The sequence below is a fragment of the Trichocoleus sp. DQ-A1 genome (genome assembly GCF_039961955.1).
Lineage (GTDB): Bacteria > Cyanobacteriota > Cyanobacteriia > Cyanobacteriales > FACHB-T130 > FACHB-T130.
Genome location: NZ_JAMPKE010000009.1, coordinates 57672 through 115342 on the forward strand (window position 1 = coordinate 57672; position 57671 = coordinate 115342).

Genomic DNA, 57671 nt, shown 5'->3' on the forward strand with positions numbered 1-57671 from the left:
GCCGATGGCTTCAGTAATCGGGGTCTTCATTGTTGAGGTATCTCCCTAAAAGTGTTTGCAAAGTTTTCGACTAAACAACGCGAATGTTCGCGTCTATCCAACAGCAAGCTTGCTAGTTGTTCTTAAGCAACAGCAGATGAGGCACGATCGAAGTAGCTAGCTACTTCAGACATCAGTTGGCTACAGTCGCCCTTGGTGATGCCATTGGGGTCATTAGCGATTTTGACCGCAGCTTCTTTCATCTTTTGGACGCCAGCAGCAACAGAACCACCAGGAACGCCTAGAGCTTGGTAGGTTTCGCGTAGACCGTTCAAGCAGCGATCGTCCAACACGCTAGAATCACCTGCGATTGTGGCGTAGGTAACGTAGCGAAGGATGATTTCCATGTCGCGGAGGCAAGCTGCCATACGACGGTTGGTGTATGCGTTTCCACCTGGTTGAATCAGTTGAGGCTGCTCTTCAAACAAAGCACGAGCGGCGTTGGCAACAATGCTGGAAGCATTGCTGGTGATGCGGTTAACGGTATCCAAACGCTTGCTGCCATCCTTGACAACATTGGTCAGGGCATCGAGCTGCTCGGTGCTCAAGAATTCACCGCGGGCATCAGCCTGAGAAACAACCTTGGCGAATGCATCTAACATGAACTCAATCTCCTACTACTGATTTGGATGAGTGTGGTTTTTTAAAACGTCGATATTTGTCAAGCAGAGCTACTTCAATCTATTGAATCAGCTCTTGGATTGGTCAAGCCCAGACATAAGTCCAACACACTTTTTAAGTCGCTCTCCCATCCCTTCTGTTACTTTACCTGCAACAAATTGGTTTTCACAGAAATATGAGAAAAGTCCGTGCTTTTATGAGAGATTTGCAACCTTGATAAATCCGTGTCTTGTTTAACTTTTGTCTGTTATTGATCCCTCCGGTTATTTTTATACAACGCCTTCGCAGCTTTGTTTTTTAAGATTTATTAAGCAATCTCAAGAGCCATGAATAAAAGCTCAAATCCTTACTCTTCCAGGGGTCTTGGATTTTATTTCCCACATACTTTGTTACAATTCTCCAAGTATTTATACTCAAAAAAACCAAGGTTTTTGTCTTTATAGTTTCTTAATATTTGTTTAAAAAGTTTCTCGGCAAGGGTTAGGTGTTTTTTGGAGCTAAATGTAATTATGTAGTTTTATGTAAATATATAAAGCCTTATCGGTCTATCGATTGTGGATTAGTGGCAGCAATTCGTCTTCGCAGCACATCGAGAAGCTTTACAAATGCTGAGGGTAGGGGTGCGATCGCTTCTATCAACTCCCCGGTTACTGGATGTTGCAATCGAAGCCGCCAAGCATGGAGCGCTTGACCGGGAAGATTGACCCCGACAGAGTGACCGGAACTGTAAACGGGATCTCCCACAATTGGATAACCGATGTAGGCGCTGTGAACGCGAATTTGGTGGGTGCGACCTGTTTCGAGTTGAAAAAGCATCAACGTGTGGTTTCCCAGGCGTTCCTGCACCCGCCAGTGAGTCATCGCCGCTCGTCCCCCCTTCTCTAGCGGTACGACAGCCATTTTTTTGCGATCGCCTGAATGACGACCGATAGGCTGGTCAATCGTGCCGCTGTCGGCGCGGGGAGAACCGTAGACGACGCCCAAATATTCCCGGCGTGCGGTTTTAGCTTTTAGTTGAGCTTGCAAGTGTTGGTGGGCTTGGTCGGTTTTAGCAACAACCATTGCCCCCGTCGTATCCTTGTCAAGACGATGGACAATTCCCGGACGTTGCACTCCGCCAATTTCCGCGAGAGGACAGTGGGCTAAAAGAGCGTTGACGAGCGTGCCTGCTTCGTGTCCTGCTGCTGGATGAACGACTAAACCCGCTGGTTTGTTGATGATAATCAGGGAATCATCTTCATAAAGAACATCTAAAGGGATTTCTTCTGGTTGCAGGTCTAGCGATCGCACTTCTGGAATCGTTAAAGATAGGCGATCGCCCATTTGCATGGTTGCTTTCTTGGACGTGCAGACGGTGCCGTTCAGTAGCACGTTGCCGTCTTCAATTAGTTTCTGGATGCGCGAACGGGATAAATCTGGTAGTTGTTGGGAAAGATAGCGGTCAATGCGACTGCCTGTTTCTTGAACTTCGAGAGAGATTGAATGGGGGGAATTCACGAATTCACTGTTTAAGTTGGAAACGAACTGCAGAGGACGCAGAGGACGCGGAGGAAGAGAAACAGGAACAAAGGTTAGTGAGGGCGGCGCGATCGCATTTTGGCACGAGTGGGAAGACTTGTCTTCTAAGAGTAGCAGTGCAGTTACTGAAACTACTCGAAAGGAATCAAATTTGTCTTTCTAACTTCCAATCTTCCCCACCTCGTAATTGGCTCAATTCCTCACTAATAACCTCGCTTAATTATTTCACTGAATGAAAATAGGTTAACTTGAGAGGTTTATGGGCTTCTATCATCTGCCTTTTGTCTATTATCCCTTGCAATTTAAATAGGTTTAATTTCTATTAACAGCTTCTACACTAAATACCTAAATAGCTTTTTCAAAAACATTTTTTAAGTCAAATTCCCATTCAGCTCGGTTAATACAATAGGGAATTTTATTTTCTTTAAAATTCAAAGCTTTGATTTTCAGGAGCAAAGCTTGAATAGAAACAGAGCGGGAATTAGTTAACGCTGCTCAACTTAATTTTTTTATCAAATAAACAAGCATTTTACTCAGAAAGCTTTTGATATTTTGCAACATAGCTTTTTTACTCATCCCTTTCAACTCATCCCTTAGGGACAAAGCATCTTCATATCTTCCTTCCAAAATGAAAACTCTTAAGCCAATGAGTTCTTGAGGCACTATTAACTGACCTCACTTACTACATCGCAAAACTTTATGGTGAACGGGTATAAACCAAGCTATTTACTATTGTAAAGATGCGATCGCTCTCGGCACTTTTCTGAGAGCGATCGCATCCTTACTTATACACACAATCCTCCTAAGTTCGGGGAACTTCCACTTTGGTTTCAGGCAGATTACTGCTTTGTTGAGGAATCTGTTGTTGCAAAAATGGTTTAACCCCCTCAGGTGAACTTGACCCTCGATAAGCGCCACAATAATACATACTTAGAACCGCTTTGAATGCCCAGTGATTCGACGGCACATCTGAGAAAGGATTGGGTAAAGTATCGGCTTGGTCTTGGGCGCAGGCTTCCAAAACTGGATCTGAAGCCGGTTGCGCTGGAGATGAGGGCGTTGTTGGGGCGATCGGTTCGGGATCTTGCGCCTTAGCTGGAGCCACGAAGCCAATAGTGGCAAGGAGTATAGCTGTTGCGATTTTGAGTTTCATGGTTTGCGAGGAACAACTGTACGGGCAACTTTCTCTTAAAGTTGCCCCTCCTCAAAACTAACAATTACTGGCGTTACATTGGCGGTTCCAATTTGTGGATAAACCCTAATTTCTCATCCAAAGGCTTTGCGATTGAAAGCCTTTTAGCTACAGCGTTCGGCGCACCAGATCGGCTAAACGTTCGGCACTGTCAGGAACTGCTAGCGTAGCAGCTTTTTGAGCCATTTGTTGTAGTTGTTCGGGCGACTGCAATAAATTCAATACCTTACTTTCTAGTAACTGAGGCGTCAGCTCTGACTGCCGGAATACCAAACCAGCCCCTGCTGAGTTAAAAATTGCCCCATTGTAGACTTGATGATCTTCAGCGGCGAAGGGGTAGGGAATGAGAATCGCTGGGGTTTGCGTAACCGCAAGTTCAGTTAATGTCCCAGCGCCAGCGCGGCTAATTGCCAGGTTCGTCCGTTGCAAAAGTGCCGCCATATTGTCATAAAACGGCATGGAAAGATACTGAGGATGCTGGAAACTTTGGGCATCAGGGTCATTATCGCCCGTCAGATGGACAATCCAGGCACCGGCATTCAACCACGCTGGGGCGCACTCGCGGACGATTTGATTGACGGCAACAGCGCCCTGAGAGCCACCGACGACTGCAATCAAGGGGACATCTTCAGGAATCGGCAACTCCAGCTTTTGGGGGGTGCGAAACTGGGCGCGAACTGGGGTGCCTGTGTAGGCGGTTCCAGCGCGGGGTAGGTAATGCGCTCCATATTCAAACCCCAGCGCCACGCTATTACACCACGGACTCAACCAGCGAGTCACTTTGCCGGGGAGTGCATTGGATTCGTGCATAATCACCGGGATTCCAATAGACCGCGCGGCAATAATCGCCGGTGCAGCAATGTAACCCCCTGTGCTGAATACACCCTGAAAATTCTTGTCTTTAAGTAGCTGGCGTACCTGCCGGATGGAACCCGTCAGTCGCAGCAGAATGCCCAATGTCCCCAGTCCAAACCCTTGTTGAAACCCTTCCACCTCAATGGTGTTGAGGGGATATTGAGCCGGAACTAACTGGGTTTCTAGGCGGTTCGGGACACCCAACCACTCAATTTCATAGTCTGGCAGTTTCTCGGCTAGCGCGATCGCGGGAAATAAATGTCCCCCAGTACCACTCGCTGCAATTAACAATCGTTTCGGTTCATTTGCCAAAGTTTCTATCTCCTACTGGCTGTCCTGGCTCGGATAAGATTAAAAATCAGTTATAAATTAGCCAATAGAGCATCCAGGATTTCTACTCTTTAGCACGTCTGTTGCTCGACACGGTTTTCTTTATCCAATTATTCAAACACGTCTGTGATGCGTAACCAGATAACTCCGTCTGTCAGCTTGTTCCAGTCTCTCATCAAGCAAAAGTCGAAAATTTTTGCCTTTATAATTTTTACGTCCCTGCTTCATCCAAACACTGTTCGAGCAGCGAGTCCAGAAACAGCACCCGCCGAGCTAAAAAATTCTCTCACGCAAATTGATGCAGCTGCCAATCGTCAGGATGTCAATGCGGTGATGCAGTTCTATAGCCAGAATTTTACCCATTCTGATGGCTTAAATCGTCAGAGTCTGCAACAGACTTTAACTCAACTCTGGAAGCGCTACCCAAACCTGAATTATCGTACAGAACTCAAATCTTGGGAAAAGGAAGGCGATGCGCTTGTTGTGGAGACGGTGACTCAGATTACGGGCACCCAGCGAATGGATGGCAAAAATATGAAGTTTGAGTCCGCCTTGCGATCGCGTCAGCGCTTTCAAGGTCAAAAAATTGTCCAGCAGGAGATTCTGGGAGAACGCACTCAGACGACCGCAGGCGTAAAGCCTCCCACGGTGGACATGAAATTACCGGAAGAGGTGCGTATTGGTCAATCCTATAGCCTTGATGCAGTGGTCCAAGAACCCCTAGGCGACGATTTGATGTTGGGAGCAGCAGTGGAAGAACCCGTACGGGGCGATCGCTTTGCCAAACCCGCGCCGGTGGATCTGGAGTTGCTGTCATCGGGTGGAATTTTTAAGGTAGGTCGCGCCCCCCTGACAAAAGGGAATTATTGGGTATCAACGGTTGTAATCCGCGAACAAGGCATGACAACAGTTACTCAGCGCCTGCGGGTTGTAGAAGGCAGTCGCCCTTCCAAATAGTTTTGAGTTTTGAGTTTTGAGTTTTTAATTAAATTAAAAACTCAAAGCTCAATTTTCAGAATTTATAGCAATTTTGTTTGATTTGCAAGGAATATTTTTAAAGACTGCAAAAAACGTGAATAAAAGAAAAAAGAGGGTTTTAAGATTTACTTAGATTGCCATAAAATTTAGTTAAACCGAATGATTTCTATCAAAGACAAAATCGTTGTAATTACTGGCGCGAGTAGTGGAATTGGTGCTGCTTGTGCCAAGATGTTTGCCCAAGCGGGTGCCAAACTGATCTTAGTGGCTCGACGCCAAGAGCGGTTGCAGGAACTCGCAGATGAACTTAGCAAAGAATTTTCTTGCCAGTTGCATCTACTAGCAGTAGATGTACGCGATCGCGCTTCTGTTGAATCCGCCTTTTCTTCTCTGCCAGATGCTTGGGCTGAGGTCGATATCTTAATTAACAATGCTGGTCTTAGCCGGGGATTAAATAAACTCCACGAAGGCAGTATTCAAGACTGGGAAGAAATGATCGATACCAATATTAAAGGCTTACTTTATTGCACCCGCTATTTAGTGCCAGGAATGGTAAACCGGGGTAAAGGTCATGTGGTGAATCTTGGCTCCATTGCCGGTCATCAAACCTATCCCGGTGGCAACGTCTACTGTGCTTCTAAAGCCGCTGTAAAATCGATTTCCGAAGGTTTAAAGCAAGACCTGTTAGGAACGCCTGTGCGAGTGACTTCAGTCGATCCAGGGTTAGTTGAAACGGAATTTAGTCAAGTACGATTTCATGGGGATAGCGATCGCGCTCAAAAAGTTTACCAAGGTTTAACACCTTTAACACCAGAAGATATTGCAGATGTAATATTTTTCTGTGTCACTAGACCTGCTCACGTTAATATCAGCGAATTACTTTTAGTCCCCACTGATCAAGCCACTGCTACCCAAGTTCATCGACGAAATTAATTTCGTCTTTTTAAACACAAAGGTTCCCAAAGAAATATCTTTCCTCGGCGAACCTTTGCGTAAACCTTCGCGTACCTTTGCGTTTAAACTTCCACCGTTTCTTTACTCTTCAGTGGCACGTAATAATCGCCGTTAGCGTCAACTCCTACCTTCCCAATTACCTCGTCGCCGGTAATCAATCTTGCCCCACGTTTGCGAGTCCAATAATTCCAACCCCACTGGAGCATGACGATAAGTTTATTATCAAACTCAATTAAGAAGTAAATGTGAACAAACACCCAGGTGAGCCAAGCGAGCAAACCGGAAAACTTCACATAACCCAAATCGACTACCGCAGCATTCCGCCCGATAACAGCCATACTGCCTCGGTCAATATATTGGAAAGGTGCCATACTGTAACCGGCAATCCGCTGTCTGATCAGGTTAGCAACATATTCCCCTTCCTGCATTGCCACGGGTGCAACACCTGGTAGTGGTTTCTCATTTTGATGAGAAAAACTTGCCAAGTCACCGACCACAAAGATATTAGGATGTCCTGCTATACTCAGGTCGGATTCAACGATAACCCGCCCCACCCGGTCAATTGCAGCGCCCGTGCGTTCTGCCAAAACTTTTCCCATTGGTGAAGCTTTGATTCCCGCTGCCCATAAGGTTGTTCTCGCTGGAATTTGTTCGATTTTATCGCCTTGTTTTGTGGTGATAATATTCTCTGCAATATTTGTCACCAGCGTCTTTGTCTGCACAGTGACACCTAAGCGCTGAAGAGAGGCTTCTGCTTTTGCAGATAACTCTGGTGTGTAGGGAGGTAGGATGCGATCCATCCCTTCCAGTAACAAAATTTTGGCTTCAGAAGTGTCAATGTTGCGGAAATCTCGCTTCAGGGTACTGTAAGCGAGTTCTGCGATCGCTCCCGCTAATTCTACCCCCGTCGGCCCTCCGCCGATGATCGCAAATGTCAACCAGGCACGTCGTTTTTCGGGATCGGTTTCCTTTTCTGCCGCTTCAAACGCCATAAAAATGCGACGCCGCATTTCCAGGGCATCTTCAACTGTTTTCAATCCTGGCGCTACGGTTGCCCATTGGTCATTGCCAAAGTAAAAATGGCTCACACCTGTGGCAACGATTAACGTGTCGTAGATCAGTTCTTCGCCAGCGAGGATGACTTTTCGCTGTTGTGGATCGATATCCTTTACCTCTCCCATCAGCACTTTAGTATTTTTGCTCTCGCTGAGTACCGCACGCAGAGGAGATGAAATATCTGCTGGGGATAGCGTTCCGGTAGCGACTTGATAAAGGAGTGGCTGAAACAAATGAAAGTTACGTTTATCGACCAGTGTCACATGGACAGGTGCGCCGCTCAATGCCTTGGCAGCATAAAGTCCGCCAAAGCCGCCACCGACAATCACAACATGGTGAGGAGACTGATTTTCCACTGCTACTACCATAAAATTGACATCCTTTGTTTTATGTTGCCCGTGGCTACGGTTGAACTAACATTTCTTTACCAACTGGCAAGGCTTCCGTTACAGATGTTCATATTAGCCTAGTGTGCCAGGGTTAAAACAGGCGTAGCGACGGCTACAGGTAGATTGTTGTGCCTGGAAAGTCTGCCATAAGAGGTATTCAGCACAGATTTAAGCTGATGCTAGACAATGGCGCGCTCGCGAAGCGCTGACTTGTCAGTTCGCAATGAGGATGAAAAAAGACGCGATCGCCCTTTTGACTTGCTTTGTTACTCTAAACTCGAATATTCACATTGCCTACAATATCGATTCATTGCTTTCAAAGGGTTTTCCAAAAATTTCTCCTCATCAATTTTTATGAGTTTAGGAAAGGATTAATCAGCCTTATGATCAGACACTCCATGCTTTTCTGAGGCAGAACCTTTTTGTTGCGCTGCGACACGATGGTTAGGTGCGATACAAGGATTACAGTGGAGATGGAGGTATAAGTCCAATGTTTGCAGTTATCACACCAGAGAAAATCCAGTTACCCGCAGGCGCAGTGGTGCGGCTACCCGGTAGTTGGCAGGGCTATCAATCACTCACTCAGCAACTAGGCGATCGCTCGATTCCTCGTATCAAGTATCGACCCGGAGAAATTTTGTTAATGTCACCGCTACCTCGACACGGACGAGAAGCCCACATTATTGCAATGGTGGTAACAGCTCTCCTAGACCATTTAGGGCAGGACTACGAGGCATTTACCCCGATTACGATGGAACTCCCAGAGATTAGCGGCATTGAACCGGACTACTGCTTTTATATCGATAACTGGGCAGCAGTTGCAGGAAAAGACCGCATCAATTGGGAAATAGAGCCATCCCCCGATTTGGTAATTGAGATAGATGTAACCAGCTATACGGATGTAAACGACTACCTGCCTTATCAAGTGCCGGAAGTTTGGCTATATAAAAAGAATCAGCTTAAGATTTACAGCTTGCAGAGCGATCGCTACACGGTTGTAACCAGTAGCCGTTTTTTTCCCAATATTAATGTTTTAGCATTCATCACCGAGTGTTTCCGAATTGCCTCCGAGCGCAATACCAGCGTTGCGATTCGGGAGTTACGACAAAAATTAGCAAGTGAGAATTAAATCCGAAAAATACAGAAGATGATAGTGCGATCGCAATCGGGAGTCGCTGGTCAGCAGAGTTGTTAAAGTTAGTGGCTCTTATGTAAATCTATGGGTGGCGTCATAGAGACACCAAGGAACTCAAGGACAGTTTGCTTCAAGCGTTCTCAAAGAATTGTCAAATGGGGAGTTGCGTTAGATGAAATCAGTCTTGTTTCTTAATCTGCTCCCACTCCTCGCGCAATATTCCCATGCACAGCGTATCAATGTAGCTGCCGTCATACCACTCGTGCCCCCGGAGGCGACCTTCTTCCACAAACCCACAGGATTGATAACAGCGAATCGCTCGTTCATTCCTTGAGTTTGTCCTTAACCAAACTCGATGTAAATTCCAGTATCGAAACGCATAATTCAGCAGCAATGCGATCGCTTCACGACCGTAGCCGCGTCCCCAATATTCCTTATCGCCAATTGCAATGCCTAATTCACAGACACGCGCCACCCCCTGAAATATATCAAAACCAACCAAGCCGCACTGCCCAATGAACTTGCCATCTGCCTCGATCGCAAACCAGGTGCCATCTCGTCCACCTTTAGCAGCATTTTGATCGAACTCTGCTTGTAGCCGTTCCAGGGATTGAGGAATCGGCGGATCGCCTCCACCTGCCAATTCAACGGCTAAATCATTGTTAAACTCGCACAGTTTTGGCAGATCGTCCCGCCGTATACCCCGTAGCGTTAGTCGTTCTCCCTTCAACATCGCTAATTGTCCTCGATTTTAGGTACTTACTCATCCATATCAAGTCTGTCAGGAGGTGGTCATGATTGATACACAAGAAGAAAACAAGTTGAGAGTTGGGAATAGCCTGGTGAATTTTAAAAGCTGTCGCTCTGTCTAAAATGTCCTGCTACCCTAAGGCAGCTCCTCTTGACACCTTTTATCGTAATTACGATGTTTAATCGTATCGATATTAATTGCTGTCCAGTTGTTGTGGAGCCAAGAGAAAACAATGACAACCACCAAACAAGCGCGATCACTTGTAGGGGCTAAAGGAACCGTTCGATTTTCCATAATTGGGATAACTATTTTTAAATTGCGATCGCACTTTTCTAGAGCATATCCAAGTTGCAATCTTTCATAACATGGTCAAACGCTTTTACCATCAGAGCAGTAACATCCAAATCTGTACAAGCCCTACCTATAGACTGATTTACTAAACTTGAAAAGCCATATTAAAAAAGCTTGGTAGGTGCCCTATCTGGATCTATAGGCACTCCTAAAATTTTGCTTAAATTCGAGATAAATTCCAGAAACAAGTTCACATACTCTTCAATCGCTGTTTCATTGATTCGAGGAGTTTTCTCGTTAAGTGCTTTGATTCCTTCAGTTAAACGAGCCGTAATAGCGTCAATTGGATAATAAAGTGCCATAAGAACTGTAAGCTCATGATCAAAGAATTGCTCCATTTTAGGGAGAGATGCGAAATATTGCACACCTAATAATGGTAGAGAGAATTGCTTTGAGTCAAATTCGGCAAACAGTGCTTGAGGAGGCTTTTTAGAACCATGTGTATCTTCAGCAACATATAAGATGGCATCTGGCCCACAATAGTTTTGAGCAATGATAACTGTCCTTCTGACTCGATGAAGGATAGTTAGCACACCAATGACCATCTTTAAATGAGAACACCAGTAAACCTCTACTGAGTTATGGTGAACACCTAACCCTAATCTGCTTGCCGCCTGTTCAGCTATAGAAATAATTTGCTCAACATCGACTGCAAAAAACCTCCAGTCACCTTGGTCATATCGCGCAAATTGTTGAACAGGTTTAGTCAAATCACTAGAAATCCACTCTGGTAAATAAAATTTTAGGCACTTGAGGATTGTATGAGCAGATGAACGATACTGCTCCCGAAGATTCACCCTAGCAGAAAATTTCTGAGGCTTAGCATCTAGCACATTTGAAGTTGCCTGCTTTATTAATTCCTTGAAATATTTCTGTCCGTCTGCTGATGGTAATCTTCCTAGCCAAGTAGCCATACCGCCTTCTTCTATCCAATGTTTGGCTTGACTCCTAGAGTTAAAGACGAGGTGTGGATTAATCGTCCCATCAGACTGGATTTCATCTTCAATGATTGCTTGCTTAAGTTTAAGCATTCCTCCTTTTTCTAAAAAATAATCTCCTTTTAAGATAATTTTTGGTACATCTTTATGACGTTCTCCTTTAAATGACCAAGCATTCATTACAGCCTCAATATAAACAGAAAAAGCCGGGTCTGTTTGTGTTGAGAAGCTAATATTACACTCGTTACAAATCAAGTCTCCTGTTTTGTGTGAGCCGCCCCAAGATGAATTAAAAATATGTTCGTTTGCTGTGGCTGGTAGAGAATTCCCACAGTAGAAGCAAGTTTTCAATTCTGATACCCGTATGGGCAATTTTTCAAAGCGAGTAAACATTAAATTTACTTTAATCACTACCAAATTTTTACCATACTACATAAGTAAGACAATCAGCAGGAACTGGTGTCTGGTTAATTGAGAATGAGAGTTTGTAGTTCATTGTCTACAGAAGTATCGTCAGAGTCAGGCAATTCTGCACTAGACGGCAGATTATGCAGCAGGTTGCCGTCTAACATAGTGACTTTCTGTGGCATTTACTGTATGGATCTTACCTTTGTCAGGGAGGAGGAAGCGATCGCATCATTCTTGAAAATCCTCAAGCCCTTCGCTCTATCTCCACACCACCTGCGATAGATGTTTGACGATAATCAATCAACACAATCTAAAGTCAGCCTGTTTTGTCCCAGCAAGTCTGATAATTTAATTAGGTTAAAAGAAGATAAGATGCCTTGCCGTGTCAGCCTGTCGCACCTTTAGTGCGCTTACGAGCTTAGGCAGGCTTGGTTTGTGTAGCCACAGGCTTTAGCCTGTGGGTATATCCTAGGCAGGATTGGTGAGAGAATTATGGCGTTAATTGTCCAGAAATACGGTGGCACTTCAGTTGGTTCGGTGGAACGCATTCAAGCAGTCGCTCAGCGGGTTTTAAAAACAGCCCAGATGGGCAACTCGCTGGTTGTCGTCGTTTCGGCAATGGGGAAGACGACTGATGGATTGGTGAAATTAGCCAACCAAATCTCTACAAATCCCTCTCGTCGAGAAATGGATATGCTGCTCTCGACTGGCGAGCAAGTCTCAATCGCCCTGCTGAGTATGGCATTGCAGGAATTAGGACAGTCAGCGGTGTCTCTGACCGGGGCACAGGTGGGAATTGTTACCGAAGCCGAACACACCCGCGCCCGGATTCTGCATATCCAGACACATCGGATGGAACGTCACTTAGACGCGGGTAAAGTGGTTGTGGTGGCGGGTTTCCAAGGCATCAGCAGCACCGAAGATTTGGAAATTACCACCTTGGGGCGCGGCGGTTCCGATACTTCGGCGGTAGCACTGGCGGCAGCTTTACGAGCAAGCTGTTGCGAAATCTACACCGATGTGCCAGGAATTTTTACGACCGATCCCCGGTTAGTGCCAGAAGCCCAGCTGATGGAGGAGATTACCTCCGATGAAATGCTTGAGTTAGCAAGCTTAGGGGCAAAGGTGCTGCATCCTCGCGCTGTGGAAATTGCCCGGAATTATGGCGTAGAGTTGGTGGTGCGTTCTAGCTGGACGGACGATCCGGGGACTAGGGTGATTTCTCCAATGCCTAAGCCGCGATCGCTCCAAGATTTAGAAATTGCCCGTCCTGTCGATGGGGTAGAATTTGATACCGACCAAGCGAAAATTGCGCTGTTGCGGGTGCCAGATCGTCCAGGCGTGGCGGCGCGGCTATTTGGTGAAATTGCCCATCAAGCCTTAGATATCGACTTAATTATCCAGTCGATTCACGAAGGCAATACCAACGATATTGCATTTACAGTTAGCAAAAACGTCATCAATCGGGCAGAAGCTGTAGCCGCAGCGATCGCACCCGCCCTCCGCAGCTCAAACAACCCAGAAGACGGAGAAGCCGAGGTGATGGTAGACAGGCAAATTGCCAAAGTCTCGATCGCGGGTGCGGGAATGATTGGGCGTCCGGGTGTAGCAGCGCAGATGTTCGCTACGCTTTCTAGTGCTGGGATCAACATTCAGATGATTTCCACCTCGGAAGTGAAAGTTAGTTGCGTCATTGATGCGGATGATTGCGATCGCGCGATCGCTCTTTTGTGCCAAACCTTCGAGGTCAACAATTCCCCACTCCACCAAAACAGAATTGTAGAAAGTGGTGTGGAACAACAGGGCAAAATTTCTCAGTCCTCAGCCCTGAGTCCTCAGCACTCCGCTCCCCCCGTGCGCGGTGTTGCCCTTGATTTCAATCAAGCGCGTCTCGCCATTCGTCATATCCCCGATCGTCCAGGGATGGCAGCTCAAGTTTTTGGACTCTTGGCTGAGAAAAATATCAGCGTGGATATGATTATCCAATCCCAACGCTGTCGCGTGGTGAATGGGATCGGGACCCGCGATATTGCCTTTACTGTCGCCCAAGCAGATGCAGCAGAAGCGAAAGCAGCACTCGAAAAACTCGCACCATCCTTAGGCTGCGGTGAAGTTTTAGTGGATACAGCGATCGCTAAAGTCAGTATCGTCGGTTCCGGTATGGTCGGGCAACCCGGTGTCGCCGCCCAAATGTTTGAAGCGCTTTCCCAACACCAAATCAATATTCAGATGATTACAACTTCTGAAATAAAAATCAGCTGCGTCGTAGCAGAAAATCAGGGCGTCACCGCCTTACAAGCCATTCACGCCGCTTTTGGACTTGCCGGTAGCCAGAAAATCCAAGTTCCCGCTTAAAGTTCTGGTAACTTTTTCATCGCTTCCTTTTTCCAAGGAGCGATGAGGGATCTCTAGCCGAAAAACTGAGCAGCAAAAAGCCCGTTTTCTGATAGAAAACGGGCTTTTAAAGCGATTGGTTAGTTTACCCTAATTGATGCCTACCCTTCGATCGACTCTTTACGCAATTGCTGTTGGCTGACCAATCACGACACTGGTAATAAAGCTGCTGACAGCGGCGAGAGCGATCGCACCGATGACCGCACTCCAAATCCCTTTTTCCAAACGAAAGCCTGTAATCAATCTCGCGGCTATTGTCAGTGCAATGACATTAAGGACAAAAGAGAATAAACCCAAAGTCAGAAGCTTTGCAAAAAATCCGTAGATGCCAAATGTTAGTGTATTCGGCAAGGTAAAAAATACAAAGCTAATCGCTGCATTTAAAATTCCAAAAACGGCTGCCGAAATATAACCAATTCCTGGGTTATCAATTTCAACTCCGAGTGGCAGCTTGCTAATAATTAACAAACTGGCGGCTGTTACCAACCAGGTAATCAGCACATCAATTAAATCCATATTTATAAACCTCCTATCCAGAAGTTGAGGCGTGAAAAAATCTTTTGATTATCCCTACCTTAAACAAACAATCGCGCCTCGACCTCTGTAAATTGACAGAATTGTCCCTACCTCTTGGGAGCAGAATCAGTCCCTTGGGGAGCCGGAACCGTCGGTGTCACGGGTACAGTACCGGGAATCGTGGGATTAATCTCTGGTTGTCCCGGAGCCACCGGCAATTGCGGCTGACCCAGATTGTATGGATTGGCTGATGGACTGGGTGGCGCATAAGGATTATAAGGTTGGATAGGAGCGTTGCCGGAATAGGGCGCTAAACCGGGACTAGGAGCCGTAGGAACCTGCGTATTAGAGCCAGCCGCCGCATCACCGGACCCGGGTAGAGTCGCTAAAGACACGCGATCGCCTCCAACATCTCGCAGCAAATCCAAAACCTGGATGACATCGTTGTAACTTGCAGTCCGAGAAGCGTACAGCACCATCAATCCATTTGGATTTGTCGAGCGGTAATTCTGCAAAGATTGAGTCAGCTGATCTTTTGAATTAATCTGCTGTTGCTCCACGTAAATTTGACCAAAATCATCCAAGCTCACCATCAACATCTCTCGCATCTGCGGAGTGCCGCTACTAGCTTTGGGCAAATCCACGCTGATTGCTTGCTGACGAGTGAGTTGCAAAGCTGCCAACAGAAAGAACGTCAGGATACAGAAGATGACATCAATCAGGGGAATAATCTCAATTCGGGCGTCATCACCCGGAGTATCCAAGTTAATCTTCATAAGTTTAAACAACAGGGGAATTTAAAAAGTCATGAGTCCTTAGTCCCTAATTCTTCGCTCCTGACTAATAACCCATGACGAATGACCAATCACGAATGGCTTCTAGGGTTCAGCCGTATCTGAAGTTTCTACTCTCGCCTTCATCGGATGACGATCAATACCAAGTTTGGGCCATTCCTGTCGGTACATTAACTCCAGCTCATTTCCCGCTTTACGGAAAATTTTGACTTGGTTAAACAAAAAACCTTGAAACAGCCGATAGAAGACAAGGCTGGTAATGGCTACTATCAGCCCAGCCGCCGTACTGATCAGAGATTCGCTAATCCCTAAAGTCACTCCAGCGGTTGAAGACGTTCCGAGATCGCCAAGGCGAATACCACTCAGGGATCTGATCAATCCCAACACGGTTCCCAACAATCCTAGTAGGGGACCAAGGGCAATCACTGCTTCTAGAATTTTGTCGCCTTGGCGCATCGAAGCCAATTCCTCGTCTGCGGCTGCTTCCAGTGCCAGCCTAAACAATTCTGGATCGGGGTGAGAAAGTCGTAAGGGAGCATACAGAAAGCGCCCAATCGGCTGTTTTCTGGCTTGGTGAGCAATCTCAGTGGCAACTCCCCAGTTGCGAGTTGCTGCTTCTAGCACCCGATCCACAGTTTCTCTTTCTTTGGTCAAGATTCTTGCCCAAAACCACAGGCGCTCAAAAATAGTGCCTAGAGACAGCAGCGATAAAGCCAGCAGAGGCCACATCACTGGCCCACCTTTCTCGATTAGTTCTTGAAAAGTCACGGTCGATTCTTTCCTCCTACACTCCCCAAGCTTTTAATTTTCTTTAACAACTTGAAGCCATTCCAATTTTAGACAAGCATTGTCATTCAGACTGAACTAAAGGACGAGGTTCTCCCGTGAGTGTCGAATCTTCTAGTCAAACTTCGGGTGGATATCCACACCTACATAATGCTGGTAGATTTGTCAATATTAAAAATAACTAGAGGATTCAATAATGAATAATTTTTCAATCCAATCAATTTACAACTGGTATCGCAACGCGATCCGCAATCCCAAATATCGCTGGTGGGTGATTCTAGGGTCATTACTTTATCTTTTCAGCCCGATTGATATTGCCCCGGATTTCATACCCATCATCGGATGGATTGACGATGGTGTGATTCTGACGCTCCTGGTTGCTGAAGTTTCCCAAATGCTATCTCAGCGCCTCAAGTCTCGTGACGAGCAAGCGGTCTCTGAAGCGGATGTTGCAGGTGTTGGGTCAACTTCCAATTCAGACACGGTTGATGTAAAGGCTGTTCCCCTCAAGTAGTGTGCGTCACAACAATAATATTAATAACCCCTCCCAGTGTTGCAGCCATATTCCGCAGGCTTCTGGAGAGGGGTCTTTGTTTGTAGTAGTCGCACCCAAAAGTAATGACTTTTGAGAGACGGATGATCTACGTCTATACAAGAGCCAGGGCGAACGAGGGGACTTGAACCCCCGAGTGGTGGAATCACAATCCACTGCCTTAACCACTTGGCTACGCTCGCCATTTCAGATTTTTAATATAGCATTCTGTTTGCCAGTTGATCCAGTCTTTCGTCAATTAACCTGGAACTCAGACGGCGATCGCCGTAGTCAAAGGCTACAAAAGAATGGTTTTAACATCCCATGAAGGGTTTACAGGTTATTACAACGATTGCGGGAGTCGCCTTGGCTGGGCTGGGTGTAGCGATGGCGCTGACGAATCCCACTCAGGAGGAGTACGAAGAATTTGCCTTACAGCAACTAACGGTGTACATAAAAGACAATGTTTGTGAAAAGGCTCCAGAAAACTTTGAGAATTTTTTGAAGCGTCAATGTATGTTATTAGTTGAGACGGGCAGCCCGCAGGTGAAGCGGCTGATTGCTGAAACGACAGAGCGGCAAAATTTTATCTTTTTTAGCATTTATCGCACCGATTTGTCGGTTAGTTCGTTCCTGCCTTCTTATCATTTTGAGTCGGTAGGAGCTTTCGACAATGTCTATATTTATCAAGCAGAGAAGCAATAATCTTGTTAGCAAAGAATTATTGTTTCAAGCTGCGCGATCGCTTCTAAAGTGCTGAGAAACGGGTAAAGCCGCCAGTTAACCACACGCAGCTTTATAACAGATACACCCTATGGTCATCTCTCCAATTGAGGATATCTTGGAGATGAATATCAACAGGGAGTGCGATCGCGGCTGCCATGATCTATTGTATTAGCGCTGGATGTCAAAGACCCCAAAATCCTTCTGACCAAAGATTTTGCCTGTGTTGTGGGCAAGCGTTATTGCTGAAAGACCGCTATCGCCCAGTCAAACCTATTGGTAAAGGTGGCATGGGAAGAACTTTTTTGGCGGTGGATGAGCATATTCCCTCTAAACCCAAGTGTGTCATTAAGCAACTGTGCTTCCCACAGCAAGATTCAACCAGTTTTAGAAAGGTCGTTTCCTTATTTCGTCAGGAAGCGATACACCTGAATGAACTAGGGAAACATCCGCAAATTCCCTCTCTCTTTGCCCACTTTGAACAGCAGCAGCAGCTGTATTTAGTGCAGGAGTTGATTTCCGGGCAAACTCTAGCGGAGGAATTGCAGCAACGGGACATTTATAACGAAACGCAGATTTGGGAATTTTTGCAGGATTTGTTGCCAGTTTTGCAATATATCCACGAACATCGGGTGATTCACCGAGATATTAAGCCAGCGAATATTATCCGCCGCACCCCCTCAACCTCCTCTTCCCCAGGAGAAAGGGAAGGTGAGTTAATTTTGATTGATTTTGGGATTGCCAAGCTATTCACAGACACTGCTGTGTTTAACACCGGCACGATCGTTGGTAGCCCGGATTATATGGCACCCGAACAAACGCGAGGCAAAGCCCTGCCCTCCAGCGACCTCTACAGTTTGGGCGTCACTTGTATCTACTTGCTCACAAGCGTTTCGCCCCTGAATATGTATGACATTATGAATAACGGGTGGGCGTGGCGCGATTTTTTGCCCAAGGAGAGAAAAGTTAGCGATCGCCTGGGTCAAATTTTGGATCGGCTGCTACAAAATAACATTAAAGATCGTTACCCAGACGCTGCCTCTGCCTTGCAAGCGGTACAGCAAAATTTAAACCCCAGACCTACATCTCCGGTTCCAACTCAATCTCAACGACCGGGTGGTAGTGCCTTGAATTCCGAGATTGGAGTTGACTATACAAAATTGCGGGATTTACTCGCCAAAAAGAAATGGAAAGAAGCCGACGGGGAAACCTGGGCACTCATGTGCCTGGTAGTCGGCAAGTCAAGCAATCACTATCTGTTCAACAGCGATATTCAAAAGTTTCCTTGCGAGGATTTATGGACGATTGACCAGTTATGGGTAAAGTACAGCCAGGGGCGCTTTGGTTTCAGCGTACAAAAGCAAATTTTTCTGGAGGTTGGGGGAGAATATAGCAATTTTTGCGATCGCGTTGGCTGGCCTACCCACAACCCGTATATTCCTGACTCTGGTTTGAAATTTAGCGACAAGGCACCTATTGGACATCTACCATCGCGGCGGTGGGCGGGTGGTTATGAATGGTGGCGTCACGCCAGTGCAATGGCTGGAAAACTAGAACAGTGCAGTATTGCTTAGCTTTTGGTGCCTTATCAGCGATTTTCATCCTCGGTTGAGCGATTGTAACGGTTTTAGCTAAAAAATTGCCTCAACTGAGATTTCAATCTTGTTTTTTGTGTCCTCCTCTGGTTATAGAAAAATCCATGAGCTAAGTCTACCCGATGAGGCAGGAATACCTTTGACAGCCGATCTAAAGTATGGGTATATACCTTGATTTGTGAAGGAAAAAGAATCGTTTTTTTTGAATTCCTTTACAAAAAATATTGGCAAGCGCTCAACGATCCGGCAAATAGAGGAAAGGAATCCATTCATGTTTTTCCATAAAAAAGAACCCATTCATACTGTTAATATCACAGAGCCGAATCCACGTTATGCCCAGCTACTGCTAGAGCAGTTTGGGGGAGCAACGGGTGAATTAACAGCCGCTTTACAGTATTGGGTGCAGTCATTTCATTGCGAAAATCCTGGTATTCGGGATATGCTCCAAGATATTGCAATCGAAGAGTTTAGCCACTTAGAAATGGTTGGCAAACTGATTGAATCACATACCAAGAATGTCGATCAAACAGAAGCGTACCGGAGTACGCTCTTTGCTGTACGCGGCATGGGACCACACTTTTTAGATAGCCAAGGAAGCGCTTGGACAGCGAACTATATCAATGAAGGTGGGGATGTTGTGCGCGATCTGCGGGCAGACATCGCCGCTGAGGCTGGGGCACGTCAAACCTATGAGGAGCTGATCAAAATGGCTCCGGATCAAGGTACAAAAGACACCTTGGTACATTTGCTGACTCGCGAAATTTCTCATACGAAGATGTTCATGAATGCACTTTCTTCCTTAGGCAAATTAACAGATCCTTTCTTTGGCAATATCCAGCCGGATGAAACGGTCAATCTTTACTTCAACTTGTCTACGAATGGTAAAGATGAGCGCGGGCCTTGGAACTCGGAACCGGATTTCCAGTATGTCGCCGATCCATCTGCTGAAGTTAAACAGTAAATCGTCAGCAGTAGAACTCAATTAAAAAAGATAGAGTCACGGGGAGGTGTAGCCCAGTGGCTCTATTTTTATGAATAAGTTATTAATAATATTAGAAATCCTCTAACCATCAGCGGTACCCAAATTGGTAAACCACTGGGATAAATTGTCAATTGGAAACGATTGATACAGAAATTGTTGCTGGAAACGATATCAAATTGAATAAAGAAACTGCTCAAAAGCCTGTAGTTACACACTTGCCCAAGTCATCTGCCTATCTACTGGTCTCTCACGGAAGCCGCGACCCGCGCCCCCAAGCCGCTGTAGAACAGCTGGCAACCCTGATCTACGAGAAGGCACAAAGGTCAGAGAATGCCTGGGTGCAGGCATTTCAACCCGTTCGCCGCTTGGCTGCATCGCCCATGCTAGAGACGCGAAATTTTACGTCTTTACAAGAACCACTGGTGGGTACAGCAGTGCTAGAATTGGCAACCCAGCCGTTGCACGAGCAAATTCGGCAATTTGGCGTTCGCGTAGCGTCTGCGAAGCAGAATCGCGTGGCGTCTATAAAGCAGAATCGCGCTGTTGCATCTGAGTACCATTCTGAGAACCCCTGCATTCAGGTGTTGCCGCTGTTTCTACTGCCGGGAGTTCACGTCATGGAGGATATCCCAGAGGAAGTTGCGATCGCTCAAGTAGCGTTTGGCTCTAAATTGAAACTTGACATTCGTCCTCACTTAGGCACTCACCTTGGCTTGAGTCGTCTGTTAGCCAGTCAATTCGCTTCGATAACAGCAGACGCTCGGATTCTCCTAGCTCACGGAAGCCGCCGTGCTGGGGGAAATCAATCAGTAGAAACCATTGCACGGACTTTGGACGCGGTGCCTGCTTACTGGTCAGTGCCACCCAGCCTAGAGGACAGGGTGAAAGCGTTGGTTGAGGCGGGGAAGGAAAAAATCGCCATCCTGCCTTATTTTCTATTTGCTGGGGGAATTACGGATGCGATCGCTCGAACAGTTGAGCGATTATCCCAGCAGTTTCCATCGGCAAAACTCCAAATGGCTGAACCAATCGGCGCTAGCGCGGAATTAGCGGATTTAATTTGGGATTTGAGAAGTCAATGAACCTCACACTTTCAGAAAACACACAGGTAAACAGGAGAACGTGTTTGGGTAAAGTATATCTAGTGGGTGCAGGGCCGGGAGATCCCGGTTTGTTAACCCTCAAAGGGAAAGGGCTGTTAGAGTGTGCCGATGTCGTAGTTTACGACGCTCTGGTGAGTCCCCAAATTTTGGCAATGATTAATCCCGAAGCCGAAAAAATTGACGCGGGAAAGCGGATGGGGCGTCATTCTCTGTTGCAGGAAGAAACGACTCAACTCTTAATTGAAAAAGCACAAACTGCGGCAATCGTGGTGCGCCTCAAAGGTGGCGATCCCTTTGTGTTTGGTCGTGGTGGCGAGGAAATGGAAGACTTAGTAAATGCGGGAGTGCCGGTAGAGGTAGTACCAGGGGTGACATCTGGGATTGCAGCACCCGCTTATGCAGGAATTCCTCTAACTCACCGTGCTTATAGCTCTTCGGTGACATTTGTTACCGGACACGAATCCGCCGGGAAGTATCGACCCGCTGTGAACTGGCAAGCGATCGCCCACGGTTCTGAAACCATTGTCATTTACATGGGCGTTCACAACTTACCTTACATTACAGAACAACTTCAAACAGCAGGCTTAAGCCCAGAGACGCCAGTAGCGTTGGTTCGCTGGGGAACTCGACCGGAACAAGAAGAACTCATCAGCACTTTGGAGACGATTGTGGCGCAAGTCGAGGCGACTGGATTTGGGGCACCCGCGATCGCCATTATTGGTGCTGTCGTGAATATGCACCAAATTCTGTCAGGATGTCGTCCACTCAGCTTGAAGATTGAGGGCTGAGGATTGAGGACTGAGGGCTGAGGACTGAGGACTGAGAACTGAGGGCTAAAATCTCAGTAAAAAGCTATAAAAAGCGATCGGTAGTTAATTGGTACGTCTGATTTAAGACCTTTCATACCTTACTCAGCCCCTGCTTCGCACTGCTTTGCTAACAGTCCTCTCTCCTCCCTCAGTCCTCAGTCCTCAGTCCTCTCTCCTCCCTCAGTCCTCAGTCCTCAGTCCTCTCTCCTCCCTCAGTCCTCAGTCCTCAGCACTCAGTCCTAATTTATGAGCGTCGAATATTAAAGCAGCACCACTCTTGACGCCGCCAGAGGGTGGCAACAATCCAATCGTGTTGCTCTAAAGTATCGGCAATGGGTTTCGCTTGTTCCAGCAAAACGCCGCTAATAATCCCCCAAGTGCTGGGTTTAGCCATCTCTGTCATCTGCGGGATCAAGTCGATAATCACCTCCGCCAGAATATTGCAAAGAATGCCATCGACCGGCTCATGTAACAATTGCATTAAGCGGTCGATACTGCCTTGCTCCACAATCAACCGATCGGGGCTAATTTTGTTGAGTTCTCGGTTGCTGTGGGTGGCTCGCACCGCCATCGGATCAAGATCTGCGGCATAAACTCTTTCCGCACCTAACAGCATCGCGGCAATTGAGAGAATGCCAGATCCACAACCAATATCTGCCACAACGATATCGGGAGTGCCCAAACCCAATCGCATCTCCAACGCTTCCAGACACAGCTGAGTCGTTTGATGGGTGCCGGTGCCAAAAGCGGCTCCGGGATCGAGGCGCAGGGTAATCCGTTCCGTCTGCTCTGGAGGGGGCAACCAGGCAGGGTAGATTAATAAGCGATCGCCAACTTCTTGCGGTTGCCAGTATTGCTTCCAGCTACTTGCCCAATCTTCCTCATCAATTAAATGCCAATCCATCACCGGCATCGGCATTCCCACATTCAGCGCATCTTGACGCAGCCACAGAGACAGCGCCGCCAAATCTAATAACTGCGCTTGGAGTGCGGATAAATAACCACACACTAGGCGCGAGTGTCCTTTAACCTCAATGGATGTGCCGCGACAGCCAAATTTTTCCAGCCGCCAGAAAATTAAATCTTCTAAGGCTGGGTCGCAGAGAACTTGAATTTCCCACCAGGTGTTTGCCATACATCAGGGCTGAGGGCTGAGGACTAAGGACTGAGGTATGAGGGCTGAGGACTGAGGGCTGAGGACTGTTAGCCCAGTGGTGCGAAGCACTGGCTGAGGACTGAGGAAGGTTAGAACCTAGAACTTAGCAATATAGAGTAAAGAGAAACTAAAAAGAATTTACTCTTTGTGTACCTCTTTTCTTCATCCTCAGTCCTCAGTCCTACATCCTCAGTCCTACATCCTCAGCCATCAGCACTTATAAAGTTACCGTATAGGCATCTCGAATGCCGGGAATCTTGAGAATTTCCGCCAAAATTCCCTCTGGTAGGGGATCGTCCAGGCTTAACACCATTACTGCATCGCCGCGCACGATTTTACGACCCACCTGCATACTGGCAATATTGACATTAAAGCTGCCCAATAGGGAACCAATATTCCCGATAATTCCTGGCATATCGCGGTGCAGCGTAAACAGCATATTAGAAGTGGGGGGGACGTTGATGGGAAAATCATCAATGCTAGTGATCCGAATTTCGTTATCGCCCAATAAAGCACCAGTGACCGAGTGTTCTCCTAGGGAACCCTTTGCCGACAGTTGCAGCGAACCCGAATAATCTCGAATCGAGGCATCCCGCGTTTCAATCACGCGAATTCCCCGCTCCTTTGCCTCAATACTGGCATTCACGTAGTTCACTCGCTCTCTCAACGCTTGAGAGAGCAGCCCTTTCAGTGCTGCTACGATGAGAGGCTGACTTTGATTAGTTGCCAATTCTCCCTGCAAGCTGATATTCAACAACTCAATCCGTCCTCCAGCCAGTTGCCCGACCAAATGACCCAGAGTTTCCGCCAAGAGGAGATAAGGTCTGAGTTTTTCCAATACGTCAGGCCGCAACCCAGGAATATTCACGGCTGAACGCGCTGGTAGCCCCAGCAGAACGTCCCGAATCTGCTCGGCAACATCAATAGCGACATTTACCTGCGCTTCTGCTGTAGAGGCTCCCAGGTGGGGAGTGAGGATAAGATTTTTCCCCAGCGATCGCAACTCCGACTCGCCAAGCGGTTCTGTCTCAAAAACATCCAAGGCGGCCCCGGCAATTTTGCCAGTTTTTAACGCCTCTGCCAAAGCCGCCTCATCAATAATGCCACCACGGGCGCAATTGATAATCCGAGTCGTGGGTTTCATTTTAGCGATCGCCTCGGCGTTAATCAGATGAGTCGTTTCTGGAGTTTTGGGGATGTGCAGGGTAATGTAATCGGATTCCTGAAACAGCATATCCAGATCGACTAGACGACAACCCAGTTCATCTGCCCGTTCTACCGAGATGAAGGGATCGTAAGCTAGCAGTTTCATCCCCATCGCTTTCGCAACGCTGGCGACATGGGAACCAATTTTCCCTAAACCGACAACTCCCAGCGTTTTCTTGTAAACTTCTGCCCCGATAAAACTCTTGCGATCCCACTGACTGCCTTTCACCGACTGATTGGCTTCGGGGATATAACGGGAGAGCGATAGCATCATTGCCAAAGCGTGTTCTGCCGCTGCAATGGTGTTACCTTCGGGGGAATTGACGACGACAATTCCTTGTCGGGTGGCGGCTGGAACATCGACATTATCGACGCCAACTCCAGCACGACCAATAATTTTTAGCTGGGTGCCCGCTTCGATAATTTCTTTGGTGACATGGGTTCCAGAACGAATCATCAGAGCGTCATACTCTGGCATAATTCGCACCAGTTCTTCTGGAGAAAGACCTGTTTTAATGTCAACTTGGGCAACTTGGGAGAGGATATCTATTCCAACTTGGTCTATGGGATCGGAAACAAGAACCTTGGACATGATGGGCAGGTGAGTCTAAATAAAAATTCCATTACGACACGCACGCACGACCCCTAAAAGGTCAAAACCGCAAGTCGCGCGTTGCGTTGCATCCACTTCGCCAGGATAGCTCCCTTGCGTTACGCGATCGCGTGCCGGTAAAACCTTGGGAGCAAGCTTGCCTGATGGGAGCTGGCTTAGACATCGCGTCTAATCACTCTCCACCACGAACAATACAGGCAGAAGGTCATTTTAACTGTATCAGGTGTCTTTGTACGGCTGGTTGGCTGAAAGTTTTTAACTTTCATTCGCGTGGGCGAAGTGCTTCTTGCCGATGGCGGAAGGAAACAAAACACAGCCAAAGATATCAGCTACCCATCGCACAAATGCGATCGCTTTCGCATATACCGCTCCTAGCGACTTCTCGCGCAAGTGCATCCTAATTACGGTAGAAGATTTGCTGTCCCTTGCACTGCTAGGCTTTAACTAAGGCTATCTCAGCATTTTACGAATCACCATGAATTATCTCGTTGCCGTACTGGCAGACCGCATCCAGGCAGAAGCCGCCTACTCCGCTTTAGAGAAAGAAGGCTTACCGATGAATAAAGTTAGTATTCTGGGCAGAGGATACAAAAGCGCCGATGAATTTGGCTTAATTGACCCCAACGAGCAAGCTAAAAAGCAATCAAAGCTGATGGCTTATTGGCTCATCCCGTTTGGATTTTTTGCTGGTATAGCTTTCAACATCACCACGGGTTTAGACACTTTTGCCTGGGCAGGTCCAATCGGCAATTACCTGATTGCTGGACTTTTAGGTGCCGCCTCTGGTGCGATGGGTAGCGTGTTTGTAGGGGGTGGGGTCGGTTTGGCACTGGGGAGTGGTGACGCCTTGCCTTACCGCAATCGCCTCAATGCAGGTAAGTATCTGATTGTTGTGAAAGCTTCCGAAACTATAACCCGCCAAGCGACTCGGATTCTCCGTCAGTTTGAACCCGAAAATATCCAAGGCTACATGGACTCAGAGAGTGTCTAGAACGGAAACCTCTCCCAACCTTTTGCCCTAGCTGGGTCTTCCATCTACGGACAGAGGAAGTAACAAACACAACATTGTTACTTTAACTACCAGCCTGAGCGCAAGTCACTGGAAGGGGGTTTAGATGCAAATATTGCCAACTTGTTTGGGAGTTGCGCTCGTCGGCTCGATCGTAGTTGATGTGCTTTGGACAACGATCGCCGTCGGCGGCGGTGGGGGGCCGATTACATCTAGATTGTCCAATTGCTTGTGGAAATTGCTTCTCCATCGACATCGCTCCTCTCCCTCTCATCAGATGCTTTCCGTTGCAGGCTACAGCACCATTGGCATTTCTACGCTGCTGTGGATTTTGGCTACTTGGGCAGGATGGGTCTTAATTTTTAGCGCCAGCGATCGCTCGTTGGTTTCTGCGGATACAAAGCAGGCTGCCGACCTCTGGGAGAGAATTTACTTCACAGGTTACACGTTAGTTACCCTCGGTCTCGGAGACTACCAACCCCAAGGAAAAATTTGGCAACTGGCGACAGCCGCAGCAGCAGCGAATGGGTTTTTCCTGATTACTCTGTCGATTACCTATCTGCTTTCTGTGGTGTCAGCCGGGACTCAGAAGCGACAGTTGGCAACCTACATTTCCTGTCTTGGCTATACTCCTACCGAAATCGTAACTAAAGCTTGGAATGGCAAAGATTTTGGGATGCTGTCTCAGCACTTAGTAGCGATCGCGCCCATGCTAGCCTTATACGGGCAAAGTCATTTCGCTTATCCGGTACTTCATTACTTTCATAGCACCAAGCGGGAGACAGCGGCGGAAGTTAGCATAGCTGTCTTGGACGAGGCGCTGACCTTGCTCGAATCTGGAATTAAGCCGGAACATCGACCCGATGCGGTGGCGCTATACCCAGTGCGGCAAACCCTGTCAGTCTTTCTAGAAACCCTGACTTCTGCTTACATTAAGCCAGCCTTAGACGTGCCACCCCTGGCAGTTCTCGATGAGTTACGTGCGAATGGAATTCCCACTGTTAGCGATGAAGCCTTTGCATCAGAAGTCAGCAACTTGATGAGACGACGGCGTTTGCTCCTCGCCTTAGTGAGAAATGATGGGTGGTCGTGGAAAGAGGTCGGGAATCGGTTTGGGTAAAGGGGAATGATTCAGTTTAGCCAAGCGTGAGGAGCCGCCAGGAGCGGCATCCGCGAAAGCGATCGCACTCATCGCATTGTCCGTCAGGTTCCGCTCCCAACGATAGAATCAAGAAAGTTTCACCTCAATCTAGCGTCTGCTGTATGTTGCCAAGGGAAGAACTCCTTAAAGGAGTCGAAAATCGAGAGACTGTCGCTCGTGTTATCGATCTAGCGGATCAAGCGATAAAGACGTGGGAAGTAGTCTTTACGGATTTTCTGTCTCCTCCAGAACTCGCTGAAATCCAGCAAGCGTTTAATCGGTTAACAGAAGTCCAACTGGTTGCTTGGGGAGGTTATCCGCAAGCTGAACGACAGCGGATTGCGATCGCGCGTGCAGAATTGCCCCTCGATTCGTCCCAAGTCTCGATTGCTGCTATCGATATTTCCGGGAATTTTTTGTTTGACCAAGCCACCCACCGAGACTTCCTCGGCGCGATGTTGGGGTGTGGGATCGTGCGAGAAAAGACTGGCGATGTAATTGTGCTGGGAGAGCAAGGAGCGCAGGCGATTGTTGTTCCAGAAATGGTGGAGTTTTTGGGAATGCATCTCAATCAGGTGCGTTCTGTCCCGGTAAAAACTCGGCAAATTGAGTTAAGCGAGTTAAAAATTCGGGAACCGAAAAAGAAAGAATTGACAACGGTGGAGGCTTCATTGAGGCTGGATGCGATCGCTTCCGCTGGCTTCGGGATGTCTCGCAGCAAAATGGTTGATTTTATTGACGGCGGTGATGTGCGATTGAATTGGAAAGAAGTCACTCAGCCAAGTCATCTTCTGAAGTCTGGAGACTTAATTGCGATTCGCGGCAAAGGACGGTTAGAGGTTGGGGAAATTGCTGTCACTAAAAAGGAACGCTACCGCGTGCAACTCACAAGATTTATGTAAAAATTTCAATCTTGAATCTTCAACCCTAAGAATTAGATTTGCGATAGGCAAGAGATTAGTTGAACGAAGAGTGTTTTACTGTCTATAGCAATCCTATTTGAGTGGTGAGATGCTAGCGGTTCAGATCCCCGACTTCTTGGAGAAGTCGGGGATCTCGTCTTCACGAATCATTTAAGGTCGCTGATATGATTGCCATCTGAGTGATTTTCCAGTCAGTTGCGGGAACACTAACATGAGTTGCTGGGTGTAGCTTATGTCCCGTCTCAACAATCGCGCCTTTCAAATCCTCCGTGCAGAAGTGAAAAACTGTGCTGGTAATGACGCTTTGAGCCAAATGGAGCAGCGGATTGTACTGGAGGAATTAGAAAAACTGCGATCGCAACTAGGCTCACCTGCTTCCTTAGAAGAACTGCGGAAAATCGTCATTTCCACCTATGCAAACTTCAACCAGAAAGCATTACTAGCAGCAGCAAAAGCCAACCGTCCCCTGGGAATATTCGGCACAATCAAATTAGCTGGCTGTGCGGTAGCTGCGGGGGCTGTGTTGCTAGTTGGGGGAACGGGGACGCTTGTTTTGGCAATTTTGCTATCTCCCACAACTCATCAGTCAGCGGGACAAAATGCTTCTATGAGGACAGAGGATCGCTATCAGGAAGCGATCGCATCTTTAGAGCAAGCAGAAGAATTAATTAACCAAGCCAAGACCGCAGCAAATTTGGCATTGGGTGAAAATAAATTAAGTGAAGCCAAAACACATATCGATTATCTACCTGTTTCAGATACAGTTTCTTCACGGCGCTACTCTTACAACCGCAAGGGTCGGCGCTATGTTAGCGGGTACAATACGCAGACAATCCCTAATCAACAAACTGCCAATATTCGCAACAGATTTGAGCAAATCAAGTCCCAACTTTCTCAACAACAGCAGATTTTGGGGCGCACTAATACTTTAATTCAAACCGCTAAACAATATGCTTTTGCTGCTGCTAAAACTGGGCAAAATCCACCCCATACTGCACAGCGGTGGCAACAAATTGAAAATTTGTGGTACAAGGCGATTGCCCAACTGCAAAACGTTCGCCTGGAAGACGTTGACTATGTGGAAGCGCAAAAGCTACTGGTAACGTACCAAATGAATTTAGACACTGTGCAAATTCGATTAAAAACAGAACGTGAGTCTCACGAAGCCTTCAATGATGCTCAACAACAAATCAACGCTTTGCTTGCGTCGATACCCAAGGATAGTTCCCAAGTAGATCGCAACCAGATAGTCAGCCAGATGCAAAAAATCATCCATCGGTTGAAAATGGTCAAACCAGGAACAAGCGACTATCGAGAAACCCAACAACTGCTGCAATCGGCACAGAAGAAACTAAAAGCTGCTCAGCCAAAGAATTGATTCTCCTAAGGCTGGTGTGTCATGGCGCGAGGAGCCGCTAGTAGAGGCATACGCGAAAGCGATCGCAACTTGATAAAATGCGATTAAGTTTACCAGCTAAAAGCCGAACGGCTGATAGCTAAGGGCTGGTGTGCCATGCGCGATTCTGATTTTACAGATGTTTTACAGTGGACGCCGGAAGCAAAGGCAAAGCTGAAAAATATTCCTTTTTTTGTTCGTTCCCAAGCGCGTCAGCGAATTGAGCAAATCACTCGTGCAGGGGGTTTGGAAGTTGTTACGGGTGAGTTAGTTGAACAGGCGCGGCTAGAATTTGGGCAGTGAGCGATCTCCCTACAATACTTCTCGGAGCATACAAACCTCATCCTCATGTGCCATTTCCGGACTAGAGAATGGGAAATTTATAGCTCATCCTGGGGTAAGGGAGAAGTTAACTAAGAAGTATGCGATCGTAGTCTTCAACTCTCTTCTAAATTCATCGCCGCTAGAAAAGCTTGCTGACTGACTGTTTGATAAACAGTGTCTAAATATTGCATCACCGGCTGACTAGAACCGGATGCGAGGGTAATCGATCCGAGTACATTTAATACAGTGTCACCAGTCGGTGCAATTACGACCAGTGAAGAATCTAGCGGTTCGTCGTATTGCCAGAATTCCTCAACTTTAAGAGGAGTTGCTGGTAAGGATGAAGTATCCTCGCCCGATGGCTGGGATGTCTCAGCCGTGGTAATTTCATTCTCAGAATTTTGCTCGCTACCGCGTCTTAGCTTGCGTAAGGTATCGAGGATTTGTTCTTTGGGGCGTCCCCGCAACTGGAAGATGACGAAAGGATCTTCACTAAAGCGATCGCCTAACTGATAATAGACTGCACCAATGTGTTTGCAGGGAATTTCTTTATCCGGGCAGCTGCACCGTGCATGGATATCGGACAGAGTAAAGGGAAATATGTTCAAACCATTAGCGGTAAACACTTCTTGAATGTTTAGCGGCATTTCTCCCGCCAATAGTTGGGCAGAAAAAATCGCCCGTTGAGACATGGTTTCAATCACGTAATCCCACTGTTCATCTGTAAAAGGGTCTAGGGATAGGGAAACTTGATAGGGTTCCGGTGCCGTACCTTGCACTTTTGCTAACACCTTTGGACCTTTAAATTCAATGCCGAGAACATTTCCCTGCATTGCATAATTTCGTGCCCTTTCCAATCGCTTTTTGAAGCGGGACTTCTCTAATAGATCAATCCATTCTTGTACCCACCATTCACGGCTTTGAATTTCGTAATTGTTCATACTATGGCTTATTTGTTATTCGTCATTACTTTAGAAATCCAACTAACGAGTGATGACTCTGAACTGGCTCATTCATCATCAATTACAGCAGTCCGATCCAGCAGTAATAAATTGCGGAGTTGGTCAGTATTCAGTTCCGTAATCCACTGTTCACCGGCACCCACCACTTGCTCTGCCAATGCTTTTTTACTTTCAATCATTTCATTAATTCTTTCTTCGAGGGTGCCGGTACAGGTAAATTTATGTACCTGCACATTCCGAGTTTGACCAATCCGAAATACCCGATCCGTTGCCTGATTTTCAACGGCTGGATTCCACCAACGGTCGAAATGAAAGACATGATTCGCACGAGTTAAATTTAGACCCGTTCCCCCAGCTTTTAAAGAAAGAATAAAGATTCTGGGACCTTCTGGGTCGTTCTGGAATCGGTCAATCATTTCCTCCCTTTGTTGTTTGCGGGTGCCTCCATACAAAAACAGGGTTTCCCCACCTAGATGTTTCTCTAAATAAGGTTGGAGAAGTTTTCCCCACTCGGCAAATTGAGTAAAAATTAAAGCGCGATCGCCTTCTAATAAAGCTTCCTCCAACATCTCTTCTAAACGCTGAAGTTTGCCAGAGCGACGCTGTGCTACCAGTTCTTTTTCCTTTAAAAATTGGGCGGGATGGTTGCAGATTTGCTTTAACTTTATCAACAAAGCTAAAATGATTCCCTTGCGTTGCACACCTTCGCTGGCTTCAATTTCAACTAGCGATTCTTCCACCAATTTTTGATAGAGTGCAGCTTGTTCGGCAGAGAGTCCGCAAAATACGGTCATTTCCTGCTTTTCGGGTAAATCTTGAATGATATTGCGATCGCTTTTCAGGCGTCGCAGAATAAAAGGACTAACCAGCGATCGCAATGTCTGCAACGAAGCCACATCTCCATATTTTTCAATCGGCAAGGCAAATCGGCGTTGAAAGAAATCCCGCGTTCCCAAATACCCCGGATTCAGGAAATCTAAAATTGACCAAAGTTCTGCCAAGCGATTCTCTACCGGAGTTCCGGTTAACGCAATCCGAAAACCTGCTTTTAGCTGGCGTACTGCTTGCGATTGCTTCGCTTGTGGATTCTTAATATTTTGAGCTTCATCCAGCACCACACCCCGCCAAGAAACACTCTGAAGGTCTTTGGCATCTCGAAACGCCAGTGAATAACTGGTAATTACCAAATCTTTGCCCTTAAAGGCTTTCGCCAACGCTTTCCCTTTCGGTCGTTTATCCCCGTGATGGACGACAACTTTCAGCGTGGGGCCAAATTTCTTAACTTCTCGTTCCCAGTTCCCCAAAACTGAAGTCGGGCAAACTAATAGCGTCGGTGCTTCTAATTTCTCTCCTTCTTGTAAATTCAGCAGAAAGGCGATGCATTGAATTGTTTTTCCCAATCCCATATCGTCTGCGAGGCAAGCTCCCAAACCCCAGCGTTCGAGGAAGGAGAGCCAGCCAACGCCCCGCGCTTGATAAGGTCGCAACTGCCCCTGGAAATTGGCAGGAGGCGCGATCGCTTCCACCGCCTGATTATTGGTTAAAGTTGTTAGCAACTGCTGAAGCGGCCCTGCTGCCTCAAAGCTAACCACCGGAAGTTTTTCGATTACTTTGGTATCGCCGGTACTCAGCCGCAGAGCATCTTCTAAGGAAAGCGCCATCTGGTCTTTGGGCGTTGCTAGCAGCAACTGAGCGGCTTTCACATCGGAGGGTTGCAGGGCAATCCACTCCCCATTCACTTGCACCAGCGGACTTTGCAGAGCGATTAGACGGTCAAATTCTTGTTTAGAAATCGTGCGATCGCCAATTGCTAATTCCCACTCAAAAGACAGCCAGCTTTGCAATCCCGACTGACCTTTGCCCGGTGTGGTGCTAGAGCGAATTTTCAGCCCCAAATGCCTATTTTCTCCCTCCGCAGGCATCAGACTGGACGGCATCACGACTCCCAATCCACTGTCTTTCAGTCGCCATGCACCCGCCTTGATAAATTCGTACACCTGTACGGGTGTCAAGCGACAAAACTGCGGGCGACGGTCATGCAAGCTGGCTTCAATGGGCGGATAAAGTCGGGCAGCCAGACCTAAGCCGCTTAGAAAAGTCTCCTGATGATGCTCAATCGTGCGACCTTTGAAGACCAAACGCTCTAAGGGATGGTTCCAGATAGTTTCTGCATTCACCAAAAATTCTGGGTCGCCTGTTGCCTGGAGAAAGTATTCTAAACTCCAATTCTCATCACCTGTATCAGGTGGTTGGAGAAGGAAACAGGTGCGAAATCGGTTTTGTTGGTATTGGCGGGTTCTCAATTCCCCGCTAGTGAACACCGGGGCGAGTAAATGATCTCGTACTGGCGATGTCCAAGTCTGAAAGGCTGCTTCCAAGCGTCCAATTGCCGCCGGTTCTGTTTTGAGGGTATTGGATGCGGTAGAAAGGGCTTGCAACCACTCCTGCACTATCGGTTCTACTGCGGGTAAGGCAGAATTCCCAGCACTCGAACGCACTTGTGCGTCGATCGCACTGCCTAAGAATCCTAAGAGTAATTCCTTGGGTTCTTCTGGTTCTAGTTGTTCTTTAGGTTTTTCTTTACCACTAACCTCCGAGTGTTGATAAGTGCGGCAGGCAGAGGGCATGAGCTGGGTAAACTTTTCCAAACGCGCTTGATCTAACCCACTATCAAGTAGAGGTTGCCAAGCGGCGACGACAGTACCATCCAACTGCCGATGTAGGGTTGGTAAAAACTTAGATCGCACCAGAAGATCCAAGATCCATCGGCTAACCTGTGCCCAAAAGCGTAAATCTCCCCCTACATAAGCATCAGATGTTTTAAAAGAACCAAGGGGCAGCGCTTGCAAAAATTGTATTGCTTCGAGAGGATCGAGACACAGCCCTTCAACTTGCCAGAGGTGTAAGGATAAGGTTGAAGCATCCGCACCGTCTGAAAGCATTTTGGTGGATAGCAGTGGGCAAACTGGATCTCCTGCCTCTATTTGGGTGGGCAGCGCGATCGCTTTCTTGTGCCATTTCTCGTTAGCCTGACTTCTCGAATGGCTGCGCGATTCTCCAAGGAGACTACGCGATCGCAAAAAAGCGATTAATTCCACCTGCGTCATCGCCATCGGATGGGATGCCACTGTATCGGGTTGAGAAGACATCGCAGGCGTCATGGGTCGCCAAATTTCTCCCCAAACAAATAGATAACCACCCTGAGGTTGAACGAGCCAACTACCGTGTAAAATTGCCATATTTAAAAGCTTTTTTTGTGAGAATTAACTCAATTTATTAACGTTTATTAGAGCAGAAATTAGCAATTAGATAATTCGATGCTTTTTCCTTAGCTAAATTAAAGGCATCACTTTTTACAAGTTTTACTTAAAAATTAAAATTTATTTACTTTTTTAACGACCTTCTTGCCAAATGGGATTAAAGCCGAACTCGACCAGATGTTTCCTTCTGAGCAAGATGCAGTCAGAGAATTACTGAATCTGATTATTATTGAGGGTCAAACTTATCGCAAAAGTAAACCTCTATCCAAAGTAGAATTTGCTGCCTACTGGATGACCCACGATGCTTTTGTTGCCACCGACAACCACACTAAATCCACCAACGCCGATGAAAATCTTGGGAGCTTTACTATCTCAAGCCCAACTTTCCCGGACGGTGCAGCTACATCTGCAATGCTGGATTTATTGTACAACCTGCTTGAGCGGGGTCAAGGCATGAGTAGGTTGATGGAGATCAATGCTAGAAATAGCTGCCGTTAAGGGTTACACGGCGATGATGTTCAATTTTGTCTTGGCAATTAACACGCCTTCTATCCGATTGTGACAATCTTTAATATTTGAGAGAATCGGGCGGATTCTGAGCGCTGCACATTTATTTGATGGACTATCTCAGGGACGAGTAGGAGACTTCCTAAAGATGTACCGCTCTTTGCGCTAATTTATCAGCCGTCAGTTGTTATCGTCGATCCTCTGCGCCCTTACTCCTCTGTCCGTCCTCGTCTCCGGAATGCCGTCATCTACACTAAAGGCACCACCAGTACCTAAGTGCTACGATTGCGAAAGATAAAGAAAAATGATAGAAGGACAAAGTACCGCATGGTAGAGCTAGACAAGTCAATATCCTTTGATGGACGGGATATTCGACTGAAGGTGGGTTTGCTTGCCCCTCAAGCTGGGGGTTCAGTTTTAATTCAGTCAGGAGACACCGCAGTTTTAGTCACGGCGACTCGCTCCGGAGGCCGAGAAGGCATTGATTTCCTGCCGTTAATGGTAGATTACGAAGAAAGGCTTTATGCAGCCGGTCGGATTCCCGGTGGTTTCTTGCGACGAGAAGGGCGTCCCCCCGAAAAAGTAACGCTCACGGGTCGTTTGATTGACCGTCCCCTGCGTCCATTATTTCCTTCCTGGCTGAGAGATGACATTCAGGTAGTAGCAACCACGCTGTCGATGGATGAGCAGGTACCGCCGGATGTTCTGGCGGTAACAGGTGCTTCAATTGCGGTGCTTTTAGCACAGATTCCCTTCCAAGGACCGATGGCAGCGGTGCGGGTTGGTTTGGTGGGGGATGATTTTATTATCAATCCTACCTACGCCGAGATTGAGGCGGGGGATTTGGATCTGGTGGTGGCAGGCTCTCCAGATGGCGTGATTATGGTCGAAGCTGGAGCGAATCAGCTGCCAGAACAGGATGTCATTGAGGCGATTGATTTCGGCTATGAGGCGGTGCGCGACTTGATTGAGGCGCAGCGAGAACTCATGGCAGCACTGGGGATTGAATTGGTTCAAGAAATCCAGCCGGAAGTCGATTCGACCCTAGAGAATTTTATTCGCGATCGCGCGACTGCCCAAATCAAAGAAGTCCTCTCCAAATTTGAACTGGACAAAAATAGCCGCGATGCTCTTTTAGATCAGATCAAAGAGACACAAATCCTGGCAGCGATCGCAGAATTAGCTGAAGACGACCCCATTCGAGTTGCTTCTGCGGCTAACTCTAAAGCAGTGAGTAACGTCTTTAAAGACATCACCAAGAAGCTGATGCGCCGTCAGATTGTCGAAGACAGCGTCCGGGTAGATGGTCGCAAGCTTGATGAAGTGCGCCCTGTCTCTTGTCGCGTGGGTCTGTTGCCCAATCGGGTTCATGGTAGCGGTTTGTTTAACCGAGGACTGACCCAGGTGTTATCTGTTTGTACTCTCGGCACCCCAGGCGATGCTCAGGATCTCGCAGATGACCTGCATCCAGAAGATGAAAAGCGCTATTTACATCACTATAATTTTCCGCCCTTTTCTGTTGGGGAAACCAAGCCGATGCGGGCACCCGGTCGTCGGGAAATTGGTCACGGGGCACTAGCCGCACGGGCAATAGTGCCAGTGTTACCGCCGAAGGAAGACTTCCCCTACGTGATTCGGGTGGTGTCTGAAGTTCTTTCTTCTAATGGTTCCACATCGATGGGTTCGGTGTGTGGTTCCACCCTGGCTTTGATGGATGCTGGCGTGCCCATTGCGAAGCCGGTGAGTGGCGCAGCAATGGGACTGATTAAAGAAGGCGAGGAAGTTCGCATTCTGACTGATATTCAGGGCATTGAAGATTTCTTAGGTGACATGGACTTTAAGGTGGCAGGTACCGATACTGGTATCACTGCCTTGCAAATGGACATGAAGATCAGCGGACTGCCTCTGGATATCATTGCCAAAGCCGTCGAGCAAGCAAAGGGCGCTAGGCTGCACATTTTAGAGAAAATGCTGGCAACCATTGACCAGCCCCGCACCGAGATGTCACCTTATGCACCTCGCTTGCTAACGCTCAAGATTGAGCCAGAACTCATTGGCATGGTCATCGGGCCTGGAGGCAAGATGATTAAGAGCATCACTGAAGAAACGGGTGCCAAAATCGACATTGAGGATGATGGCACGATCACGATTTCAGCAGTAGATGGCGAGAAGGCGAAGAAAGCCCGCAACATCATCCAAGGGATGACGCGGAGGCTGAATGAGGGTGATGTATACGCTGGTCGCGTAACCCGGATTATTCCAATTGGGGCGTTTGTGGAAGTGCTTCCCGGAAAAGAAGGGATGATCCACATTTCTCAACTTGCTGATTACCGAGTCGGTCGCGTCGAAGATGAAGTGGCTGTCGGGGATGAAGTTATTGTCAAGGTACGGGAAATTGATAGCAAAGGTCGGATTAATCTGACGCGTTTGGGGATTCACCCAGATGAAGCGGCAGCTGCTCGTGAAGCGGCAGCAAGTCGTTAAAAAAACCACTTAGCGATTAGCGCTTAGCAATTAGGAATTGAAATTGCTAACCGCTAATCGCTAAACCAGGCTTTTTCCCTCAACAACTACCATTCCATTCGGTTATTAAATCTAATCTAATTATCCCGTAGCTATAGCAATCCTATTTGAGTTGCAAGCTAGGAGTTCAGATTCCTAACTTCTTCGATAAGTCGAATATCTCGCGTTTGAAAATGATTTAGCACCGAGCTATAAAAACTATAATTAGATGAATCATAGCAACAGTAAAGAGTTGTTTCTAGTAGTCTTTAACTCTTAGTTATGAGTTGGTTGATATTGAACGAATGACTAAAGGTTAAAGACGTAGAAAGCTTTTATTAATAACGAGTTGCAGTTCTTCTCGTGTAGGTTAATGCCGTGCGCGAACGTTCGCTAACAAAAGTTAGCTGATGGTTTTTTTACTTAGCCCAATGTACTCTATCTACCCCATCCGCCCACATCAAATGCTTGACGTCGCAAGTCTGACCCTTGGAGGGTAAGTATAGATATCATCCTCGTATATTAAAAAACATCTATCTTAAGGTAGGTTGACGATTTTTAAATTGTAGTGTTAAGGTTGCAGTCAGTCTACATAAGTCAGCCTAATCCAGTATCTCACTTTAAAAAACGTACCTTATCTAATTAAGGTGAAGCTGGAGCGGAGGAACCAAATCTTGGGGCTTATCGATGAGAGATTAAAAATAAAAAATTAAACAATTACAAAGATAGGATGACTATTTTAATGTTTAATTTTGCATTCTTAATTCCTCAGAAAGGGACATCTCTCAGTCCTCGCCCGTCAGCTAACTCCGTCGGCATTGAGAGGAGACTGAAGAGTCAGCAATTTTATAGAATTTGCGCGATCTCATCAGTGTCCTTGGCTGGTATCTGTTCGCTTCGTTGTACCTGCCCTCGACTATGAGTAGAGGCACATTTCGTGCTTCAACTGCTGGCGTAGGAGAGCAGGTGCGCTAGCTATGAGGAGAAAATCAACCGATGTTACTGACTGAAAAAAATCGTATCGCCTTAATTTCAGTAGATGGCGATCCAGCGGTAGAAATTGGGCAAGAAGAAGCTGGAGGTCAAAATGTCTATGTGCGTCAAGTAGGATTAGCACTCGCTGAGCAAGGCTGGCAGGTGGATATGTTCACTCGCCGCAGCACTCCGGAGCAACTGGATGTCGTTCAGCATACGCCTAACTGCCAGACAATCCGATTAGCCGCTGGGCCAGCCCAATTCATGAGTCGGGATCGACTCTTCTGCTATTTACCAGAGTTTGTTGAACAATTCCAGGCATTTCAGCAGCGTGAAGGTTGGCAATATACCCTGGTGCATACCAATTATTGGTTGTCATCTTGGGTGGGAATGGAACTGAAAAAGCACCAACCTTTGATACAGGTACATACTTATCACTCGCTGGGGGCGGTAAAGTATCGTACAGTTTCCGAAATTCCAGCGATCGCTTCCACACGACTTGCCGTTGAAAAAGCGTGTCTGGAAACAGTGGATCGAGTGATTGCTACCAGTCCGCAAGAAGAAGATCAAATGCGATCGCTTGTTTCCACTCAGGGACAGATTGAAATGATTCCCTGCGGTACAGATATCGTTAAATTTGGTTCCATTCAGCGCCAAGAAGCACGCCAACAGCTAGGAATTGCCAGCGACGCCAAAGTAGTGCTGTATGTGGGTCGTTTCGATCGGCGCAAGGGAATTGAAACTTTAGTCCGAGCTGTAGCAAAATCAAGCTTACGCAAGTCTTGCGACCTAAAGCTCCTCATCGCAGGCGGAAGTCGTCCGGGACAGAGTGACGGCATTGAACGCGATCACATTGAGAAAATCGTAGCTGAAGAAGGCATTGGCGATCTCACTTGCTTCCCCGGTCGTGTGGAAGATAGCGATTTGCCTCTCTACTACTCAGCTGCCGATGTGTGTGTTGTCCCCAGTCATTACGAACCCTTCGGTTTAGTTGCCATTGAAGCAATGGCTAACCGGACGCCGGTAATTGCAAGCAATGTAGGCGGCTTGCAGTTTACCGTAGTGCCAGAGGTAACGGGTTTACTGGTGCCTCCCAAACATGAAGTCTCCTTTGCACAGGCAATTGACCGCATCCTCGCCGATCCCGATTGGCGAGACCAATTAGGTCAGATGGGTCGCCAACGGGTAGAAATTGCCTTTAGCTGGAATAGCGTGGCATTACGACTCAGTCATCTGTACACCAAATTACTGTGCCAAGCCGTTGTTGAATCTGCGAGCAAACCGCAGCTAGTCGCTTGAGATTTTTTCCCCTGAAAAGTGCTGAGTTCTTTGGGATGGGATTTTCATCCCGATAGCGAGCAAGAAAAGGCACTAGAAAAGAGTTTCCATCCAACGTTGTGAGCTTTCAGTGTATAAGCGTTTCTTGCAATAAAAACAATCAATCTTCTTTGTTCCTTGCAAGGAGGAAATGAGACTCCCTCTTCGTTTCCGAAAGTTAGGACAGGTTCTCAATATTTTTGCAAGAACTCTATTCCCCAACCCTAGACAAATTTATTCCAAATCGATGGATTGTCCGTAAAAGCGGGATATCCATCCAATCATTTGAGAGCAATTCAAGTAGTAAGAAAACGGCAAATTACCAAATTAGGAGAGTTGAAATCATGCTGAATATCGGAGATAGCGTACTACATAAGAAAACCGGACGCTCTGGCAAGGTTTTTGGCTATGGCTATCAGATGGTTAATAGCACTTACTTGCCAACACTGATCGTCAGAGTAGTTGAAGCTGCTAGTTTAAACCAGAAAAGTTTTGTAGAAGATTTGTCTTCATCATGGATTTTGGAGCAAGAAGCTTCTCGGCTCTCGGCAAAGGCTGCACGCTAGAGCCTAGCCTGATTGTATCTGCGCTTTATGCGTAGGCGATCGCTCAAAACAAAACTCGGTCAGTAACTGACCGAGTTTTGTATTTTTGTCAAATATTTAGTTTTGAAAAACCCACTAATCCCATTTAACGTTATTCGGCAAAATCGCGTTGTCGAGAGCCGCATCCTTCAAGTTAGCATTTATCAAGTTAGCCTCTCTCAAATTGGCACTACTTAAGTCTGCTTTCTGGAGATCGGCGCTATTTGCAAATACACCCGTTAAATTAGCTTTTTCCAGATTAGCCTGCGTTAGATCGGCACCTTCTAAGTTGGCATTCGCTAGGTTAGCTCCCTGCAAGTTTGCCCCTCTCAAATCAGCCCCAGTGAGATGAGCACTTACAAGATTGGCTCCTTTCAAGTCGCAGTTCTGACATTGCTTAGTTTCGATTAATCGTCTGACATGAGCGGGATTTTCGGCTCGGACGGGAGCAACTAAGCCCAAAGGGAGGAGGAGGGCTGCGGCTGCTAAAAGTCTTAGTTTCATATTTACCCCATTAATTTAAATTATTTTATTAACGTTCTGGTATAATCTTATCCCAAATTTTTTTTGAGGAACATCCTACGATAGGGGGGAATCTTTTGGGTAAATACCCACCTAAAGTAATAAAAAGATTTTTGAAGTGAGTCGCGGCTAAGAGCAGCATCCGCAGGAGCGAGTGTTGGCGTGCAAGGATTGCGGGGTGAAATTATCGCGTCGCTTGACATTTGCGCTTTTAGCGACCAGAAAGTGTAAATGCGATCGCCTTTAAAGCAGGGGTTCCCCCTCCGTACTAAACTGGAGGTTACAGTTTTTAGCATTCTGAACTTGACTGAGTTAGCTGTGCGGAAAATAGTTATTGCCGGTAATTGGAAAATGTACAAAACTCAGACCGAGAGTCTGGAGTTTTTGCAAGGATTCATGTCTCAGCTAGAAGAAACCCCGGACGAGCGGGAAGTAGTCCTAGCGGCTCCTTTCACTGCTTTGAGCATCATGTCTAAAAATCTGCACGGTAGCCGCGTGCAGCTGGGTGCCCAAAACATCCACTGGGAAGAAATGGGAGCCTACACAGGTGAAATTGCCGGACCCATGCTGACAGAAATTGGGGTGCGTTTCGTAATTGTGGGTCATAGCGAACGGCGTCAATACTTTGGCGAAACCGATGAAACTGTGAACTTACGGCTGAAAGCAGCGCAACGCTATGGTTTAACGCCCATTCTCTGCGTCGGCGAAACCAAGCAACAACGCGATGCAGGTGAAACAGAATCCCTGATTTCTACCCAACTGAAAAAAGGCTTGGTTGACGTTGATCAAGAGAACCTGGTTATTGCCTACGAACCTATTTGGGCAATTGGTACTGGCGACACCTGCGAGTCAAAAGAAGCAAATCGGGTGATTGGCTTGATTCGCACTCAATTGACAAATCCAAATGTCTCGATTCAGTACGGTGGCTCGGTCAAGCCCAATAATATTGATGAAATCATGGCGCAGCCAGAAATCGATGGGGCTTTGGTCGGGGGAGCCAGTCTGGAGGCTGCCAGTTTTGCCCGAATTGTCAACTTTCAATAAAGGATAAGGATGTTAGCGAAGCGGCGCTTTCTTCGCCGGATGACGGATGAATCAATCCAAAATCCAAAATAGCTTGACCCTGCGGGGTCAAACTTTTGACTGGGGACAGCGCACTTATTTAATGGGTGTGTTGAATGTGACGCCTGATAGTTTTAGTGACGGCGGAGACTTTAACACGCTAGGAGACGCCTTGGCTCAGGCTAAGCATCTTGTGGCAGCCGGAGCCAATATCCTCGATGTGGGGGGACAATCAACCCGCCCCGGAGCCGCCCAAATCTCTCTGGAAGAGGAATTGGATCGGGTGCTACCAGTAGTGCAAGCCCTCCGAAAGGGTGCAGAAGGAAAGATCGAGGATGACTCCGATTCTGCGGTAGGAGTCATAGAATCTGCTCAACACGGCAATCCCTTATCCCACCCTCCGGGATACATCCCTCATCCTTCTGAGGTTCCGATTTCCGTGGATACAACACGGGCATCTGTGGCACGGGCAGCGATTGGGGCGGGGGCTGATATCGTCAATGATATTTCCGGCGGTACTTTCGACCCGGAGATGTTTGCTGTGGTGGCAGAGTTGGGAGTCCCCATTGTGTTGATGCACATCCGAGGGACGCCAGCTACCATGCAGCAGATGACGAATTATCAGGACTTGATGGGGGAAATCTCCGAGTTTTTGTCAAGTCAAATTGAGCAAGCGATCGCATCTGGCATCGATCGCTCAAAAATTATCATCGATCCCGGCATTGGCTTTGCCAAAACTTACGAGCAAAGCTTGGAAATTTTGCAACGCTTACCGATGTTGCATTCTTTGGGCGTTCCTTTGTTAGTGGGACCATCCCGGAAAAGTTTTATCGGGCGGATTTTAAATCAACCCGATCCCAAAGCCAGAGTGTGGGGAACGGCGGCGGCTTGTTGCGGAGCGATCGCGGGAGGTGCTGATATCCTCCGAATTCACGATGTCCAACCTATGCACGACGTTTGTCGCGTCGCGGATGCCATTTTCAGAAAACAAAAATAGAAAAGCTAAGAGCGATCGCTGTCTTGAAATGCCTTAAAAAGTGATGTTTTTAATTTCAAATCAGATCGACTCTTAAAACTCTTTTCATTTTTGTTTTTAACTTTTTACCTTTTAAGTTCCCGATCCATTGCCATTAGAGCCATTGGGAGGTTCAGGAGTAGACATTAAATCAGTCATGGCTTCTGATAAAGCTTTCGGGTCCATAAATACCACTTTGGAGTTAGGACTGGCACTCAATTTCTGATTGGCATCGACATATCTTTGAGCAACGAGAAACTGTAATACTTCTCTACTTAAAGGCTGTGACTGCAAAGCTTGGCTCAGAATTTCTATCGACTTCACAGTTCCCTCCGCTTCCAAGATGGAAGCGCGTTTCTTACTTTCCGCTGCTCGTTCCAACTCCAGAGACTCCAAGACAGTTTTTGCGGGCGTAATGTCTCGTACCTCGACGCGAGTCACCTTAACTCCCCACGCAGCCGTCGCTTCATCCAACTGCTGTAACAAAGTCTGATTAATTTCGGTTCTGGAAGAATACGTTTGCTCCAGTTCCATTTGACCAATCGCAGAGCGAAGCGTCGTTAAAACTAAGTTTTCGATTGCTTGCTCAATATCTTCAACGGCGTAGTAGGCTTTTTCCAAATCCAGAATCTGCCAGTACACCACTGCATCAACTTTCAGCGAAACGTTGTCTTTGGTAATTGCCTGTTGAGGGTCAATGTTCAAAAACTTCTCGCGGCTGGTTTCCTCCACCACAATTGAGTCAACAAAGGGAACGATAAAGTTGAGACCGGGCGCGAGTCTTCGATTGTACTGACCCAAGCGCTCTACTAAAGCTTGATTTCCTTCGTTGATAATTTTCACAGAACCCACTGTATAGCCGATAATCACTAAGGCGAGGGGGGCAAGAATCGTGATGGGGTCCATAATGCGCTCTCTCCTGAAGAGGCTACTGTCAAAAGTAGCGATTAGCTTAATGCTAACTTTTAATTAGTCACAGCTTGACTTTGATTAAATCAGGATTTTTATCCAAAACTCGGAGCCTTGCCTTAGTTTTGAGAAACATTTCATTGGGATGCCCGCCTTTCTAGGGCAGTGGTGGCAAAGCCAGCCACGAAGTAACGCTTGGGGGTAGTTGCGTATTCAGGCGCAGCGCCAGTTCTGGGGTAGAGAGAGATTGGGCGTAGGCGGGTGTTAAAAAGGGTTCGTAAGTTGAGGCGGCTGGAGTCAGCTGTTTGACAAATGCCAAGGTGACGCCTTTAAGCAACTGACGCAGGGGAGCCGCTACTTCACCAGTGCGTTCGTTGACGAGGGTTGTTTGAGTGAGCTGTTCGCCTTGGCTACCAGGAGCAAAATCGCTAATGCTTAAGTGAGTTCCGCCAATTGCTGTGAGGAGATATTTCGGGCTGGGTAGTTGGGTAAAAGGTCGTAGTTGATGGTTCAGCGATGGAGTGAGGGGATCGCTGGTGCCAGTCAAGATTAAGGTAGGAGTGCTAACTTTGCCAAGACCTTTTTTGCCAAATAAGTCTCCCACGACGGGGTTCAGCGCGATCGCTTGCGCCACGCGCCGATCCCGCAAGCTCAAACGTTGGTCGGGCAGATCCGCTGCTGCACACTGCAACCAATCGCCCCCCGATTTTCCTAGAGGATTGCGATTTTTGCAGAATTGTCGTAACTCATCTAGATTCAGTTCGCCTCCCGCCAACGCTAAAGCCGTGTAGCCGCCCAAGGAATGACCAATCACGCTCACTTTCTCGGTATTCAGCTTCCCCTGAAGGGAACCTGGTAGCTGGTTTAGCCGAGCTAGCTCATCAAGCAAAAAGCTAATATCTTTGGGCATGGCGACAAATTCGGACGCCGGTAACAAAGGTACTAAACCGGGTACTCCCACAGAGTTGCTGCCAAAATGCCCGCCAAAGATTTGGTTGGCATTGCTGCCCGGATGCTCGATGGCGGCGACGGTGATGCCATGAGACGCTAGGTGACGGGCTACATAAGCCAGGAAGGAGCGATCGGCTCCAAAGCCGTGGGAGAGGACCACGAGGGGATTCTGAGAATTTTGGTAAGGGGGCTTCTCGTTTGTGTTTGCCCAGTAAAGATCGACGACGATCTTGCGATCGCTGGTGTATGTCCCCAGAACCGGCTCTTGGCGTCGCCAGTCGTGAAAGGTCAGGGTCTGCTGCTGGACTGTTTCGGAACCCGCTTGGGCGGGGTTAAAGGCAGGACGAAATTTTCCTTTGGTGACGGTCAGTTCCCGCTCCAGTAGAGGGCCTAAAGCTCCGCTTTGCCAGTAGGGGGCGTTGAATTCTAGGGCGATCGCGATCGCTGAAGAGGCGTCTATGGTAATGGTGTCGGCTGGATAGGACTGCAAAAAGCTGATAACGCTTAAGCCGTTGGCTTGCCGCAAGGCTAGAGTTAGACCTGCTTGCAGTTGTTCTACCGTACTATTCGGGAGCGCCAATCCCAGCTTCTTGATTAATTCTTCTCCAACGGGCGATCGCAACACGTCTTTCACCACTTTGTCTCCCAAATTCGGATCTAGGTGCAAGCGACGGTTGAGGATGTCTCGAAATTCTGAGCTGAGTAATGCCTTGTAAGGCTTGAGACTTGCAGGAACTTCCCCCGTTTTGGCAAAATCCTCTAAATCTTCGATCGCGACCGATTGCTGAAACGGTCCCAAGCGCAGCGTTACCCGTTCTGCTGCTAAGACGGGTGCCCCAATTGACAAAAGTGCGATCGCGTTGCTTAAAGAAGTTAGCGTAACGCCCCATAATAAGCTTTGAGCAAGTAAGCGCGTCCGTCCGATCTGCCTTGCCGTTTCTGAAAATGGCGGCGTTTGCGTTCTTGAAAGCGACTTTCGGAAACCCTTGTCCCGAAACCAGTCCAGCTTTAACTTCATCATTTCCATTCACCCCGTTTGAGTGCAGCAGCGCCGTAATGTAGAAGCAATTCGATTGTGGTTGTTCCCATTCTTAAAAAGCTCTGCACTTGTGCGATCGCTTTTATAGAAACTGGATAGTCAGTGCTGTTAGCACAGCAAAGCCAAGCACGGACTCAGCGAACATAAGAATGCGCCCCTGCCCCGAAGCTCGCTTAATTGCGACTATAGGTGCGGCTATAGGAAGGATACGCGGGAGAAGTATACCCTTTAATGCCATTGGCGACGATACCCAAGACTGTGCCACCGGATATTTTTAGTCCATCTAATGCTTTCATCAGCATAGAACGGTCTGTTTGATCGATCCCCACAACTAAAATGGTGCCATCTGTATTCGCTGCCAAGATGTTGCTGTCTGCTAAACCAACCAGGGGTGGTGAGTCGTAGATCACTAAGTCGAAACGGGCTTGAAATTGCTCGATCAGATACTGCATTTTATCTGACGAAAGCAGTTTGATCGGGTCTGAAGAGTTGTGACCTGATGTTAAGACAAACAGGTTGTTGTCTTCTGGCGATCGCTGAATGGCATCATTCAGACTCAAATCCGTAGCGATGATATCGCTGAGTCCGCGCACGTTCGGTAAGCTTAAGCGAGTATGCAGACTCGGACGCCGCAAATCGGCGTCTATCAATAATACCCGCTGACCAATTGCCGCTGCGGCTTTCGCCAAGTGAATGGCAACCGTTGATTTTCCATCTCCCGGTGTTGCGGAACTGATTGCCAAAGAAGTAATCGGCGTCCCGGAACTGAGCAAGCGAATATTGGTATAGAGAGAACGGAAGGCTTCCAAAAATGGCGAATCGGTGTATACATTTAGCTTCTTGCGACCATTGCCATTTGCTTTATTGTCACCCAAAAGTTGATTTAAACCGGCAACATCCGCTGCGGTAGAGAGTTTGCTGGGTTTCTTGGGTGGTTTCTTGAGTTCCTTGGCAAAAGGAATCACTCCCAAAATCGGCAGTTTCGTTTCCCCTTTGACATCCTCGGGGGTATGGAAGACTGTATTGAGAGCCTCGATGAGAAAACCCAACCCGATACCCAATAGCGCACTTAAAACAATTGCGATCGCTAACTGTTTTTTCGTTTGTTTCGTCGCTACTGATATCAAGTTGCCATCTTCATCCCGCCGTAGCTGAGGCTCCTCAATCAGTTCCCAAGGCACTTCCTGTTGGGCAGCATCTAACTTCAAGGCTTCTCGTTTGCCTAAAAATTGCTTGAGGTTATCAGTTGCAACTAATAATTTTCGCTGTATATCGGCGTGCTGACGGGCAACCGTAGGTAATTCTTGCAGTTGTGCTTTGATTTTACTTTCAGTTCTCAAAATTGTTTGGTAGCGCTCCTGGATTCCTTCGAGTCTTCCCTCCAATTTTTTGAGAACCCCTTGGGCTTGTTCCCTCAGCAGCTGTTGCAAATTTTGCTGCTTTTCCCTAAGAGCCAGAATGGGTGGGCTGTCGTCCCGAAATTGAGGGGATTGTGCCGCAATGGTACTATCTAGCGTCTGAATTTGCGATAGCAAGGTTTCGTAGGTTTTCGCATCAGTAGACAAAATTGCGGTAGTATTCCCTTCCCGCAACTGTTTTTGCATACTGGCATATTGCGCTTGCGCGTCAGCTAGTTCCGCTTGGGTATCCGATCTTTGTCTTTCAATCGTCAAAGCCTGCTCATACAGCAAGGAGTCTGCTTGTTCCGGATCGCTGACATTGTACTGCTGCCGTAGTTTTTGGAGTTGTGCTTGCAGCGTATCAACTTGCCCCTGTAACTGAGGTAGCTGCTGATTGATAAAGTCAATTCCCTGCTTGAGGCTTGACAGGCGCTCTTGGCGGCTGTAGTTCAGATAATTTTTATAAAGACTATTCAATACAAACTGAATTTTTTGCTGGTCTTCATCCCGGTAACTAACTTCTAAAATTTTGGTGCCGTATTGAACTCCATCTTTTTCATAATTGACTCGAAAAATTAAGAGTTTCGTCATCAAGGAGTTATATGTTATCTCCGGATATTTTTTTTGCAATTCCTTGATGACTGGCAACATCAATTTCGTACTTTGCAAAACTCGAATTTGCGTCTCGTAATCCAATAAACTAGATTTTTCTACTTCGATTTTTTGGATATCTGCATTGTTCGTTTGAGACGATAAAAATTGCTTCGCCAATCTATCTTCAGCAGTCACGGGTTCCACCAAAAGCCGAAAAGCTCCTTCGTATTCTGGAGCAATCTGCTTTGAGGTAAAGACAATCATGCTTCCTGACATGACAGTTAATATAATTGTTACCCCTGCCATAACTGGGAGTCGGCGGCGCACAACCCCTAATAGCCATGCCAAGTCCAGCTTCTGTTCATCACTGTCGTCAGAGGGTCGAGTCAGGTGCCCTGGCAAGGACTGAGTCAACTTGCTATTGCTAGTGCGCTTATTAAAGAACGGCTGTGAATTGTGTTCGGTATCCATTTACCTATTAGATAGAAGTAGATAGAACAAAAAAAGCTAACTACGGTTTAAGAAAACGTTTATAGATACACCCTGAATATATGCTTACCTAGTCATCGTCTCCCAAAATTCCAAATAAATTAAAAATGTTGAAGAATGTGAAAACCTTTTCGATCGGTTCTAAGAATGTTCGCACACTGTCAGAAGTTTTGGCGCTTCCAGAACGGCTGACGACAATAATGTCGTTATTGCGGACGAGTGGATTATTTGTCTCGTTGATTCCTTGGGTTAAATCAATATTGACTTTACTCTTTGACACTGTACCGTCAGGGTTGAGGCGAATTAAATCAACCGCCTTTCGATTCGCTCTAGCATCATTGAATCCTCCCGCAGTCAGCAATGCTTGATTCAAGGTTGTGTTTGGCGCAACTTGCACCACTCCTGGACTTTTCACTTCTCCGACCACACTTACCTTAATAGTACCGGGAGAAAAGCTAGTGGTCGCTAATTCAGAAATTTCTGCCGGGTTAACTGCTGATGCAGTGGGAATGAAAATGGTATCTCCATCTTGCAAAAGCGTATCTTGACTGAAATCCCCAGCCTGCAAGAGTTGCCAAAGATTCAGATCGATGATTTGTTCTGTCCCTGCTTTGGTGAGTCGCCGCAGCTGGATACGGCGAATATCTGCCAAGGGCTTAATCCCCCCAGCCAAATCAATTGCCCGCGTTACAGTTGGCAGTCCCAGGGTTCTTTGCTCTAGTGTTGTCTTTCCTCCAATCACAACATAAGTACCAGGACGGTTGACTTCTCCTACGACTGCAACACTGCGGGGTTCCTCTAAAGGAGGTGAAAAACGAGTCGTGGCAATTTGGCGTACTTCGTCTAAGTTAATGGTGCTGGTTGTGGGAATAAAGACAGTGTCTCCATCCCGCAAATTTAAATCTTGCCTGCTGTCGCCGGTTTGTATCAGATCCCAAAGATTCAGATTGATTACTTGCTCGGAACCGGATGCTAGCTTGCGACGCACCTGAACCTTACGAATATCAGCCGTCAGCGTAATTCCCTGCGCTAGCTCAATTGCCTGGGTTACGGTGGGATATTGGAACCCAGGCACGCTTCCGACTCCGGCTATCAAAGGAATTGTGAAGCCCCCAGGACGAGTTACCTCTCCTCCCACCCGAACGTTGATCGGGCGAGGAGACAGAACGTTAATGGTGATGATGGGTCGTTTGAGGAAGCGAAAGTATGCAGATGAAATGGCATTCGTCGCTTGTGGCACGGTTAGCCCCTGAACCGATAGGGTTCCAATCAAGGGTAGGGATAAGGAGCCATCTGCGAGAACTTGGTACTCGCCGCTATATTGGGGAACCTCGAAGATATCAAGGCGGATGCGATCGCCTCCACCCAATGTATAGGCTATATCTGGTCGAGCAGGATTAGTATTCGCTTGTGCAAGAATTGTAGGTTTTTGAAAACGCGGTACAGTCGCCTGGGTAGGATTGGGGCAAGCAAAGGCAAATGTTGCCACTAAGGTTATCCCGGCAGAAGTTCGAGTGAGTTGTCTATAAAAACCTAGATCGACCATACATAACCTACTTGTTTTATATTTTTAAATTTAAGCTGTGTGAGTAGAAACCTGCCACTCTAAATAGTATTTATTTATCCTCATTTTATAGGTAAATCTCTTAAACCTATTTATAGTAAGCTTTTTGAAGTTACTAATTTCTAGTTTGTATCTTTAAAAGAATTAAATACTCGTAAATATACGGAAATACATTGTTCTTCTCTGGTTTAATCAGTCGCTATACTCATATAGGGTCAGCTTCGCGTTATTTCTTGTCTAAGAATATTAAACATGAGTACTCTCGCTTCAAACCCTCTATTGTTAATAATCGCTGCCACCAGTGCGATTATTTATATCTTATTATTGTTTAACTTTGCTGGTAGAAGTCAAGCGACCTCTAAAACATTAGAAAAAATTTTTATTGGTTTAATAATCTTTGCGATCGCAGGAGTTACTTTAACCGGATTTGATAAAATCCATCCTAGAGCGTTATATCTACAGGGAAAAAAGCTTTATTCGACGATTTTTCAAATCGGCATTTACGCCACCTTTATATTCATTATTTATTCGCGATTCTTGCAAAACATTAAAGGTTCAGTTTTTGTTATTTCTAGGCTTCTCATTAATAATGTTTATTTTTGCGGATTACTCTTTTTGTTAATTCTATCTGCGGCTTGGTCAGGAACTCCAACTTATACACTCAAAGCCAGTATAGTTTTTTTAGGCACAACTGCTTTTTGTGTTTACGTTGGTAAGCAGTATAAATGGAAAGAACTATTTGATTTATTGCTTAATATCAACAAAATCATACTTTTACTGAGTGTATTTTATGCTTTGTTCAGACCGTCAATTGGAGTAACGTCTAAGGGCTGGCAAGGAATTTTACCCCACGGAAATGCTTTTGGATTCTTGATGGGTCTAACAGCTGTCATGTGTTATATACAGTCAGTTCGCAAACCAAAAACTAAATGGCAATCTCTGGGTTTTGCTGCTTTATCTATTTTTGCTTTACAACGCTCAAACAGCGGAATGGGGAAAGTTCTGTTGGTTCTACTGATAAGCGTGTTAATCGTTATCCGCTTTATCAAAAACTTGCCTCCACGATTAGCTTTTGCCTGCATAATCTTTTTTATGGCTATCGCCATGTGTTTGTGTATTGTAATTACCCAAAATGCCGAATTTATTATTGTAGATACACTGAATAAAGATTTGACATTAACCGGACGCACAGACTTCTGGCCTTTAGTAATCAACCACATTAAACAACATCCACTGCTGGGCTATGGATACCAAGGATTTTGGCAGTCTTGGCGAGGAGCAGCCGATCCAGCGGCTGACATCATCGTGGTAAAAACCCAATTTAAGCCAGAGCATTCTCATAATGGTTTTTTAGACCTAGCTGTAGACTTGGGATTCGTAGGATTAGGGTTCTTTTGCCTTTCTTTCTTAACGAATATTGCTTTAGCAGTTCAGTATATGAAGCGTACCCAAGAACCTGAATTAGTCATGCCCCTGCTACTGATTACCTGGGCAGTTCTGACAAATATTACTGAAACTGGATTGATATCAATTACCTATGCTTGGCTGTTTTATGTTATAGCAACAGTTCGATTATGCCTGGACACTACAGGAAAAAGTTCTCAAGAGAATTCCAGCGCTTAAGAACTGGTTTGCCGGTCTTGAGGGGTTTCTGCTCAATCAGGCGATCGCTAGAAGGGTTAGAGGCTCGGTAAGCGATCGCTTTAATTAAGGATGAGTTTCAGCCAAATATGTTAAGCCGTGTTGCAATAACATTCAACACTTTTTCGGGATATTTACCTAGGAAAACTTTCTCGCTATCTAATTTCCGGATATTTACGTAGGAAAATTTTCTCGATATCTAATAATATACGTTTAAAAGTGAACTAAAACAATCAGTTCCTAAAGGATTTAATTTATGGACACCCCTAAAGATTATTACGAAACTAACGGATACTATGTCTTTAGAAATCTCATTCCTGAAAACTTGATTAATAATATTTTAAAAGAGTATAACTCCAATATCCTTTCATCTAACTCTCCTTTCTTTAGACAATCAACGAATAAATGGGAAACCAATACAATTACTCCCAATGGATATTCTGAAGAATCTTTTAGAGATGTTCACGATTACCCAGATTATCCAGGATTTACTGAGGCAGCTAAAGAAGTTTTTTGTTTGCAGCAGGTTAGGGAAGCACTGACTGAACTGACGGGTAGTAAGGAGCATAACCTCATGCAAACTATGTTCTTTGATATGAACACAGCTACCCCTGCCCATCAAGATTGGTACTATTTAGATTCGATGCCCAATGGTCATTTGCTGGCTGGATGGTTTGCTCTCGAGGACATCCACGAAGAAGCGGGTCGATTCTATGTTTTACCAACATCTCATCTGGTTGACTTTGAGTTAACAGATGATGAAAAACTATCTAATCGGTTTTACTTGGAAAAGTTGAAGGAGTATATCAATGTTCACAAGAGTAATATTCAAGCTCCTGCCTTGAAAAAAGGGGACGTCTTATTCTGGAACTCTAGAACGATTCACGGTTCCTTGGAAACACTCAATCCCCAATATTCTCGCAAATCTCTCACGGCTCATTATTTACCAGCAATATATGAATTCGGTAGCCGCAATGCAGAATCTCCGACTGCTGTAGATTATGCCACGTACAAAGGAATGAAGTATCGTTTGATTCCTGCAATGTACAAAAATTATTCAGCGGCAGCGAAATTGAAAACAGATTTATTGCAGTATTTGTGGGAGCAACCGAAACTAATGCGAACCGCAAAATTTGTGAGAAAAGTCTTGCAAGGTGCTAAAGGTAAATAATCGATTCCGTTCCGTTCTGTTCACCGCAACAACAAATAGGGTTTTGTAGGACGACCCAGTTCTCAAACCCTATCTTTATTCCTTCATAAATTGCCCAATTCTAATGTTAGACAAGCTGAGTCTGGTCAATCAAAAGCTTAGCCCTGGTCTACGCAAGGTGTTCAGCAACATCGCGTGGCTGTTCGCTGACAAAATCCTCCAAATGGGCTTAAGCCTAATTGTAGGGATATGGGTGGCTCGCTATCTAGGGCCGGAACAGTTTGGCTTATTTAATTATGCGATCGCATTTGTAGCGCTGTTGGGGCCAATTGCCAACCTGGGGCTTGATAGCATCGTAGTACGCGACATTGTGCGCGATCCGTTTACCAAGAATGAAACACTTGGGACTTCCCTCGTACTAAAACTTATCGGCGGTGCTGTAACAACTTTGTTAGCGGTTGGCGCAATTTCCTTACTACAGCCCCAGGACTCTTTAACTCATTGGCTGGTAGGAATTATCGCTGCTGGAACCATTTTTCAAGCTTTCGAGACGATCGATCTTTGGTTCCGCTCGCAAGTTAAATCCAAACATACAGTTGTTGTTAAAAATTGCGCCTATTTGCTTGTCTGTGCTGTCAGAATTGTCTTAATTCAAATTAAAGCTCCTCTCATTGCATTCGCCTGGGCAAGATGTGGAGAGCTTGCCTTAGCCGCTGTGGGCTTGGTAATAATTTATCAAAATAGCGGGGAGGATATAAAAGCATGGCGTAGCAGTCTCCCTCAGGCAAAGAACTTAATCAAAGAAAGTTGGCCCTTGATTGTGTCAGGAATCGCCATTTATATTTATTCCACTATCGATCAGGTCATGCTGGGTTCCTTCTCTGCCCAAGAACTGAAGTTCGATCCTAAATATGAATTAGGCATTTATGCCGCTGCTGTGAAGATATCGCAGATATTTGATTTCATTCCCTCTATCATGCAAATATCTTTTTTCCCAAAACTCACTGAAGCGAAGGCTCAAGGAGAGATTGAATATTTCAAAAAATTTCAGGCTTACTTTGATTTAACCTTAATTTTGTGGTTGATAATCGCAATTCCAGTTTCCCTGCTTTCCACTTACATCGTTCATTTCTTGTACGGAGATAAGTATGCAGCTTCAGCAATAATACTATCAATCTATGTTTGGTCACAGTTCGGTAGCGGTTTTGGTCTTGCGAGAAATGCATTTATTATGATTGAAGGAAAAGCCAAAAATGAATTACTTTTAACCTTTATAGGGGCAGTCGTAAATATAGTTTTAAATTTATATTTAATTCCTAAGTATGGGGCGGTTGGAGCCACCATAGCAACTTTGATTACTTATTTCATTGTAACTGTAGTTCTCAACTTTATCATTCCAGATTTAAAGCCAATCGGTAAGTTTATTCTACGCTCTTGTAATTTATATAAGGCTGCTACAAGAATTAAAGGAATCGTGCAATGATTGAAATAAAACCAAGCATTCAGCACAAATCTACCTGTCCCCACAGCGGTACACTGCTTAATCCTCAAGGTGTTCTTTGGCAGGGAATGCATATTTGCGTAAAATCTAAGTGCGACTCCTGTAATATAGAAATTATTGAAGATTTAGAAGTTGGTCATGCTGTCACTTTTCCTTATCAAATTGATTTAGCAAAAGGCGACGTTTTTGGAAATGAATCCTGTAAGTATTGGTTAGGTGAAAAACTTCTTTACTCTCTGCAAAACCCCCAATCTGAAGAAATTGCGATATCTAAGGAGGTTTTTAAGCAGCATCAACGTGTCATTATCTTAAACTGTATTGATTATCTTTATGGGCATAGTTTGTTAAAGCTGCTTAATGTCCAAAGATATTTAAATAATTACCCAGATTGCGGCTTAATTGTCATCGTCCCAAAGTTCTTGAGATGGATGGTTCCAGAGGGCGTTACAGAAATTTGGACGGTAAATATCCCTTTACAGCAAGGGCAATGCTACTATCCGAAGTTTGACCAATTTATCTCTGATGAATCCAAGCATTTTGATAAAATTTACGTAAGTAAGGCATATTCTCATCCGAGTCAGTTTGATATTAGTAAATTTACGCGGGTTCCCACTCATAGCTTTGATAAAGATTCAAACCAAATAACCTTTATTTGGCGCGACGATCGGATTTGGTGTAATCCGCTTCTCTTCAAAACCTTGAGAAAATTAAAGATGGTTGATATTGCCCTCAAGCTTCAGAATGAAAGGGTGCAAAAACTATTTTTAAAGATTCGCTCTAAAGTTCCTTTAGCAAAGTTTACGATCGCTGGTTTGGGGAGGAAAACTCAGTTTCCCGACTGGATTGAAGATTTGCGGGTAAACAAGTTTAATTCAGACACTGAGAGGCAAATGTGCCAAGTTTATTCCCAAAGCCGCTTGGTCATTGGTGTACATGGTTCTAATATGCTGTTACCTTCTGGTCATGCTGGTATGACTCTCGATCTGATGCCAGAGGATCGGTGGGGAAACGTGGCGCAAGATATCCTCTATCAAGAGACAGAGCCTCGATTGGCTGCTTTTCGATATCGCTATGTTTCGCTTCAGACTCCTTTAGATGAAATAGGAGCGATCGCTTCCAGTATGCTCCTACATTACTCCGAATATAAACAGAATATGACTGCTGATAAGTGACCATGAAAACTCCCGTTGCTTTGTTAATCTTTAAACGACCTGAGACTACAGCCAAGGTTTTTGAGGTAATTCGTCAGGCAAAACCGCCGAAGCTTTTAGTAGTTGCTGATGGCCCTCGTAGCGATCAACCAGGTGAAGCAGAAAAGTGCGCTGCTGCTCGTGCAATTATTGACACTGTAGATTGGGATTGCGAAGTTCTAAAAAATTATTCAGATGTAAATTTAGGCTGCGGTTTACGTCCAGCTACAGGTATTAATTGGGTATTTGAACAAGTAGAAGAAGCCATCCTTTTCGAGGATGATTGTTTACCTCATCCAACTTTCTTTCAGTTTTGCGAGGAGTTATTAGAAAAATATCGCGATGATGAAAGAGTAATGAGTATTGCGGGGACCAATCTTTTAGGCGGACGGAAGTTACCTGGACAAAGTTATTATTTTTCCTACTTTGGTGGAAATTGGGGTTGGGCATCCTGGCGTAGAGCTTGGAAATATTTTGATTATGACATTAAGCAATGGCCTGAAATTTTCGAGAGTCGGTTCCTAGAAAATTACTTAAGGGTACCAAAACATTATTTATTTTGGCAAAAAATATTTCAAGATGCCTACCAAAATAAAAACAGATCCTGTTGGGATTATCAATGGTTGCTAGCTTGTTGGCTTCAACATGGATTAAAAATAGTGCCTGAAGTTAATTTGATTACGAATATTGGTTTCGGAGCTAATGCAACTCACACTTTTTCTACTGAAAATCCCTTAGGTAAAATGGGGACGCAAGAAATTAGCTTTCCTTTGAAGCATCCTCCTTTTATGATTCGAGATGTAGAAGCAGATACCTTATTTCAAGAAAACTTTTTTGACAATAGAAGCCTATTTACTAAAGTTAAAAATAAACTTCAAAGAAGTTTTGCTTAAGGAGTAATTACGAGATGAACCCCTTCTCCAAAATTAAGTCTAAAATTAATGCTAATTTAACCAAAAAAAAGTGTGTAATTGGCAATAGTTCAAGCGTTTTAGACCACAATTCACTGATAAGCCACGATCGCGATAAAAATAGTATTATTCTTGGTGAAAACACTCACATCGAAGGTCAATTAATGACTTTTCCTGGAGGAAAAATAAAAATAGGCAATTTCTGTTATTTAGCCCAAGGCTCTAAAATTTGGTCAGACACTTTAATTGAAATAAAAGATAGAACAATCATTGCTCATAATGTAAATATATTCGACAATCAAACTCATCCACTCGATCCGGTAGCGCGTCATCAACAATTCGTTCACATTATCCAAAAAGGCTTTCCTAAAGACTTAAACCTAAATGGAAAACCAGTCATTATTGAAGAGGATGTTTGGATTGCTTGTAACTCAATTATTTTAAGAGGGGTGACGATTGGAAAATGCTCAATTATCGGTGCTGGCTCAGTCGTTACAAAAGATGTCCCTGCTTGGACGATTGTTGCGGGGAATCCAGCCCAGATTATTGGCAAAGTTCCTGAAGGTGAACGGAAGATTTTAAATAGTAAAGAAGTAGTAAGCGATCGCGGGTAAAAATTAATGAAGCGCTTTATAGTATCTAAACTAACAGACGCTCAAATAGACAGGATTAAATGGTTAGGAGGTAACTTAAAAGCTCATTTTACTAAAAGGCGAAATGTAGGTAAAAACTCTTATGTAGATCCATCTGTTCACGTACTGGGGTGGGGTAATGTAAAAATTGGTCAAAATTCAGTGATCGGTTCGGAAACAGTAATTGTCATTAACAACCGAGAAAAAGAAAAAATTTCTGTTATTGTTGGTGATAACTGTTTTATTGGTCGCAGAAACTTTTATAGTGCTGGAGCTTTAATAAAAGTCGGTGACTACAGTTTAATTGGTAATGACTGTAAACTGTTAGGAAGTGGGCACGAATACACTTCTCCGTTTATTCCTTATCACACTGCTTTAACAACTACTGATGGAGTAATAGACATCGGCACAAATTGCTGGCTGGGTGTAGACGTGACTATTTTGAAAGGCGTCCAAGTAGGATACGGCTCAGTCATTGGGGCTTGCACCGTAGTAAATTGTAATATTCCTCCATTCAGCGTGGTGGTAGGAAATCCATGTCGAATCGTTAAAAGATTTGATATGCGCTCGCAAGAGTGGGTAAGAGCTAAAGATTATTCTGAAGATGGCGATCGATATCTTCCTGGTGAAGATGAATATTTAGCAATATTAAAAAAAGATTTTCCTGCTACTAGAATGCCAACAATCGCTGTTAGCAAGTTGTTCGGGGATTTAGACTAATAAAGTAGGAAGAAAATAGATAATTTTACAAATAAATAAAAAATATTTCTATGAAAACTGTTTTAATTACAGGTGTAACAGGGTTTATTGGGCGATATGTTGCTCGTCAGTTTACAGAAACTGGATGGAGTGTTGTTGGGCTGGGAAATCGCCCTCCAGAGAATGCACCTAGACAAGATTTGTTTCGCTATGAACAATTAAATTTGCCTTCTGCGGATCTAGCAAAAATTGTTCAAGAGTTGCAACCGGAAGTTTGTATTCACTGCGCTGGAAGAGCTTCAGTAGAGCTTTCAATTAGCGATCCATCAGCAGATTTTAGCAACAGTGTTGCTGTAACTTTCAACCTTTTAGATACATTACGTCTTTATGTTCCAAAATGTCGTTTAATCTATCTTTCTAGTGCTGCTGTCTATGGAAATCCAGAAACCTTACCCATTCAGGAAAACCAAAGCTTGAAGCCAATTTCTCCCTATGGCTTTCATAAGCTGATGTCTGAGCAACTTTGCGCTGAGTTTTTCCAAGTTTATAACTTACCCACTGCTATAGTACGCATTTTTTCGGGTTATGGGCCAGGACTGAGGCGACAAGTTCTTTGGGATATGTGTCAAAAAGCTTTGACAAACCCCACACTAAAGTTACGAGGTACTGGGAACGAAAGCCGCGATTTTATTCATGGTAGAGACGTAGCAAGGGCACTTTATGTTCTTGCTGAAAAAGCTAATTTTGAAGCCGAGGTTTATAACCTTGCAAATGGTGT

Annotated in this window: 50 protein-coding genes, 1 tRNA gene, 1 pseudogene and 1 riboswitch (2 of these 53 cut by a window edge); of the genes and pseudogenes, 30 read left to right on the plus strand and 22 right to left on the minus strand. The window is 45.9% G+C overall.

The features are described 5' to 3' along the window. The 5 genes from cpcA to murG all read right to left on the minus strand — a co-directional run. On the minus strand, positions 1–30 hold the 5' end (the start) of the coding sequence (cpcA, locus tag NDI33_RS11205; RefSeq protein WP_190411797.1) for a phycocyanin subunit alpha. Its footprint begins 459 nt before the window's first position; the window shows 30 of its 489 coding nt (coding positions 1–30); it begins with the start codon at positions 28–30; its stop codon lies beyond the left edge, outside the window. A gap of 92 nt (positions 31–122) precedes the next feature. Then, positions 123–641, minus strand: coding sequence for a phycocyanin subunit beta (locus tag NDI33_RS11210; protein ID WP_190411798.1), 519 nt, complete (start codon positions 639–641; stop codon positions 123–125). 556 nt (positions 642–1197) lie between these two features. After that, positions 1198–2157 (minus strand): RluA family pseudouridine synthase, encoded by a 960-nt coding sequence (locus NDI33_RS11215; RefSeq protein WP_190675559.1) that lies wholly within the window; start codon positions 2155–2157, stop codon positions 1198–1200. 823 nt (positions 2158–2980) lie between these two features. Next, positions 2981–3331, minus strand: a complete 351-nt coding sequence (locus NDI33_RS11220; protein WP_190434004.1) for an S-layer protein — start codon at positions 3329–3331, stop codon at positions 2981–2983. Positions 3332–3478: 147 nt separating this feature from the next. Then, entirely contained in the window at positions 3479–4537 is a 1059-nt protein-coding gene (murG, locus tag NDI33_RS11225) for an undecaprenyldiphospho-muramoylpentapeptide beta-N-acetylglucosaminyltransferase (protein ID WP_190434002.1), read from the minus strand. Between the two features lie 147 nt (positions 4538–4684). Here murG and NDI33_RS11230 point away from each other — a divergent pair, with 147 nt between their 5' ends. Further along, the gene (locus NDI33_RS11230) at positions 4685–5512 is read left to right on the plus strand and encodes a nuclear transport factor 2 family protein (RefSeq protein ID WP_190434001.1); all 828 of its coding nucleotides are present in this window, start codon (positions 4685–4687) and stop codon (positions 5510–5512) included. Positions 5513–5692: 180 nt separating this feature from the next. Then, positions 5693–6466 (plus strand): SDR family oxidoreductase, encoded by a 774-nt coding sequence (locus NDI33_RS11235; RefSeq protein WP_190675561.1) that lies wholly within the window; start codon positions 5693–5695, stop codon positions 6464–6466. A gap of 83 nt (positions 6467–6549) precedes the next feature. On the opposite strand, the gene NDI33_RS11240 is transcribed toward NDI33_RS11235, so the two are convergent. Next, entirely contained in the window at positions 6550–7911 is a 1362-nt protein-coding gene (locus tag NDI33_RS11240) for an NAD(P)/FAD-dependent oxidoreductase (RefSeq protein WP_190411804.1), read from the minus strand. A gap of 511 nt (positions 7912–8422) precedes the next feature. Here NDI33_RS11240 and NDI33_RS11245 point away from each other — a divergent pair. Beyond that, complete coding sequence (locus NDI33_RS11245) at positions 8423–9061, plus strand: Uma2 family endonuclease (protein WP_190675563.1); 639 nt, start codon at positions 8423–8425, stop codon at positions 9059–9061. A gap of 184 nt (positions 9062–9245) precedes the next feature. Here NDI33_RS11245 and NDI33_RS11250 read toward each other — a convergent pair whose 3' ends face one another. From NDI33_RS11250 to NDI33_RS11260, 3 genes and pseudogenes are all read right to left on the minus strand, one after another. Beyond that, positions 9246–9800, minus strand: coding sequence for a GNAT family protein (locus NDI33_RS11250; protein ID WP_190433994.1), 555 nt, complete (start codon positions 9798–9800; stop codon positions 9246–9248). A 473-nt stretch (positions 9801–10273) separates the two neighbouring features. Then, on the minus strand, positions 10274–11518 hold the full coding sequence (locus tag NDI33_RS11255; RefSeq protein ID WP_190675565.1) for an HNH endonuclease: 1245 nt from the start codon (positions 11516–11518) through the stop codon (positions 10274–10276). A 65-nt stretch (positions 11519–11583) separates the two neighbouring features. Next, positions 11584–11679 (minus strand): annotated as a pseudogene (locus NDI33_RS11260) (Uma2 family endonuclease); the annotation flags it as partial. A gap of 328 nt (positions 11680–12007) precedes the next feature. Here NDI33_RS11260 and NDI33_RS11265 point away from each other — a divergent pair. After that, complete coding sequence (locus NDI33_RS11265; RefSeq protein WP_190675567.1) at positions 12008–13870, plus strand: aspartate kinase; 1863 nt, start codon at positions 12008–12010, stop codon at positions 13868–13870. A 159-nt stretch (positions 13871–14029) separates the two neighbouring features. Here NDI33_RS11265 and NDI33_RS11270 read toward each other — a convergent pair whose 3' ends face one another. The 3 genes from NDI33_RS11270 to NDI33_RS11280 form a co-directional block, all read right to left on the minus strand. Then, positions 14030–14425 carry a phage holin family protein gene (locus tag NDI33_RS11270; protein ID WP_190411809.1) on the minus strand — a complete coding sequence of 132 codons (396 nt, stop codon included), beginning with the start codon at positions 14423–14425 and terminating at the stop codon, positions 14030–14032. Positions 14426–14532: 107 nt separating this feature from the next. Beyond that, entirely contained in the window at positions 14533–15201 is a 669-nt protein-coding gene (locus NDI33_RS11275; RefSeq protein WP_190675569.1) for a biopolymer transporter ExbD, read from the minus strand. 102 nt (positions 15202–15303) lie between these two features. Then, complete coding sequence (locus tag NDI33_RS11280; RefSeq protein WP_190675571.1) at positions 15304–15987, minus strand: MotA/TolQ/ExbB proton channel family protein; 684 nt, start codon at positions 15985–15987, stop codon at positions 15304–15306. Between the two features lie 214 nt (positions 15988–16201). Here NDI33_RS11280 and NDI33_RS11285 point away from each other — a divergent pair, with 214 nt between their 5' ends. Then, positions 16202–16519: a YkvA family protein gene (locus NDI33_RS11285; RefSeq protein WP_190411812.1), complete on the plus strand. Its 318-nt coding sequence runs from the start codon at positions 16202–16204 to the stop codon at positions 16517–16519. A 148-nt stretch (positions 16520–16667) separates the two neighbouring features. Here NDI33_RS11285 and NDI33_RS11290 read toward each other — a convergent pair. Then, positions 16668–16740 (minus strand) — tRNA-His (locus NDI33_RS11290). Between the two features lie 121 nt (positions 16741–16861). Between NDI33_RS11290 and NDI33_RS11295 the strand changes: the two genes are divergently transcribed. From NDI33_RS11295 to cobA, 5 genes are all read left to right on the plus strand, one after another. After that, the gene (locus tag NDI33_RS11295; RefSeq protein WP_190411813.1) at positions 16862–17242 is read left to right on the plus strand and encodes a DUF4359 domain-containing protein; all 381 of its coding nucleotides are present in this window, start codon (positions 16862–16864) and stop codon (positions 17240–17242) included. A gap of 176 nt (positions 17243–17418) precedes the next feature. Further along, positions 17419–18834: a serine/threonine-protein kinase gene (locus NDI33_RS11300; RefSeq protein WP_190675573.1), complete on the plus strand. Its 1416-nt coding sequence runs from the start codon at positions 17419–17421 to the stop codon at positions 18832–18834. 292 nt (positions 18835–19126) lie between these two features. Further along, positions 19127–19816, plus strand: a complete 690-nt coding sequence (locus tag NDI33_RS11305) for a manganese catalase family protein (protein ID WP_190411815.1) — start codon at positions 19127–19129, stop codon at positions 19814–19816. Between the two features lie 236 nt (positions 19817–20052). Further along, a complete protein-coding gene (locus NDI33_RS11310; protein ID WP_190675685.1) occupies positions 20053–20919 on the plus strand; it encodes a sirohydrochlorin chelatase in 867 nt (288 codons plus the stop codon). Continuing rightward, positions 20916–21728 (plus strand): uroporphyrinogen-III C-methyltransferase, encoded by an 813-nt coding sequence (cobA, locus tag NDI33_RS11315; protein ID WP_190675575.1) that lies wholly within the window; start codon positions 20916–20918, stop codon positions 21726–21728. Before NDI33_RS11310 ends, cobA begins: the two co-directional genes overlap by 4 nt. 265 nt (positions 21729–21993) lie before the next feature. On the opposite strand, the gene prmA is transcribed toward cobA, so the two are convergent. Both prmA and serA read right to left on the minus strand, forming a co-directional pair. Beyond that, positions 21994–22884, minus strand: a complete 891-nt coding sequence (gene prmA, locus NDI33_RS11320; RefSeq protein WP_190536817.1) for a 50S ribosomal protein L11 methyltransferase — start codon at positions 22882–22884, stop codon at positions 21994–21996. 238 nt (positions 22885–23122) lie between these two features. Continuing rightward, the gene (gene serA / locus NDI33_RS11325) at positions 23123–24703 is read right to left on the minus strand and encodes a phosphoglycerate dehydrogenase (protein WP_190529530.1); all 1581 of its coding nucleotides are present in this window, start codon (positions 24701–24703) and stop codon (positions 23123–23125) included. Positions 24704–24789: 86 nt separating this feature from the next. Here serA and NDI33_RS11330 point away from each other — a divergent pair, with 86 nt between their 5' ends. The 6 genes from NDI33_RS11330 (at position 24790) to NDI33_RS11355 (ending at position 29496) form a co-directional block, all read left to right on the plus strand. Beyond that, entirely contained in the window at positions 24790–25125 is a 336-nt protein-coding gene (locus NDI33_RS11330) for a hypothetical protein (RefSeq protein ID WP_190427599.1), read from the plus strand. A gap of 74 nt (positions 25126–25199) precedes the next feature. Continuing rightward, on the plus strand, positions 25200–25715 hold the full coding sequence (locus NDI33_RS11335) for a hypothetical protein (RefSeq protein WP_190675577.1): 516 nt from the start codon (positions 25200–25202) through the stop codon (positions 25713–25715). Positions 25716–25839: 124 nt separating this feature from the next. Further along, positions 25840–26853 carry an ion channel gene (locus NDI33_RS11340; protein WP_190675579.1) on the plus strand — a complete coding sequence of 338 codons (1014 nt, stop codon included), beginning with the start codon at positions 25840–25842 and terminating at the stop codon, positions 26851–26853. A gap of 143 nt (positions 26854–26996) precedes the next feature. Beyond that, entirely contained in the window at positions 26997–27776 is a 780-nt protein-coding gene (locus NDI33_RS11345) for a photosystem II S4 domain protein (protein WP_190536819.1), read from the plus strand. 253 nt (positions 27777–28029) lie between these two features. Next, complete coding sequence (locus NDI33_RS11350; protein WP_190675581.1) at positions 28030–29175, plus strand: hypothetical protein; 1146 nt, start codon at positions 28030–28032, stop codon at positions 29173–29175. A 135-nt stretch (positions 29176–29310) separates the two neighbouring features. After that, the gene (locus NDI33_RS11355; protein WP_190675583.1) at positions 29311–29496 is read left to right on the plus strand and encodes a PCP reductase family protein; all 186 of its coding nucleotides are present in this window, start codon (positions 29311–29313) and stop codon (positions 29494–29496) included. A 134-nt stretch (positions 29497–29630) separates the two neighbouring features. Here the strand turns inward: NDI33_RS11355 and NDI33_RS11360 are convergent, their stop codons facing one another. After that, positions 29631–30458, minus strand: coding sequence for an SWIM zinc finger family protein (locus NDI33_RS11360; protein ID WP_190675585.1), 828 nt, complete (start codon positions 30456–30458; stop codon positions 29631–29633). 68 nt (positions 30459–30526) lie between these two features. Further along, on the minus strand, positions 30527–33718 hold the full coding sequence (locus NDI33_RS11365; RefSeq protein WP_190675587.1) for a DEAD/DEAH box helicase: 3192 nt from the start codon (positions 33716–33718) through the stop codon (positions 30527–30529). Positions 33719–33883: 165 nt separating this feature from the next. On the opposite strand from NDI33_RS11365, the gene NDI33_RS11370 reads away from it, so the two are divergent. The 4 genes from NDI33_RS11370 (at position 33884) to NDI33_RS11385 (ending at position 39606) form a co-directional block, all read left to right on the plus strand. Then, positions 33884–34237, plus strand: coding sequence for a hypothetical protein (locus NDI33_RS11370; RefSeq protein ID WP_199302422.1), 354 nt, complete (start codon positions 33884–33886; stop codon positions 34235–34237). Positions 34238–34573: 336 nt separating this feature from the next. Further along, on the plus strand, positions 34574–36730 hold the full coding sequence (locus NDI33_RS11375) for a polyribonucleotide nucleotidyltransferase (RefSeq protein WP_190431719.1): 2157 nt from the start codon (positions 34574–34576) through the stop codon (positions 36728–36730). A 638-nt stretch (positions 36731–37368) separates the two neighbouring features. After that, a riboswitch (cyclic di-AMP (ydaO/yuaA leader) is annotated at positions 37369–37581 on the plus strand. A 163-nt stretch (positions 37582–37744) separates the two neighbouring features. Further along, positions 37745–39022, plus strand: a complete 1278-nt coding sequence (locus tag NDI33_RS11380) for a glycosyltransferase family 1 protein (RefSeq protein WP_190675589.1) — start codon at positions 37745–37747, stop codon at positions 39020–39022. Positions 39023–39384: 362 nt separating this feature from the next. Then, on the plus strand, positions 39385–39606 hold the full coding sequence (locus tag NDI33_RS11385) for a hypothetical protein (RefSeq protein WP_190675590.1): 222 nt from the start codon (positions 39385–39387) through the stop codon (positions 39604–39606). A 114-nt stretch (positions 39607–39720) separates the two neighbouring features. Here NDI33_RS11385 and NDI33_RS11390 read toward each other — a convergent pair whose 3' ends face one another. Further along, positions 39721–40128: a pentapeptide repeat-containing protein gene (locus tag NDI33_RS11390; protein ID WP_190675592.1), complete on the minus strand. Its 408-nt coding sequence runs from the start codon at positions 40126–40128 to the stop codon at positions 39721–39723. Positions 40129–40464: 336 nt separating this feature from the next. On the opposite strand from NDI33_RS11390, the gene tpiA reads away from it, so the two are divergent. Further along, positions 40465–41190, plus strand: coding sequence for a triose-phosphate isomerase (tpiA, locus tag NDI33_RS11395; RefSeq protein ID WP_190675686.1), 726 nt, complete (start codon positions 40465–40467; stop codon positions 41188–41190). Between the two features lie 61 nt (positions 41191–41251). Next, on the plus strand, positions 41252–42205 hold the full coding sequence (folP, locus tag NDI33_RS11400) for a dihydropteroate synthase (protein WP_347275894.1): 954 nt from the start codon (positions 41252–41254) through the stop codon (positions 42203–42205). A 111-nt stretch (positions 42206–42316) separates the two neighbouring features. On the opposite strand, the gene NDI33_RS11405 is transcribed toward folP, so the two are convergent. The 4 genes from NDI33_RS11405 to NDI33_RS11420 all read right to left on the minus strand — a co-directional run bounded on the left by NDI33_RS11405 (position 42317) and on the right by NDI33_RS11420 (position 49151). Continuing rightward, positions 42317–43129 carry a stomatin-like protein gene (locus NDI33_RS11405; RefSeq protein ID WP_190429171.1) on the minus strand — a complete coding sequence of 271 codons (813 nt, stop codon included), beginning with the start codon at positions 43127–43129 and terminating at the stop codon, positions 42317–42319. 160 nt (positions 43130–43289) lie between these two features. Next, a complete protein-coding gene (locus tag NDI33_RS11410) occupies positions 43290–45104 on the minus strand; it encodes an alpha/beta hydrolase (protein WP_242033121.1) in 1815 nt (604 codons plus the stop codon). A 191-nt stretch (positions 45105–45295) separates the two neighbouring features. Continuing rightward, positions 45296–47587, minus strand: a complete 2292-nt coding sequence (locus NDI33_RS11415; protein ID WP_190675597.1) for a polysaccharide biosynthesis tyrosine autokinase — start codon at positions 47585–47587, stop codon at positions 45296–45298. Positions 47588–47675: 88 nt separating this feature from the next. Beyond that, positions 47676–49151 (minus strand): SLBB domain-containing protein, encoded by a 1476-nt coding sequence (locus NDI33_RS11420; protein WP_190431756.1) that lies wholly within the window; start codon positions 49149–49151, stop codon positions 47676–47678. Positions 49152–49421: 270 nt separating this feature from the next. Between NDI33_RS11420 and NDI33_RS11425 the strand changes: the two genes are divergently transcribed. The 8 genes from NDI33_RS11425 to NDI33_RS11460 form a co-directional block, all read left to right on the plus strand. Beyond that, positions 49422–50792: an O-antigen ligase family protein gene (locus NDI33_RS11425; RefSeq protein ID WP_190675599.1), complete on the plus strand. Its 1371-nt coding sequence runs from the start codon at positions 49422–49424 to the stop codon at positions 50790–50792. Positions 50793–51066: 274 nt separating this feature from the next. Next, on the plus strand, positions 51067–51981 hold the full coding sequence (locus NDI33_RS11430; RefSeq protein WP_190411838.1) for a phytanoyl-CoA dioxygenase family protein: 915 nt from the start codon (positions 51067–51069) through the stop codon (positions 51979–51981). A gap of 103 nt (positions 51982–52084) precedes the next feature. Beyond that, positions 52085–53443, plus strand: a complete 1359-nt coding sequence (locus NDI33_RS11435) for a flippase (protein WP_190675601.1) — start codon at positions 52085–52087, stop codon at positions 53441–53443. After that, positions 53440–54633: a hypothetical protein gene (locus tag NDI33_RS11440; protein ID WP_190675603.1), complete on the plus strand. Its 1194-nt coding sequence runs from the start codon at positions 53440–53442 to the stop codon at positions 54631–54633. Before NDI33_RS11435 ends, NDI33_RS11440 begins: the two co-directional genes overlap by 4 nt. Before the next feature lie 2 nt (positions 54634–54635). After that, a complete protein-coding gene (locus NDI33_RS11445) occupies positions 54636–55544 on the plus strand; it encodes a glycosyltransferase family 2 protein (RefSeq protein ID WP_190675605.1) in 909 nt (302 codons plus the stop codon). A gap of 14 nt (positions 55545–55558) precedes the next feature. Further along, complete coding sequence (locus NDI33_RS11450) at positions 55559–56176, plus strand: acetyltransferase (protein WP_190536831.1); 618 nt, start codon at positions 55559–55561, stop codon at positions 56174–56176. 6 nt (positions 56177–56182) lie between these two features. Continuing rightward, positions 56183–56914 carry an acyltransferase gene (locus tag NDI33_RS11455; protein ID WP_190675606.1) on the plus strand — a complete coding sequence of 244 codons (732 nt, stop codon included), beginning with the start codon at positions 56183–56185 and terminating at the stop codon, positions 56912–56914. A 50-nt stretch (positions 56915–56964) separates the two neighbouring features. Then, on the plus strand, positions 56965–57671 hold the 5' portion of the coding sequence (locus NDI33_RS11460) for an NAD-dependent epimerase/dehydratase family protein (RefSeq protein WP_190675609.1). Its footprint extends 217 nt past the window's final position; only the first 707 of its 924 coding nucleotides appear in the window; it begins with the start codon at positions 56965–56967; the stop codon falls past the right edge of the window.

Bases quoted from the DNA above. Each gene is read 5' to 3' on its own strand.
- NDI33_RS11210 (WP_190411798.1), bottom strand. From the start codon at position 641: ATGTTAGATGCATTCGCCAAGGTTGTTTCTCAGGCTGATGCCCGCGGT.
- NDI33_RS11220 (WP_190434004.1), bottom strand. From the start codon at position 3,331: ATGAAACTCAAAATCGCAACAGCTATACTCCTTGCCACTATTGGCTTC.
- NDI33_RS11230 (WP_190434001.1), top strand. From the start codon at position 4,685: ATGCGTAACCAGATAACTCCGTCTGTCAGCTTGTTCCAGTCTCTCATC.
- NDI33_RS11235 (WP_190675561.1), top strand. From the start codon at position 5,693: ATGATTTCTATCAAAGACAAAATCGTTGTAATTACTGGCGCGAGTAGT.
- NDI33_RS11240 (WP_190411804.1), bottom strand. From the start codon at position 7,911: ATGGTAGTAGCAGTGGAAAATCAGTCTCCTCACCATGTTGTGATTGTC.
- NDI33_RS11245 (WP_190675563.1), top strand. From the start codon at position 8,423: ATGTTTGCAGTTATCACACCAGAGAAAATCCAGTTACCCGCAGGCGCA.
- NDI33_RS11250 (WP_190433994.1), bottom strand. From the start codon at position 9,800: ATGTTGAAGGGAGAACGACTAACGCTACGGGGTATACGGCGGGACGAT.
- NDI33_RS11265 (WP_190675567.1), top strand. From the start codon at position 12,008: ATGGCGTTAATTGTCCAGAAATACGGTGGCACTTCAGTTGGTTCGGTG.
- NDI33_RS11270 (WP_190411809.1), bottom strand. From the start codon at position 14,425: ATGGATTTAATTGATGTGCTGATTACCTGGTTGGTAACAGCCGCCAGT.
- NDI33_RS11275 (WP_190675569.1), bottom strand. From the start codon at position 15,201: ATGAAGATTAACTTGGATACTCCGGGTGATGACGCCCGAATTGAGATT.
- NDI33_RS11285 (WP_190411812.1), top strand. From the start codon at position 16,202: ATGAATAATTTTTCAATCCAATCAATTTACAACTGGTATCGCAACGCG.
- NDI33_RS11295 (WP_190411813.1), top strand. From the start codon at position 16,862: ATGAAGGGTTTACAGGTTATTACAACGATTGCGGGAGTCGCCTTGGCT.
- NDI33_RS11300 (WP_190675573.1), top strand. From the start codon at position 17,419: ATGATCTATTGTATTAGCGCTGGATGTCAAAGACCCCAAAATCCTTCT.
- NDI33_RS11305 (WP_190411815.1), top strand. From the start codon at position 19,127: ATGTTTTTCCATAAAAAAGAACCCATTCATACTGTTAATATCACAGAG.
- cobA (WP_190675575.1), top strand. From the start codon at position 20,916: ATGAACCTCACACTTTCAGAAAACACACAGGTAAACAGGAGAACGTGT.
- prmA (WP_190536817.1), bottom strand. From the start codon at position 22,884: ATGGCAAACACCTGGTGGGAAATTCAAGTTCTCTGCGACCCAGCCTTA.
- serA (WP_190529530.1), bottom strand. From the start codon at position 24,703: ATGTCCAAGGTTCTTGTTTCCGATCCCATAGACCAAGTTGGAATAGAT.
- NDI33_RS11335 (WP_190675577.1), top strand. From the start codon at position 25,200: ATGAATTATCTCGTTGCCGTACTGGCAGACCGCATCCAGGCAGAAGCC.
- NDI33_RS11340 (WP_190675579.1), top strand. From the start codon at position 25,840: ATGCAAATATTGCCAACTTGTTTGGGAGTTGCGCTCGTCGGCTCGATC.
- NDI33_RS11345 (WP_190536819.1), top strand. From the start codon at position 26,997: ATGTTGCCAAGGGAAGAACTCCTTAAAGGAGTCGAAAATCGAGAGACT.
- NDI33_RS11350 (WP_190675581.1), top strand. From the start codon at position 28,030: ATGTCCCGTCTCAACAATCGCGCCTTTCAAATCCTCCGTGCAGAAGTG.
- NDI33_RS11355 (WP_190675583.1), top strand. From the start codon at position 29,311: ATGCGCGATTCTGATTTTACAGATGTTTTACAGTGGACGCCGGAAGCA.
- NDI33_RS11360 (WP_190675585.1), bottom strand. From the start codon at position 30,458: ATGAACAATTACGAAATTCAAAGCCGTGAATGGTGGGTACAAGAATGG.
- NDI33_RS11365 (WP_190675587.1), bottom strand. From the start codon at position 33,718: ATGGCAATTTTACACGGTAGTTGGCTCGTTCAACCTCAGGGTGGTTAT.
- NDI33_RS11375 (WP_190431719.1), top strand. From the start codon at position 34,574: ATGGTAGAGCTAGACAAGTCAATATCCTTTGATGGACGGGATATTCGA.
- NDI33_RS11380 (WP_190675589.1), top strand. From the start codon at position 37,745: ATGTTACTGACTGAAAAAAATCGTATCGCCTTAATTTCAGTAGATGGC.
- NDI33_RS11385 (WP_190675590.1), top strand. From the start codon at position 39,385: ATGCTGAATATCGGAGATAGCGTACTACATAAGAAAACCGGACGCTCT.
- NDI33_RS11390 (WP_190675592.1), bottom strand. From the start codon at position 40,128: ATGAAACTAAGACTTTTAGCAGCCGCAGCCCTCCTCCTCCCTTTGGGC.
- NDI33_RS11405 (WP_190429171.1), bottom strand. From the start codon at position 43,129: ATGGACCCCATCACGATTCTTGCCCCCCTCGCCTTAGTGATTATCGGC.
- NDI33_RS11410 (WP_242033121.1), bottom strand. From the start codon at position 45,104: ATGATGAAGTTAAAGCTGGACTGGTTTCGGGACAAGGGTTTCCGAAAG.
- NDI33_RS11415 (WP_190675597.1), bottom strand. From the start codon at position 47,587: ATGGATACCGAACACAATTCACAGCCGTTCTTTAATAAGCGCACTAGC.
- NDI33_RS11420 (WP_190431756.1), bottom strand. From the start codon at position 49,151: ATGGTCGATCTAGGTTTTTATAGACAACTCACTCGAACTTCTGCCGGG.
- NDI33_RS11425 (WP_190675599.1), top strand. From the start codon at position 49,422: ATGAGTACTCTCGCTTCAAACCCTCTATTGTTAATAATCGCTGCCACC.
- NDI33_RS11430 (WP_190411838.1), top strand. From the start codon at position 51,067: ATGGACACCCCTAAAGATTATTACGAAACTAACGGATACTATGTCTTT.
- NDI33_RS11435 (WP_190675601.1), top strand. From the start codon at position 52,085: ATGTTAGACAAGCTGAGTCTGGTCAATCAAAAGCTTAGCCCTGGTCTA.
- NDI33_RS11440 (WP_190675603.1), top strand. From the start codon at position 53,440: ATGATTGAAATAAAACCAAGCATTCAGCACAAATCTACCTGTCCCCAC.
- NDI33_RS11445 (WP_190675605.1), top strand. From the start codon at position 54,636: ATGAAAACTCCCGTTGCTTTGTTAATCTTTAAACGACCTGAGACTACA.
- NDI33_RS11450 (WP_190536831.1), top strand. From the start codon at position 55,559: ATGAACCCCTTCTCCAAAATTAAGTCTAAAATTAATGCTAATTTAACC.
- NDI33_RS11455 (WP_190675606.1), top strand. From the start codon at position 56,183: ATGAAGCGCTTTATAGTATCTAAACTAACAGACGCTCAAATAGACAGG.